A 57,671-nucleotide genomic window follows, 5' to 3' on the forward strand; every position below is an offset into this window, starting at 1 on the left:
GCTCGACGTTTAAGCCAGCATCAAATTCTAATTCAAACGAAAAAGCACAGTTCAATCCCCTTGACTAATCGTAGGAAAGAGGTCAGGACAAAAATCCTGGCCTCTTTACTATTTGATTAACGCACGGTTACGTTTTTTAGACACCTTAATTTTTACAAGGACTGTTCAGTTCGTTCAATAATGTCGTCTTGAGTTTCCTTTGATAAACCAACGAAGAAGGCTGAGTAGCCGGCAACCCGGACAATTAAGTCGCGGTGCTTTTCAGGCTGCTTTTGGGCGGCAACTAGGGTATCCCGGGAAACAATGTTGTACTGAACGTGATAACCGTGCAATCGATTGAAGTAGGCTCGCAGCAGCGAAACTAATTTTTGACAATTAGCCGTACTCCGCAGAATTTGCGGCGACATTTTTTGGTTAAGCAACACGCCACCAGTGATATCCTCCGTCTGCAGTTTAGAAACTGATTTGAAAACGGCGGTTGGGCCTTCCGTATCCATTGAGTGTTCAGGTGAACAACCCTCAGCCAATGGTGTTCGAGCGTAGCGGCCATCTGGCGTCGCAAGTGTGCTGTGACCTTGGCCCACGTTGGCCGAAATCGATGAGGTGCCGGCGTAACGCAAACCGCCAATTGGTCCTCGTCCAAAACGGGTATTGTGGTACTTAGCGATTTCATCAATGTAAGGTTGGTAGGCGGCAACGATTAATTGATCAACGTAGTCATCGTCATTGCCGTATTTTGGTGCGTCGGTTAATAACAGTTGGCGCACCTTTTCACCAGCTTCACCGGCAAAATTCGTTTGTAGTGCGTGCCATAATTCTGCGGGGGTTAATTTATGTTCTTCGAAAACTAATTTTTTGATGGCGGCGAGGGAATCGGCTAAATTAGCGATCCCAACTTGAAGGCCACTAATGAAATCATAAATGGCGCCACCTTCTTTAATCGTTTTGCCACGACCGATACAATCATCAGTCAAAGTGGAACACAGAATGTCGGGGTAACCTTGTTCTAAGGCTAAGTCGCAACTATTTTCGATGATCACACTTTGGCGGGTCATTTCACGTAAGGCCTTATCCCATCCCAAGCCTTACTAAGTTGTTCATAGGAAGTCATTTCAGTAAATTTACCGTAATCAGGCAACAGCCGCTTTTTAGATTCAGGATCAACACCACCGTTCATCACGATTAGCAAGGTGCGGGGGAAGTTGATGAAGCTCATGCCAGTGCAACGGTAACCCCATTTTCCAGGAACGGCGGTCTCGACACAGCCAATAGCACTGTAATTATAGGCGTCTTCTTTTTTAACCCCCCGGCGAATAAATGAAGGGATGATGACTTCGTCGTTGTTAAAGGCCGGCATGCCAAGGCCTTGTTTGATGACGGCGACACTTTCCAGCATAAACTCGTTGCTGAGACCCTTATGGTAGCGAACAGTTAAGTTAGGCTGGGGTAAATGAGCCTGGGAAATTGCCCGCAGGATTAGGTAAGACGTGGGATTGACGGCATCTTTACCATCAGGCGTTTGACCGCCAATCGTGATATTTTGGTAAAGGGGACTCCCAGCGGAAAATTGGGTGTGGTTCCACGAACGTGCCTTGTTGATGGTCAACGTTTTGAGACAAAGGTTGGTCAGCAATTCAGTTGCGTGCTCTTTATCAATAATCCCGGCCCGTAAATCTTTTTCGTAAAATGGATCTAGATATTGGTCGAGGCGGCCATAAGAAACGGAATGACCGTTAGATTCAATTTGTAAGACTAAGTGAACTAACCAAACGGCTTGCAAGGCTTCATGAAAGCTCGTTGCCGGTTCGTAGGGCACCTTCGTTAAAATACGCGCCATTTCAAGTAATTCGGCCTGCCGTTTTTTATCGTTGGTTTCTTGGGCCTTCGTTCGCGCAAGTTCCGCGTAACGTTGGGCAAAATCTTTAACGGCCTGAATAGTTTTCAGACTTGCCTGGTAGAAGTACAACTTTTTTTGTTGCTCAATATCAGTTAAATCTAATTGGTCTAACTGGGCCTGAACACGTTCTTCGTACCATTTTAGGCCCTTATTAATTACGTTTTTATAGTCAACGGCGATGTGGCCGTCACCAGAAGTGATATTGCCGTCAGCGCCGATAACACCGAGATCATAGAAAAGCCGACTTTGCGGTGGGAAGGCAGCGTACCCGCGATCCTCTAAAGTATTGTTTTTCCAGAAAGGTGCGATCTCCTTGAGTTCTTGCTTTGTCTTATCAGTAATATAGAAAACATCGCCGGGCCGTTTCTCAAAGCTATCTAGCTCGTCAATTACCCAATTCATGGAATATTCCGGAAAAATAGGCGCCCAACGATTTTTCCGCGCCTGATTGCCAGCTAGTAGCGTATCGTCTTCAATGTAAAGGGTCATGTTTTTTAAAATATTTTCCAATGTGTAAGCACGCAATAAATCAACTTGTTCGTGCTGGTGTTCCTTATAAGCCTGAGTCGTCAAAATGGCACGTTCGGCATCAATGTAAGGCTTCGCATCAATAATTGTTTCCCGATAATGAGCCATTCTAGGGGTTAAACGACCAAAGTGGCTGGTTTGTTCTTCTGTGTGCTTCTGGGTTTTTAATGTTTGCATGCTTGCTCCTCCTAAGTTTTATGGTCTATTTTGCGTCACCGCAAAATCCTATCGACGGAGGATGTCCATTCTCCTAACGCGAACACCGCGTACTCGAAGCATGGCCCTCCTAAGTAAAATTATAAATATATCAAACGAAGCCTAAAATTGTTTCTTACGAAGATAAGCATAGCATGAATTGCCCACAAAGCAATAAAAAAGCGTCCTTTTTAGAAGGACGTTTAAAAACGCACATTTGTGCAATTATATTTTTTCAACGTTAATTTGCTGTTGTTCTAGGAGCGTCGTTGTTGCGTCGGATAGCTGGTTGTCCGTAATCACGCGATTAACCTCATCTAAGCTAAACTGCCTAATTAGGCTGGGGCCGCTAAATTTACTTGAATCAGTTAAAATAATTAGTTGCTCCGCGTTAGCCGCCATAGCCTGAACAGTGTCCGTGCGCATAATATCGTTACCAAAGAATCCTTGTTTAGGATCAAAACCGTCAGTACCAATGAATAACTTTGCGACGTGAAAGTCAGCTAGAGCCTTCTTTGTCAGCGGTCCCACCACCACTTGGGAATTAGCTTGGTATTTACCGCCCAGTAGAAAAATATCGAGGTTAGCAAACTTTTCAACGTAATTGGCAATGAAGTAAGAAATGGTTACGATTGTAACGTGTTTAGCTTGTCTTCCCAACTCCTCGGCCAAAAGGGCGCAGGTTGAGCCTGACTCGATCATGATGGTTTCGTTATCTTGAACTAAGTTAGCGGCCTTTACCGCAATTTGGCGTTTTATATCGTAGTTTTGCGCTAGACGGTAATTTAAATCATCTGGATTGTTGATGATGGCAAAGCCGTGTTTGCGCTGTAACAGACCATGCTGTTCGAGTAAAGTGAGATCTTTGCGCACCGTTACTTTTGAAACGTTTAGTAATTGCGCCAACTCACTAACATCGATTTTTTTGCGCTGGTTGACAATTTCTAAAAGTTGTTCTGTTCTTTTAACTGGCATAAGCCACCTCCTGTAGATTGTTAGATCCATTTAAAATTATTTTTATTAGCGTATTTTTTAAAGGTGAACAGAATCCAGCCGTTTTTTTAACACCTTTTCATTTTATCAGTTTCAATTTTTTTAACAACTTGTTAATTTCAAAAGAAACTAAAAATATTTACGAACGTAACTATTTGTGCTACGTTAAAGGAGAAATAACTATGGGGGTGATCGGATGCAATTAGTTAGTGCAACTTCAACCAAATCTAAGACCGAGTTACAGGGGCTAATTTTTAACATTCAAAAATTCAGTTTAAATGATGGCCCTGGAATTCGGACGGTTGTCTTTTTCAAGGGCTGTCCGCTTCGTTGTCAGTGGTGTGCGAATCCCGAATCGCAATCTGGCCGGCAAGAATTGATGTATGACGAACAAAAAGGCGAGCAGACAACAGTTGGGGAATATAAAACGGTGGCTGAAGTGATGGCGGTGATCAAGCAAGATCAAGTCTTTTACGATGAATCTGGTGGTGGGGTCACGTTTTCTGGTGGCGAAGTGCTTTTTCAGGCACCGTTTGCGATTGAGTTGGCTAAAGCAATCAAGGCCGCCGGAATTAATTTGGCCTGTGAAACGACAGGCTACGCGGCACCGCGGGTTTTTCAAGAATTTATGCAGTACATTGATTTCATGTATTTTGATTGCAAACAGTGGGACACACAGCTGCATAAGGCCGGAACGGGTGGCGGAAATGAATTAATTTTGCGCAATTTAGAAGCGGCCATTCAAAAGAAACAGCAGTTAATGGTTCGTATTCCGGTGATTGCCGGCTTCAACTATACGCTAAACGACGCCCGCCACTTTGGCCAGTTGTTTAATCGAATTGGCATAACGGCAGTTGAACTATTACCTTTCCACCAATTCGGCCTAAAAAAGTACCAGGACCTGGGCCGAGAGTACGAACTGAAGCAAGTGAAACAATTACAAACGGACGACTTACTAGAATATAAGGCCACGCTAGAAAGTTTTGGCGTTGACACACAAATTAATGGGTGGTAAATAAAAACAGCCTAGTGCCCGCTTACTGCGCGGTATTAGGCTGTTTTTATGCTTTCAAATCATTTTATTACAGCGAACTAATCGTTGTTTTTTTGCCGTAAACACTTTCCCAGTCGTTAGTGAAGTCAGTTACGGCTTGGCCAATCGCTGGGGCTGTTAGAGCCGTTTCCAAAATGTCAGTTCCCATCGTTGCAGCTTGGGCACCCATTTCAAAGGCTGAGTTAACTTGTTGGACGGTGTGGAAGCTGGCGGCAAGAATCTTAGTGGCCGCGTGATCACGCTGGATGGCGAGGGCCAATTCACTGATGACTTCATCGGCGTTAATGTTCATATTGACCATCCGGTTATAGTAGGGCGCCAAGTAGTCGGCACCAGCAGCGATGGCAAGATAACCTTGAAACTTGGTGTAAATCGCTGTTGCCGTAATGTGGACGCCTTCACTTTTAAGCTGTTTGATTGCGGCCAGACCAGCCTCGTTCGTTGGGACTTTGATGTAGACTTGGTCGTCAACTTCCCGCAAAATAGTGTGTGCGTCTTCAATCATTTCAGCAGTTGATTGACCAACAACTTGAATGTGAAAGGTAGCTTTCGGGCCGATGATACTGCGAACCTGGCGCATATGTTTAAAGAAGTCAACTTTGCCTTCTTTTTTAACGATAGAAGGATTTGACGTGACGCCGCTTATTGGTAAAATAGCGCTATATTTTTTTATGTCAGCTAAATGAATCGTATCTAGTAAAAATTCCATGGAAGAACACCTCGCCTTTATTTTTTTAACACCTTAAATGTAGCATGAGTTAAAGTGCCTGAAAATAAATTACCACCGGCAAATTTTAAAAGTGGGTGGTAATTGCTTAACCATGGGCTTCTTAAAAAGCGTTTGCTAGCTTAGTGCACATATGTGCAATTGCAGGTGACCTGTGCCATTACTACTGAGCATCCATAATCTGTTTGGCCGTTTCTTCATCAGTGATTAAAGTGTTGAGAAGTCCCATTTTAAGGGTGGCCGTGATCGAAGGAACCTTGGTTAGCGAGCGGGCAACACCGACTGTGTTGGGAACGCGCTGCAACTGTGGTAATGGAATGGCGATGGTACGGTCAGAGAGATCACCGTTTAGAATTTTACCGTGGCGATCAAAAAAAGTGCAGCAGCAATCACCAATCGCTTCTCGTTCTTTGAGTAACTGGCGATCTTGGTCAGTTAACAAATCACGCCAGCGACTTGATTTTGAGCTAAGGGGGCCACCAATGCCAACGAAAGCAATGTCCAGCTGCTGCCAACGACGTTTAATCTCACGAAAATATTTTGCGCCAATGATACCATCGCGAATAAGTTTGGATTCTTGAACGGCCGCTGCGTCAACGAAGAGACTATGACCACCAAATTGCCGGGCGGCATCAAAAACAATGCCGTTAACGTGGTACTGAGAATTGCTTGGGCTGGGGCCGCCAACTAACGGCACAAATGTTGCATCTGTTTGTGTTGGGTGTTGTAACTGGCCAACCATCCCGGCCAGAACAAGTCCCCAGGCAAAGCCAACGGTAGCATGAGGTTTAATAATTTGTTTCAAATAGAGGGCGGCCACTTTTGATAAGGCGGCGTTTTTCTGCTGATTATTAGCAACGCGATCAGTTGGCACAATAATGGCATTTTTTAATTTAAACCGTTGTTTGAGCTTTTCTTCCAAATTAAATAATTGCGGGTTGAAATCTTCAATTTGAATGGTCACAATGTGCTGCTGGCGGGCCTGTTGGAGCATACGACTAATGGTAGTGCGGTAAATGTTCAACTCCGTCGCAATTTGGCTTTGCGTTCGGCCCTGAATGTAGTAAAGATAAGCGACTTTCGCTAAAAGGTGGCGCCGATTATCGTCCATGCTGAAAGACTCCTTTTTAGGCACATTTGTGCAATTATTAATTTTACCGGCCAATTGTAGCTGCTAGCCTTAATATAGCAGGATTGGAGGCACTGGGCCAGTGTATTCTAAAATTAGCGTGCGGCGATGGCTTTTAAATCGGTTTGAACTAGGGTGTTTAAAAAAGGCTTATGAAAATTTCTTTTATGTGGTAGGATAGAATCCGTTGCTAAAAAAGCAAGAATGCCACTATTTTGACTGGTGGCACTTCCTTTAAGGCTGAATGTTGCGAATAGAATTTAATCAGAGCGCGTATAATTGATCAGCGCAAAACTCACAAGGGTTTTGCGCTTTTTTGCGTTCAAAAATAGAAATGGAGCGATTTTAATGGATTTTTATATGCGGATGCCGCGTAATGGAAAAGAATTTGCGTTGTTTATGGCGATTGTTTCGCTGGTTTCGGTTAACATTATTGCACCACTGATCACTTGCTTTGAAGTTGGTTTTCACCTGCGAACGTGGGCGCTGGCGTTGAGTGTGCTGCCATTTATCTGGTTGAGTGTCATTGCGCTTGTACTGTTGACGTATAAGCCGGCAGCACTATTAACTAAGAAAATTATTGCGAAGGATGATAGTTTTAACGCGCACATCATTGTTAACATTCTGTGCACGGTTTTGATGATGTCAGTCGTTTTAACCGTGGTGGGCACGTGGATTGGCAATCAGCAAATCAGTTTAGACCCAATCACGCACTTCTTCTACAAATGGCCCCGTAATTTTGCGATTTCATTTGCCGTTGAATTGTTAGTCGCACAACCGATTGCACGTTTTGTCATGCTAAAATTACACCAAATTAAGGGGAAATAGTTGATTGTGATTAGCGCCAATAGGGTCGATTAGTATTTCACATTAGAGCGGGAACTGCTTGGTTACGCGTGATAATGAAGTATAGTTTTATTCACCATGTTAGAACTGGCAAGATGGTGAGATTATGGGTGGCTCATTTTGGGGGATTTCCGCATAAGTCCTGATTATTTCGCGATGTCACCAAATATTGCGGAAGTGATAATCAAGACAAGCATCATTTTGCCTAACAGAAATAGCTACGTAAATTCTTGATGAATTAAAAGTACTGAGCTATACTATGGGTATCAAAAGAACCAACACGCGGCCACGTGTTGGTTCGCTGTAATCGTATTGCAGTAATATAATGATTTGACTAGCCTTATGCTAGTCTTTTTTGTTGTCCTGCAGGATTTCGAGAATCGCTTTTACGATCCCCAATCCCGCCAAGACAACTTGGAGCACAGTTAACATGTCCAAGGCCTTTCATTATAGTCCGTTTATTCACGGGCATCACTCCTTCAGTTCGATTTATAGTCGAAAGGAAGCTTCCGCACCGCAAAAACGATTACTAAGCAAGTATAGCATGGGTTGAAAGTTTAAAGAAGGCCGCTAAATTGGCGATTTTCTTACTTTTTTAAAAGTTAATTGTTAATCGATTTAGTGTTAATTTCTTTAATGTATTTTTGAAAAAAGTAAGGCAAAAACAATGCTTCATTTTTTATTAGTTACGCAAATTCTTGATGAATTAAAAGTACTGAGCTATACTATGAGTATCAAAAGAACCAACACGTGGCCACGTGTTGGTTCGCTGTAATCGTATTGCAGTCTATCATGTGATTAGATCAGCTTAATGCTGGTCTTTTTTATTGTCCCGCAGGATTTCGAGAATCATTTTTACGATCCCCAATCCCGCCAGGACAACTTGGAGCACGTTTAACATGTCCAAGGCCTTTCATTTATTCATAAAATAGCTTTGCGACCAAATCAGTCACCGCAAGGCTATTTTTTGTCCTTAGCGCCGATAAAATCGACTTTTACTGGCAATTTTTAAATATTTTAACCACGTGAAGATAAATTATGAAAGTCCAGCCTAATAATATTGTTGCGTCCCACCACCGTGCTATACTGAAGGAAAATGGAGGAGTGAGCTGGCCAATGAAACATACTTGGAAATTAGTAGCAACATTGGTGGTTGGCGCCATGGCACTAGTGCTAGCGTTTGGTCTGCAACAACCAATGGCCGCACAAGTGTTGGTGACCGTTGCGGGTTCTTTAGTCGCGCTATCAATGTTTTTTGAAATGATTAAGACGTTGCGTTCGGGAAAATACGGCGTTGATTTACTGGCAATCATGGCGATTGTTGCGACGCTTGCCGTTGGTGAATATTGGGCAAGTTTGATGGTTTTAGTAATGCTGACCGGCGGGGATTCTTTAGAAGATTACGCCACCCGCAAAGCAGGTCAAGAATTAAAATCGTTACTGGATAATTCACCGCAAAATGCACATTTAGTTAATGCCGACCGTTTAGAAGATATTGCGGTTGAAAAAATTGCGGTGGGTGATCAATTACTGGTTAAACCCGGCGAACTAGTGCCAGTGGATAGTAAAATTATTAAGGGTAATTCAACCTTTGACGAGTCTTCCTTAACTGGTGAATCACGGCCACTTGAAAAGTTAGTTGGCAGTGAATTGATGTCCGGATCCGTCAATGGCGCTTCAGCCGTGACAATCGAGGCGCTCAGTACGGCGGCGGATAGCCAATACCAAGCAATTGTTCAGTTAGTAAAAGAGTCGGCCAATCAGCCGGCCAATTTTGTGCGCATGGCTGATCGTTATGCCGTGCCATTCACGGCAATTGCGATTATCATTGCCGTTGTTGCGTGGCTGATTTCCGGTGATCCGGTTCGTTTGGCTGAGGTTTTAGTAGTGGCATCACCGTGCCCATTAATTTTGGCCGCACCAATTTCCTTAGTTGCCGGGATGAGCCGAGCAAGTAAAAACGGCGTCATTGTTAAAACGGGAACCACAATTGAAAAGCTGGCCAGTGCAAAGACAATTGCCTTCGATAAAACAGGAACCTTAACCAAGGGCCAACTGACCGTAAATGAGGTTAAACCAATTGAACCATGGCAAACTCAGGAATTACTACACTTTGCGGCCAGCGCCGAGCAGCGTTCGGGTCACGTTTTGGCGCGCTCCCTAGTTGCTTACGCTGGTGCTGATGGCCTAAGCGAGGTTAGCCAACTCAGCGAAGTGACCGGGCAGGGCATTGAGGCCATAATTGATGATCAAGTTGTTAAAGTTGGTAAATTAGCGTTTGTGACGCAGCAGGCGGTTCAAGCCGTCGAGCAAACGGCCGTCTACGTCAGTATCGGGGGAAAGTATGCAGGCTACATCAGCTTTTTGGATCAACTTCGACCAGAGGCTGCCGCAACCATTCAAAAATTACGCCATTTTGGACTAAAACATATCATGATGCTAACTGGCGATCAGGCCACGATTGCTAAGACCATTGCGGCCAAATTAGATCTGGATGAAGTTCACGGCAATTTGTTGCCGAAGGACAAAATCAGTTTGCTCCAGGCGGTTGATCAAAACGAACGGCCGACAATTATGGTTGGCGATGGGGTTAACGACGCACCATCCCTGACGACGGCGGATGTCGGCATCGCAATGGGTGCACATGGCGCCACGGCAGCCAGTGAGTCGGCAGATGTGGTTATTTTGAAAGACGACCTAGGCCGGGTGGCGAGCGCCGTTATGATCAGTCAAGAGACCATGCAGATAGCCCGTAACGATGTTTTAGCGGGGATTGTCGTTCTCGTTATTTTAATGTTGATTGCCGCTACCGGCGTTATTCCGGCGTTAGTTGGTGCAATGTTTCAAGAAGTCGTTGATATGATGACTATTTTGTTAGCATTACGGGCTAGAAAAGGGCTGCGCCGTAAAAAATAACGCGTGGTTGAAATAAACCCTCAAGCTTGGATATAAGGGTTTCGTCTCTGCAAAAAAAACGTTAGGATACGGCAGTATTACGCAAAAAAGGGTGCTAACCAGCAAGTTCTAGTGACTTGTTGTGGTTAGCACCTTTTCTTATCCAATTGCGGTTTTAACGATTACGGCCGGCCTGAAATGATTCCCAGCCCTCGCTCGCAATGAAATAGACTAGCACGAGCGCTGCTACCGAGTCGGCCCACCACCAGTTGACTAGTGCAGTGAGAATGGCGCCAACCAGGACGGTTCCGGCCATATAAGCGCAAGTGACGTTACACATACCATCTTCGGCTAAGGCTGCCGAGCTCAAGGCCTTACCTAATGATCGTTTTCTTCTGGCCAAAAATGGCATTAGAATGACGGAAGCAACTGCGATGGCCATGCCGGAAATGCTAGTGTCGGCGGCTTGATGCGTTGCTAGATTGGCGACTGAAACGCCGGTAACGTAAACGGCCAATAATAAAAGAATGATGCCAACAATTAGCGAAGAGCGCCGTTCCGCTGCTTCAATGACGTCGGTTGCTGCGCCACTGGCTTCCTTACGCAACCGCCAAATTAAGGTGCTGCCTGAGATGATTTCTAGAAAACTATCTAGGCCAAAAGCGATCAGTAGAATTGATCCAGCCTTAATACCAGAAGAGAGACCGACCAAGAATTCAAAGACCATCCAGCCAGTTGAAAAATATTCAGTCTGAAGGCTGCGGTGTAATGTTGTTGTACTAGAGTTACTTGCCATGTTTTGCTCCCCTCATCACGTGATCAGCGTGTTCAATCATTTCGTTGATGACGTCCAAAATATGCGGATCGTCCAAGTGATAGTAATTTTGTTTGCCAATTCGCTGGGCACTGACTAGTTGGTGTTGCCGCAACAAGGCTAATTGGTGGGAGACAACGGATTGTTCCAGCGCCAGTAAATCGCTTAATTCGCTCACACTGAGTTCTTGTTGCTCCAAAACGTAGAGAATTTGCAGTCGACTAGGATTACTGAGCAATTTAAAAATTCGCTTTGATTCGGCCAAATGCTGTTCGTCAATTAACTTTAATGTGTTTCTATCTGCATCAACCATCCATGTTGCCTCCTTCATATGTTGACTTTAACATTTGAAACTAATGGTGTAAAGCAAAATTATTAGACTAATCGTTTGCTGGAATGTGTTGATAGGTGTAGGCCACAAAAAAACAGCAGTTAATCAATTAGATTTTACTGCCGTTATTGATGAAGGCCTGATATGTACGGTCATAACGCGCAAACAGCTCCACTAATTCATTCTGCGGCGTAATTTTGCGAATTTTGTTTTGCGGATAATTTTTCTTGTAAAGTATTAGCAGTTTAGCAGTAATTGTTTGTGCCAGCTGATTTAATTCGGTTGAAAGCCGATTCTGATTCAGAATTGTATCAATTGCGTTAAATTCTGTCGAAAAATCAAACTCGGCGTCACCACTCATAAGCGACTGGTAAAGTGTATATAATTTGGAGCGCAGTGTTTCGTCTTGATTATCCATAAATCCTCCAGGTATTTTTAATGTGGGTTGCAGGTCAATGATTAGGCCTCAACCGAAAGTTTTCACATTCCAGTATAACGTAGTTAAGTATTTTTGGTGGATATTTCATCTAGTAGCGAGGAAAACAAATAGTTAGGTCGGAAAAATATTTTGCGACTATTCCCTAATAAATGCGCAAATCAATCGCTAGCCCAGAGTGCAGATTGCATTTCAATTCATTTTAAAACAAGCAGCATTGCTAGCGAGGCCAGTAATGAGTGGCGCCGTAACTTCCTCTTGCAGTGCTGAATAATTTAAAATAAACGAGCTCGCGATACCTGCCAAGTTAAACAGTGCAACATTTTGGTTTGTATTTTAAAAAGGAAACTGTTAATATTGTTAGGCAGCTAACGAATTGTGAAGCGTATTTTATGAAATAGATCCTGAAAACTGAGTAGGTGCCAGTTTCCTGGGCACAGGCTTCGTGCTAGGAGAATGGTTATACTAGCGCAGTAAATGGGAAGACAACAAAATTCGCTGTCCTTAACAGCAGGGGTTGTTACTGACCATCCACAAAATTAATTCTAAGACTGAGGAGGTGTTAAACATTGGAAGATTTTGGTCGCTTACTTAAAATTTCGGCAAATCAAATGGGACGGCGGTTCGATCAATTTGCGCGGCAGTATGAATTGACGGGAACACAAATGGCAATTATTGATTATTTAAATCAGCATAAGGACAAAGAAATTTTGCAGCGGGATGTTGAGCGTGAATTCAATATTCAACGATCGACTGCGACGGTTTTATTGCAACGGATGGAAAAACGGAATTTTATTCGCCGAAAGGCCAGTGTTGATGATGCGCGGCAAAAAAGTGTTCAACTTACGCAACATGCGAAAGAATTGGAGAAGATTATTGCCAGTTATATGCGCGAGCAGCAGGAACAGCTTGAGGCCGAATTTTCAACTAGCGAGCTTGAACTTTTAAGCCGATTACTTAAAAATTTGGTTCGGTTTGAAAACTAAGTAAGGAAAAAAGTGTTACGTTGACCACAAAATTAGTTTTTGCGGCCAAGGTCATGCTTGGAAAATTAGTTTTCCCACACGGCTTAACGTAACGTGAATTAGAAAGAAAGAGGCAGTTTAAATTGAATACAAAGATTTCAAAAAAAGTTATTGGTGCCATTGTTGCGGCGGGGATTATGTCATTTTGCGGTGTGGTCGTTGAAACGGCCATGAACATTACATTCCCAACCTTAATGGCGGAGTTTCACGTTACAACGGCCACGGTTCAATGGATGACCACGATTTATCTATTAGTGGTTGCCATTATCGTGCCGTTATCGGCCATTTTAAAACGGCGCTTTAAAACTAAATCATTGTTTGTCGTCGCAAATCTACTATTTATCTTAGGTGTCGTATTAGATGCCTTTGCGCCATCCTTTTCAATGCTTTTAATTGGGCGAATGATCCAAGGTGTTGGAACGGGGATTGCGTTACCGTTAATGTTTAACATTATTTTAGAACAAGTTCCGCTACCTAAAATTGGGATGATGATGGGGATTGGAACGCTGATTACAGCAGTTGCTCCCGCAGTTGGTCCAACGTTTGGCGGTGTGGTCGTTTCAACAATTGGCTGGCGTTATATTTTTATTTTCTTGCTGCCAATTCTTGTTATTTCGCTAATCATTGGCCTAGTTTCGATTCAGCAAAAGAGCGAATTACGCAAAACTAGCTTTGATTTTATCAGCCTTTTGTGGATTATGCTGACCTTCATCGGTTTAATCATCGGCTTTAGTAATATGGGTAACGGACATTTTCTTAGCCAAGCCGTTTTAGTGCCAATTATTCTCGGCCTAATTGGTCTTGTATTACTGGTTCACCGCTCATTGAATATTAAAACGCCAATTATTAATTTGGCTGTTTTAAAGAACGGCAAGTTTGCCGGACACGTACTGAGTTTCTTTGCGCTCCAGCTGATCTCGTTAGGTTTATCGTTTATTTTGCCAAACTATATCCAGTTAGTAAACGGAACCCCAGCCTCAATTGCAGGCTTGATTGTCTTACCCGGTGCCATTTTAGGAGCCATTTTTGCCCCATTTGGTGGCCGAATTTTAGATACAATTGGACCAAAGAAACCACTGATGACTGGCTCAATGCTGGGCCTACTCGCCTTAATTCTGTTCGTTATTTTTGGATTACACTTAAATAACGTCATGATTGGTGCCTTTTACTTGATTTTCATGGCCTGTGTTGGCCTGTCATTTGGTAACATTATGACAAATGGTCTTAAATATTTACCAAAACAGGTAAAATCAGACGGTAACGCTATCTTGACCACTTTACAGCAATTTGCTGGTGCAACTGGAACATCGTTAGTTGCCGCAATTATTGCCCAAGGACAGGCCAAAGTTGGTGTGAGTAAGGCGGTGGGAACCGCCCAAGGATCAGAACACGCCTTCATCTTCCTGTTAGTACTAGGCTTGATTGAGGCCGCTTCCTTGGTTAAAGTTGTTTTGTTGGCTAAAGAGGATTAAAGAGTGTTTGAAAAAGCGGTTAGATTATGGAGTATAGCCTAGCTAGGCGAAAAGAGTCGCGCAGCGGATCGTTCGACTAGCGTAGCTATACGCAATAATCTGCTTTTTCAAACACGTTTCAGAAGAGAGGGAAAAGCGATTAGATTATGGCGTATAGCCTACTACTCCGCAATGAAGGAGGAATATTACTAGCTTCGCTTACGATGTCGATCGGACTAGGATGAACCGAAGTCCGAATCGCAGCAAAGAACACTAATATTCCTTGATGCTTCGAACGTTGACCATTCTTGTGGCGAAAACGAGGGAGCACAGTTATAAAGTCAATAACTGTGTTTCCTCGACTAAGCCCGTCTCAGTCACCGCAAGAAACATGGCAGCTAGGCGAAAAGAGTCGCGCAGCGGATCGTTCGACTAGCGTAGCTATACGCAGGAATCTGCTTTTTCAAACACGTTTCCACTAAATTAGTCAGGAAAGTACTAATAAAAGTATTTTCCCAACGAGCACTACTATCAGTGAAGTATTTTTTACACGCAAAAACTAAATAAATTAAAAAAAGTCAGGCTCAAATGGAATTAATCCCCAGGGATATCCATTTGGTCTGGCTTTTTTTGTCATTTTTTGGTCAGGCTGCGCTTTATTTTATAGTCAAATAGTGCCGCAAAAATAAAAATAGTGTATTGACTACATAGTCATTGACTTGTTGGTCAAACCAGAATATACTCGTGCGGTAAGTTAAAGCAAGGCCTTTTGTTAGCGTAAATATGATCGGTTGGGTTAACGAATTGGCCAACACAAATAGAATTTTATGGTTGTACAAAATAAGCGTTAGAAAACTTAGGAGGAACCTAAAATGGCAAATACAGTTTTAGAAATTCGGCATCTACAAAAAAAGTTTGGTAAATTTCAGGCGTTGCAGGATATTACTTTTGATGTGAAAGAAGGGGAAGTCTTTGGCTTTATCGGCCCGAATGGTGCTGGTAAATCAACGACGATTCGCGTCTTACTGGGTATTTTGCGCGGAACTGGTGGGCAGGCGACCATTTTTGGCCAGGATGTTTGGCGCGATTCGGTTAAAATTCACGCTCGCTTGGCGTACGTGCCTGGAGATGTCTATTTGTGGCCTAATCTAAGTGGTGGCGAAATTATTGATTTGTTCCTCAAATTAAATCAACAAAAGCACACGGCCAAAACTGACGCCCTAATTAAACAATTTGAGTTAGATCCAACCAAAAAGGCCCGAACTTATTCAAAAGGGAATCGGCAGAAAGTGGCTTTGATTGCGGTCTTTTCAACCAATGCCGACTTTTATATTTTTGACGAGCCGACTAGTGGATTGGATCCGCTAATGGAAGAAATTTTTCAGCAGAATGTATTAGCCCTGAAGAAACAGGGCAAGAGCATCCTACTTTCTAGCCATATTCTTTCGGAAGTTGAGCGGATGTGTGATCGAATTGGCATTATTCGTGAGGGTAAAATTATTGAAACGGGAACACTTGATGAAATGCGGCACCTAACGCGAACAGTCATAACCGTTAAAACTAAGGAGGATCTAGCTGATTTTGCCCAATTACCAGGCATTCATAATTTTAAAATTGACGAGCGAACGACTAATAAGGTTAGTTTCGCCGTTGATTCAGAAAGTATTGGTGCAATTATGACGGCGTTGGCGCCACGGCAAATTGTTAGTTTACAGAGCACGCCGCCTACATTGGAAGACCTATTTTTACGTTATTATAACCACGATCAGGAGGTGAGTGATCATGCGAAATAGCCAAGTTAGCCAGAGTGGTTATTTAACGCGCTTTTACTTGCGCCGGGATTGGTTACCGATTGGGCTTTGGCTTTTAGGAATCGTTGGTCTGATGGGTGCCGCTGCGGGCAAATTTGATGGTATTTACGGAACTCAAAGTGCCTTGGCATCAATTGTGACGACTTTGAAGAGCCCGGCAATGGTGTCCTTATTTGGCCCGTTTATTGCCAAACCACCTTACACACCAGCGGCCGTTTATGCGGCGGAAATGATGGTCTTCATGGGCCTGATAGTCGCAATGATGTCGATTTACTTTGCCGTGCGCAACACGCGTACTGAGGAGGACAACGGTATTTTGGAATTGGTCCGGGCCCACGCAGTTGGCAAACAAAGTCCGTTGATTGCGGCAACTTTGGAATTGTTAATCATTAATTTAATGGTTGGTGTTTTGTCAGCCTTAGCACTTCAAGGGGCTGGTATGACGGGCTCTGACATTACCGGAGATTGGCTTTTTGGCCTTGGTCTGGCGGCCTTTGGTTTCATGTTTGGAACTTTTTCATTGTTAATGTCCCAGTTGGCCAGTAATAGTCGCGGGGCTACCAGCCTGAGTTACTTGGTTCTGGGCGTTTTGTATATTGCGCGGATGCTAACCGATGTCCAAAATACGGATAACACCTGGTGGACCGTGTACGGTTGGATTGAAAAATTAGCTATTTATGGTAAAAATAATTGGTTACCGATTGTGTTGATGCTTCTTTTAGCAGTGCTTGTTTTAGGGGTTACTTTTTTTGCTAGCGCTAAACGTGACGTCACGGCTGGTTTATTGCCTAATCGACCTGGTCGACAACGAGCCTCTCGTCTATTAGCTGGACCATTTAGTTTGGTTTTTCGTTTGGAACGAACCAGTTTGATTATTTGGCTGATTGGGCTATTTGTGTTGGGCGTTAGTTATGGGTCGATCTTTGGGACGGTTGGCGATTTGATGAAAGCAAATCCAGTGATGGCTAAAGTATTAGGAACTGCAGCGGTTAATGTGGCCAACCGGACGGTAATTCTGAATTTCGCGGCTACACTGGCAATTATTTTTGCGGTGGTGGGCTCAATTCCAGCGATGATTACGCTTTTGAAACTCAATAGTGATGAACGTAAAGGTTGGCTGGAACAGATTCACGCCAAGCAGGTTTCCCGGGCTCGTTTGTACAGTAGTTACGTTGCCGTGGCGTTAATCAACGGCATAATGGCGCTATTTTTAGGCGTTCTGGGCATGGCGATTTCAGGTACGGCCAGCATGACGCACCCACTCACCATTACACGAATTTTACGTGCCTTTGTGGGCTATTTACCTGCAGTACTCGTTGTTCTTGGAATTACGGCCGTGTTGGTCGGGCTGTTACCACGGCTACAAGCACTCAGTTGGGTAGTTCCAATCTACGGCGTCTTTTCCCTATATTTAGGGGGCCTGTTTGATTTACCAAAATGGGCCAAGCAGTTAACTCCTTACGGCTGGGTTAACCGGGTGCCTTTAAGTGAAATTCAGTGGGGAACTTTCTGGTGGATGACCGGGTTAGCGGCCGTTTTATTGCTGATTGGCTATTATTGTTACGCCCACCGCGATTTACTAGAAAATTAAAACGAGTAAAATAAGAATAGTTTAGCGAGTTTGAAAAGGCCTTTAAACGGTCTTATCTAAAATTTGAATTTGCACGATTCTGCTGACACTTTAAACAACAAATAAAAGGTGAGAAATTAATGACGCAAACAAAGGAAGCCATTCCGAAAGATCCGGCCAAAATTCAACGAATTATGGAAAGCGCACTGCATATTTTTGCCCAAAAAGGTTATCGTGGCGCCAAAACAGAAAGTATTGCTCGCGTGGCCGAAGTATCAAAGGGTATCGTCTTTCGTTATTACGGGAATAAGGCGCAACTTTATTTGGCAACTTTAGAATTTGCGCTTAAACGCGTGATGGCTGCGGCTGATTATAGCGTTTGGACTAGCGCGGTTGATCTGACGGACATGGTGGTTAAGGCCACACGTTACAAGATTCAGCTGCAACTGCAGTTTCCCGATGAATTTGAGCTTTCCATGAGTGCTTATGCCCCCAGTGATGATTTGCCCGCCGCACTGAAGACTAAGATTGCGAAAATGTACACGCAAAAAACCAGTGACGCAATCGATATGTTACTAGAGCCTGTTTTAAAACGATTGAACCTGCGCCCAGGAATTACGATTGAAGACATTCAGCACATGATGGACATGGTGGTTACCGCTATTGGCCAAGAATCCAGCGCCTTCATGAAAAAGCACCCCCACGCGACCATTGCCGAGTTTGATGAGATCATTGATCACGCCAAACGTTATTTAGATATCCTCCAAAATGGATTTATTGCGAAATAAGGGGTTCCTCCTGTTGATTGACCGAATCACGATAATTGTGACCTAAAAATGAAAATAAAATCCCCACTATTGGAATTGGTCCAGTAGTGGGGATTTTATTTTGGTTGGCCAAGCGATCGTTAAACCAAGGTGCCTTTTGCCTTAGTTGAATGGACAACGTATGTAGCATCAAAGGATATTAACATTCTTTGCTAATATCCTTCCTCTATCGCGGAGTAGTAGGTTATACGCCATAATCTGAACGCTTTTTCCTCTTTTCTGAAACGTGTTAAAAAAGGCAGATTATTGCGTATAGCTACGCTAGTCGAACGATCCGCTGCGCGTCTCTTTTCGTCTAGCTGCCATGTTTCTTGCGGTGACCGAGACGAACTTAGTCGCGGAAACACAGTTATGGACTTTATAACTGTGCTCCCTAGTTTTTGCCACAAGAATGGACAACGTTCGTAGCATCAAAGAATATTAGCGTTCTTCGCTGCGATTCGGACTTTGGTTCATTCTAGTCCGATCGACATCGTAAGCGAAGCTAGTAATATTCCTCCTTCATTGCGAAGTAGTAGGCTATATTCCATAATCTGAACGCCTTTTTCCTCTCTTCTGAAACGTGTTTGAAAAAGCAGATTATTGCGTATAGCTACGCCAGTCGAACGATTCGCTGCGCGACTCTTATCGCCTAGCTAGGCTATACTCCATAATCTAACCGCTTTTTCCCTCTCTTTTCTGAAACGTGTTAAAAAAGGCAGATTATTGCGTATAGCTACGCTAGTCGAACGATCCGCTGCGCGTCTCTTTTCGTCTAGCTAGGCTATACTCCATAATCTGAACGCCTTTTTTAACACTCTCTAATTTAATTAATAAAAGTATTCCGATTATGAATGTAGGCCATTTCATCAAAGACCAGGTGCTGTTGTAATTGTTCGGCCAATTCAGTTGATAGCCGACCAGAAGTCATTGCTTGTTGAAAAAATTCGTATTCCGCGTGAAAAACTTGGAGAAAAAGTCCGTACATGACGTTGTTTGAGGGTGCCGGTAAATTCATTCGCCGGTGCCGCTCACGGTAAAATCGTTGGACAACGTGTAATTCCTGAGCGAGATTCTTATGCTTAAATTCTTCCAGAGCTGTCATGGCCGCTGTAAAACCAGCTTCCTCAAGGGGACGAATATCTTCGTGGTGCATTTCAAAAGCTTTTTACCAGTAAAGCTGTTCTGAAATCAGTGGTGAAGTAAAAAACATATTTTCACCGACCCGTAATTCACGGCGTCTGGCGGTTTGAATACCAAAACGAATTCGTAGAAAAATATTTTTCAAGAGATTACTGGAAACCGTGAATAGACTCAGATCCAAAAAGCGTTTGTAATAATAACTTTCCGCAGACGTAATTTTACCTGCTTTGCGTAACTTGGCGATGGCTTCATGTTCAGCAGCGTTAGCGACTAGCAAAATTCGCCGTTCTTGGCGGGGGTGGCGTAAGTGATTTTGGGTAAGCTGTTGACTAATGGTATCAATAACAATCGAGGCTTCCGCGGGATGTTCTTGATTGTTACGAATGGCCTTAATACCGGCAATAATCATTTCGCGGGTCCACCATTTCAGGTCATTGGTTTCGGTTGACGCGGTTCCTTTTACAATCTTGGGTAATAAAATTGTGGACAGCAGCAGGCTAAGCAAAATAACAACGGTGGCAATAAAAATTAACGAAGAACGTGCCGCAAACGGTTGGCCGTGGATACGTTCAGGTAGTAAAAAGGCCAGTGACAGTGAGATTGTGCCACTAATACCACTGAACGCCATCAGCCAACTGTCCCGCCAGCGGTGTTTGCTGGAAATGTGCATCCAAACTAAGTAACGGGTCCACAGTAAACGCAGGCCAAATTTTATCACGTAAAGTACGACCCCGGCCAGAATAAGTAACCAGATTAAGCCTGGTTGGCCGGCTAAGATTTGTGCGATCACCGTTGGCAGGGAAACGCCGAGTAATACAAAAACAATGCCGGATAAAAGTCCGGTAATCATTTCCCAAACATTGGCACGAACAAGTTGCACGCGACTGGAAGTTAAGCGAAGTTTGTCCTGTTCTGATCCTTGAACTAGGCCGGCCGCAACAACTGCCAGGATTCCAGAAAAGTGTAGCTGTTGGGCGACAAAATAAATTAAAAACGGCATGATTAAATCCAGTGTCACTATAATTAGAGGCGTATCGTCAGCCAAACTGATTAACGAGCGAAAAATTGAGCGCGTTACTAAACCAATAATGACACCAATGACGAGACCGCCAATAAATTCGGCGGCAAAAGTGGTTAAGGCCGTTCTAAATGAAAAAGCACCAGTCGTGAAGGCCACTAATGAAAGGTCAAAAATAACAATACCCGAAGCATCGTTAAACAAGGATTCATTTTTTAGAATAGTCAGCGGTATTTTAAAATCAGGATTCTCCGGTGCTAAAGCACTAACGGCCGCCGCGTCAGTAGGCGTAACAATCGCACCTAAGGCAAACGCCAGCGTTAGGGGGATGAAGCTAAACAAGCCATGAAGTACCGGGCCAACAATTAGCACGGTGACAACAACCAGCATAATGGCCAACGAGAAAATATTAATGGCGCCGCGACCAATCCAATACCGTGAAGCAGATTGCGCCTCGTCGTAAAGTAATGGCGCGATGACTAGCAAAATAAAGAGACTAGGGTCGAAAGTGAAATTTCGAAATATGGGAAAAATAGCGAGCACAATTCCCAGACCAATTAAATAAATTGGAAGTGGCACTTTGGCAAAATGGCGAAAGATAATATTGGCCACAATTACCGCTAATAAAAGCGATAAAATGAAGAAAAGTGTAGACATGAGTAGGCCCTCCTTCTGAAAATGAATAATCTTTAAGTCGCATTTTACCAGTACTTACGCAGGTCTGGGTAGTGTTTAGAAAATACTTTTATTAGAATTTACTAGATTGATTTGGTTTATCCTAGTTCGATCGACAACGTCAGAAATCCTCAGAAGCTGGGCGCTTTTTCCTCTCTTCTGAAACGTGTTTGAAAAAGCAGCTTCTTCCGGTTGCCATGTTTCAACTTGGCGGTTTTTTGCCTTAGTTGAATGGACAACGTATGAAACATCAAGATTATTAGCGGTTGTAGCTAATAATCCTCAATTGCGGAATAGTAGCTACAACCGCCAAATCATCTGTTTCACAGATAATTCGTCAGTTTAGGCTAATCCTCAGAAGCTAAACGCTTTTTCAAACACTCTAATCATTTGCCTTCAGTGCCGCGAGCATATCGATATGTTTTAAATTAAAGTGGGTGGCAATGAGGACGATTGCCGAAAAGACGAAGGTCATTAGGCCAGCAATCACGTAACTAGAACCGTGAATAATTAATGGAAAGACGATCGTATCGGAGGACGCCAATTTTAGAATTGCCCACGTTAAAGCATTGCCGACTCCAAAACCAAATAGCGTGCCAAATAGGGTTAGAATAATGTTTTCTCGGACAATGTACATTGTCACTTCATTGTCAAAGAAACCGAGAACCTTAATTGTGGAAAGTTCGCGCATTCGTTCGGAAATGTTGATGTTGGTTAAATTGTATAGGACAACGAAGACCAGGGTGCCAGATAAAACGATAAAGATGAGGACGACTGAATTAAGGCTGGCCGTTGTCTTATTTTGTTGTGCAATTTGGCTTTTAACTGAAGTTGTGCGGATCACTGATTGCACCTTGTGTAAATTCTTGGTCAATTGTTCCAGTGAGTGATCGTTGGTTTTAACCAAGTAAGTGTTGGCCGGACTGCTCGTTGCAGCGACTTGTTTGTAATATTTGGCCGTCATGTAAACGTTGTGGCCGATGTAGTTGGCGCCAATTTGACTGACGCGTAGGCGAACGAACTTACCGTTAGCCAGCTGCATGGTCAAATGATCGCCAGGATTAATATGGTAGAGTTCCGCCAGATGCTGGCTGATCACGGCGCCCTGATTTGTTAGATCAACCGGCGCTTTTCCGGCGGGTTTAAGCGTCACGTACTGGGCAAACTTTTTCGCGTTGCTGGTTACGAATAAACTGGCGTTTTGATCAGTTGTACTGGCTTTTTTGAACGTGACTTGTTTACTGAAAACAGGCAAAGTATGTTTAACGGCATTACTTTTTTTCAGTACCGTTTGGGCCGCATTTGGGTGCGCGGCGTTGGTTTTTGCGTTTAGCGTCACCACCAAATCGTAATGCATGATCTCGCTAAATTGTTTCTCCACCGGCGCAGAAATTGAGTCCTTGAGCCCAAAGCCAGCCAACATTAGGCCGGTACAGCCGGCAATTCCCAAAATGGTTAGAATCATTCGCGATTTATAGCGAAATAGATTTCGGTAAGTAATTTTTTGGTTAAAACTAAAGCGGGACCAAAGTGGTGTAATTCGTTCAAGCAAAATACGTTTGCCAACCTTTGGCGCCTTAGCAACTAAGAGTTCAGCCGGCTTCTCCCGTAAATCACGTAAAAGCGTTCCTAATGAAGACCCCAGTGTTGCAATTAAGGCCGCAATGGTGGCAAGAATGATTGGTGTAAAGTAAAAATGCAGCGGATAATCCGTGAAAATATAACGCGCCTTTAAAATTGTAAAGACGACAACGGGTAATAATTTAGCACCAATGAGGACACCTAAAACAACACCGGTGAAGGCGGCCAAAAAGGCGTAAAGAATGTATTTCACCGCAATCTCACTGTTGCGGTAACCCAGGGCTTTAAGCGTGCCGATCTCCTTTCGCTTTTCTTCAACCATGCGTGTCATTGAAGTGAAGGTAATCAGAATTGCAATGAAGAAAAAGAAAACTGGGAAAATATTAGCGATCGCGTCAATTCGGTCCGCCAAGCTTTGAAATTCAGCGAAACCAGGATTGGTTTGGCGATCATTTAAAAGGTAAGTTGGTTTTGCCAAGTTGGTGTTTTTAGTTTTGGCTGCCGTTAATTTCTGTTTAGCAGCGGTTAATTGTTTTTGCTGCCCAGCCAGGGTGGCTTGTTGGGCCTGTAATTGCTGCCCAGCAGTAGACTGCCGTTGGTTAGCGCTGGTTAAGGCTGCCAGTTGCTGCTTTAATTGCGTGTTAGCGGCAGTTAATCTCGTTTGTTGGTTTTGGAGTTTTTGTTCATTTTTAGCGATGTTGGAGTTGGCCATCGCTTGCAGCTCAACCTTTCGCGATTGAGCGCGGTTAGCAAAAAGGGGCCGTAACTGATCCATTTTTTTGTTTAATTTTGTTTGGTAAGCAGTGGAAAAAGCGTTCATTTTATCTAGATCGCTAAAACGCACGGACATAAGTGAATAAGCCTGAGTTTTGAAGGCAGATTTAGGTAAATAGGCAAACCCATCAATTTGGCCGTCGCCGATGGTGGTAACGCCACGCTCGTCGTTATCAATGTAAAGTGGTGACTGGACGAAGCCAACGACCTGATAGCTTTGCCGTTTTAATTGTTGGTTATTAATTTTGAGTGTGCTACCGAGCTTTAACTTTTTACTAGCCAATTTTTGATCAACGACAATTTCCGAAGATTTCTTTGGCAAACGGCCTTTGGTTGGCGTCAGGCGATTCTGTTTTTGACCCAGTGAATAAACTTGAATGTCCTTTTGGTTTGCCTTGTCTAAGTAAGGAAAACTATAGCCTAATTCGACATGGGCGTGCTTCAGTTGTTTAACGAGTGCGCGATCCTTTTGGGTTAGACCACCAGTCGAAATAATCTGTAAGTCGGATAACTGTTTTTGTTGAATAAATTGATTGCCCGTTGCTTCAAGATCCGGGCCGATAGATTTAATGCCAACAAAAAGTAAAACACCCATCAAAATAATGAGAATGATCGAAATAAAGCGACCTAGTGACGCCTTAATGTCGCGAAAAGATGATTTGAGGTAAACGTTATTTTTCATTTAATAACACCTACCATTCAAGCTGACTAACAGGTAGCGGGTTTTCGTTAATCCGAATTGATTTAACCTTGGCGTCATTGATCTGAATCACGCGATCGGCAATTTGCGCAATCGCCGAATTATGCGTAATGATGATCGTTGTTTTATTCAACTGCTTACTGGCGTTTTCCAATAATTGGAGGACTTGTTTACCAGTTTCAAAATCCAGCGCGCCGGTTGGTTCATCGCAGAGTAGCAGCTTAGGATTCTTGGCCAGTGCCCGAGCAATCGCCACGCGCTGCTGCTCGCCACCTGATAGTTGTGCTGGAAAATTCACTTGCTGGCGCTCAAGGCCCACTTGTTTGAGTACATCTTCGGCCGGCAAGGCATCAGTAGCGACAGCAGTTGCCAGTTCGACGTTCTCTTTGGCGGTTAAATTTGGCACTAAGTTATAGAACTGAAAAATAAAACCAACGTCAGTTCTACGGTAGGCCGTCAATGAATGCTGATCGTATTTGGCAATATCCTGCTGGTTGATAATGATTTGACCAGAAGTCGGCGAGTCCATCCCACCTAGAATATTGAGCAAGGTAGTTTTTCCAGCGCCACTAGGACCAAGGATCACAACGAGTTCGCCTTCATTAACTGTAAAGTTGATATCATTATTGGCTAAGACAGTGGTGGTACCAGTCTGGAACGCCTTAGTTGCGTGTTTTATTTCAATAAAATTTGTCATTTAGAAACCTCCTGCTTAGTACTTTAAGTCTACTTTAAAAGGACACGTGATAAAAGGCTTACATCATTATTGCTGACGTCTGTGAGTGAGAAATAGTTAATCGAGTAGTAAAGGATAATTAAATTTATGCTTTATGCTTTGCGTATTCACAAAAGAGCAACGTTTAACGCTATAATATCATTTTTAAACATAAAATAATCACAAAATTGGCATTGATATAAAGCGCTTTTATTACTATACTAATTATGTTAAGTAACAACAAAAATAGCTTAGTGATATACCTTAAAGAAAAGCTAACTTCATTCAAGGTTGGCCTTTTTTTAGTGACCAGATTTTCACGCCGATTAATTTGGTAGGGAGTGGAACAAAAGTCGGTTTTGGGCTTACGTTCTAGAGTAATGTTCGGTAAGCGGCTAGGATTTTTGTTCCACTCTCTGGCAGTAAATTTTTAGTGATGAAATACTGGTATAAAGGGTGTTCCGTGATTATTCTAAAACGAAACACAGGGTTATTTAAGGAGACGATAACGTGCCAAAAAAACCAGAAGTAGCAGACGTTACTGATTATATTAATAAAGCAGTACCACAGGCGCAACCACTATTGGGTCAACTGCGAACCATTGTAAAGACTGATTTACCGACCGCCGAAGAAAAAATTAGTTGGGGCCAGCCTTTCTATCTACTCGGGAAAAAACGGGTTAGTTTTGCCGCCTATAAGGCCCACGTTAGTTTTACAAGCGCAGATGACCTGCCAGAGGCCATTCGCCAAAAGGCCGAGCACACTGGGTACACAACTGGGCAAAAGCGCATTAATATTACTTTTTCCCAGCCAGTACCAACGGATCTAATTCACGAGTTATTGGAAAACATCCTAAAAGATAGTTAGATTCTTTTTAGATGAAAGAGTATAGGGGTCTGCTTTTCCAATCACTGCCTACGTTAAAAGTGAACCGGAAGTATTAATAGTAGTTATTGGTTTGCCAATACCCGAACGTTGAAATTTAGATTTTTTAATCAGTACTTAACGTGGTAAACTAAGAAAAGGGAATTAGGCACCAATGAAGTGGTCGTCAAAACAGGCATTATTGGAGAGCGTTCGCTTGAAGATGAGCGTTTTGATTGGATGCGGACTACCCAATAATTTAATCGATACGGAATTTTTGGTGTGGTATATCCGAAAATTCCATCATAAAGGAGATAACATCATGATTGAAGCAATTAACCTTAGAGCTGGTATGACTTTTGAGAAAGATGGTAAGTTAATCAAAGTACTAGAAAGTAACCACCATAAGCCCGGCAAAGGTAATACAGTGATGCAGATGCGGTTATATGATATTCGTTCTGGTTCAACTGTTCAAACAACAATGCGCCCAGAAGAAAAAGTTGAAAAGGCCGTTCTTGAAACTAAGGATGCCCAGTACTTATACTTGCAGGATGATTCGGCAGTGTTCATGGATCTTGAAACCTACGAACAATATGAAATCCCAACTGAAAGTATTTCGGCAGAAATGAAATTCTTGCTTGAAGGAATGCAAGTTAAAATTGATTTTTACGAACAAGAAGTTATTGGTGTGACGTTACCAACTACTGTTCAGTTGAAAGTTGCGGAAACGCAGCCTTCCATTAAGGGCGCTACAGCCACTGGCTCCGGCAAACCCGCAACGATGGAAACAGGCCTAGTTGTCAACGTGCCAGCTTTCATTCAAGTAGGCGAAACCCTTGATATTAATACGCAAAAGGGCGGCGCTTATCTGAAACGTTCAGGTAAATAAGCGAATAAGAAGTGGCGCAAGTGATTTTTCACAACCCGCCAATTTAAATAGTAAGGGAGATCGGCCTAGTGTCGGTCTTTTTTTGTGGTTAAATTTTATTTTAGGCGCACTTTCTTCCAAAACTGTTTCAGCTGGAAAATAATTCCATTTGGAAGGGCTTTTTTACTGCTATTCTGATATATATTTACGGGACTTATTATGCTAATCTTAATCTATTATAAATTTAAAATGAATAGTGGGTTTTCTAAATGTATTCAGCGCAGTCACGGTACACCATTTGTGCGATTTGTGCGCTTGTTGGTTTATTTTATAGTATTACGTTACTGACGGCGCCACTTCGATCACTTGGTGCGCAAACAATTCAGACGGTCCGGGTTTCACAAAATTATGTTGGCCGCGTGACCGGGTATCAGGGATACCTGCGGGATCACCGAATGGTTCTGGTGGATAAGAAAACTTACCGCCAAATTCAGTCGTCACCAAATGGGGTGACTAAGCCGGTTTATCGGCGAACGGATGACGGGCAACTAGTTCTGAAAAATCAGCGTTTTGATCCATTTTGGCTTGTTATCTTTGCCGTGAGCTTGTTTTTGGCTTTTGGAACGTTCATTCGTCTTTTTTACCATCGCCGAATAAAAAGGGCGACTAGTACAGAACAAAGACAAGGTTACCGGACTAGGTTGGATCAGATTCGAAATGGCCTATTTATTGGCCTAGTTAGTGCTTTAGGATTTTTCGGTTATCTAAATTACCTGCAACCAATTGTTTACGATGCGCAGCAAGCAAATAATGGCTTAAGTGTGCCGGCCAAAATTGTTCAGCGGCGGCAGATCGTTTATGGTCGCTCGGCCAGCCGCCCTGACACTACTGATTTATTAACCATTCAGTTTAAAAATAAAAATGGCCTGACCCAAGAAGTTGTTAGAAAAGTGGCCGTGAATGTTTACCAGCGTAAGGCGACCACTGTTCGGGTTACGCCGTATGCTAATGGGTCTGGTGGAATTCGTTTGCCAGAGTTTGGAACGTTATCGCCATTAGTTGGGGCCAATTTGGACTTTGTGTTTGTACTTGGCACCTTACTTATTTTACTTAGCTGGCCTTTATTCATTAGTCGTTTGCTTCAAGTACCTAAAGGGCGGCGGGGTAAAACCTATTTAGTGGGCCTTTTATTATTAATATTAGTGTTGTTAGGGAGTTCCGTGATTTACGGTGAACTGACGTTACTTGCCCCCTATAAGGGCAAAGCAGCTTTAGGTGTCGCTGGAACAACGGTTGATATTTTTATTCCGCCAGTGTTTCCTAATAATAATTTATTTAGGTGAAAAAACTAGGCATATTTTAAAGAGCGTTCAGATTACCGTGTTTTTCAAGCACGTTTAGGTAAAAAAATAGGGAAGAATTACCCGACGTGCTTTAATTCGTTATTACGGGTCAAGTGGTTGAAACAATAGCAAGGGAGAATGGGGGGAAGATAATGAAAGAAAATGAATTTTCAACGGATTGGCCAACTTTACGGACTGAACTGACAACGGTTCTGCCAGAGCGGCACGTGTTAAAGCGTGCACTAGATACGGAGACTATTCTGGGCGATCTTGTGACGGTGATTGTGTGGCTAGGGGTACTGGCCTGGTTAGCGATTATATTGTTTGAAGGCTTACTTTTCAGTAGCGGATCGGGCAGTCTTACGGACTATTTTAAAGTGCTCTACTTCATTGCAACCCAGTTTGTAGTTAAACCAATCCCACTTATTTGGGAGGTTGCACTAATCGTAAAAATTGGTCTTAGTTTTCGGCAAGCACTTGTGCGTCGCCGATTATTGACTAAATTTCAGGACGTTCCGGCCACACTGCAAGTCGGGGTCGCCTATTCGATTAATGCCGAAAATGCGGTTATTATTCAGCAAACAAACCTGGGCCACTCCTTTGAACGAGTGTTAAATACCTTGTCAAAAGAGCAACAACAGCAGTGGGAGAAAATTACGCAGCAGCGGGTTAAGGATAGTCTTGGCGACTATAAAGCAACCGGTTATGATACTGCCGCAATTAAAAAATTTATTCAGACTAATTTTACGGAGGAATTCGTTTTTGTGGCCGTTTTATTGCAGCGCCACGGAAAGCCTTTTTACTGGACCGTTCGGCAAACGACCAACGATATCGTACTGTACTTTAAAACGGGCAAACGAATTAACTACGTCTTACATAACTTTGACGCCAGTGGTGCTAAAAGAAAAGGTGTGGCAACGACAATGCTGCAGCGCTTGTTTAGAAATAAACGGCGCGTTTAGTGGAGGTTGGAGAAATATTTTTGCCAGCGGCCTAGGCGTAAATGGGTTTGAAAAAGCGACCTCTTGTTGTAGCTAATCCTCGATTGGGGAATAAAATTTAAACACTTTTTCAAACCTGCTCCAGTCTAATCGCGGAAGGGACGAATACCGATGCCGAAAAAATTAACAACCGCCGCAGTCTTATTCGGGCTAACTTTTCTGATGGTACGGGAAACGGCGGACTTTTACCTAATGAATGGCAGTTATTTTTGGTTTGCCATTTTAACCGTGGGACTTTATTTAATTCCTTTTGGTATTCCTTTTATCCACGTCGCGTTACCTTTTATGGCCGCCAAACACCGTAAGTGGGTGGTAATAGTATTACTCATAATCAGTGTATTGCACGGCATCGCAATTTTGCAGTATACCTTGCCCTATACTTATACCGATGAAGGTGGCGTAGGCAAGGCAACGGTGAATCAGGCTTTTCGTTGGATTGGCGTCACCAGCGCAGGGATATTGACGTTGATTGATGCACTTTATTTGGGGCGTGATTGGCGGCCTAGCTTACGGCCAACAGTGGTACTAGATAGTTCGGCGGCTACGGTGAATAAGACTGGACATCTGAACAAACCTTTTTGGAAGAAAGTTAATCAATTTTTTGGCAACCGTCGAATTAGGCAGGTTAAGCGCAGCCCGAAAGCAGTTAAGCGTTACCTAATCGGGATCAATTGTGGTCTCCCCTTTCTTTTACTAATTGCTGGGGAGCTTATCATTCACTTCACCTTTAATGGCGGCGGATATTCGCTGGAAATCTTGTGGCCGTTGATCAACGGGCTACTTAATTTATTAATCCAGGTCATTGCTTATTTGCTATTTTTGCCGCAATTACGGGGTCTAAAAATAAATCAGCAATTAGCCACTATTTTTAGCACGGCACTGCTATTATTTATCCTAGGTTGGAGCTTATGGTTGTTGGCCGCTAAGTTCTCGCTTGCCACAGGCTTTTGGGGCGCCAGCTTAATGCTGTTAGTCATAATCATGCCACCGTATATTGTGCTGCCATTGATATCAGGCCGGGCAGTTAAAGGGATGGTAAAATAAAAATGATTTTTTACTCATGGCAGGTTGATTTGACATTTTGTGATTTACCCATTGTTTAAGTAGGCGCACTTTAGCAGAACATTTTTTCAACTAAAAGGGAAAGTGACTAGTTCTCGTGAAATTAATAAATTTTAGAATTAGCGTGAACTTAGTTGCTTAATAAGTTTAAAGTGGTTTATGAAATAATTCAAAAAGGTACTGCCATCCGACCCGAAATGGGTTCGCCGGCAATACCTTTTTTTGAGTTTTAGCAAATTTCTGAATGAACAATTGAATTTATTTTTTAATTATATGAAAACAAGCACTTTACGTTGAACTTTTCACGCAACTATTTTCAAGCGCGCACCAAGTTAAATAGGATAGCAAAAATTCATGCTGACTTATTCGCCATCAACTGTTCTCCGGGCCACTCAAGATTTCAATGACGCGCTGTTTTTCCGGCGTCAGTACTTGGTTGGCGCGGTAGGCAACGTAAATATTAAAGTGGGGTTGATCGGCATCGGCCAAAGTAATAGCCAGCAAATCATCATTTTTATGTATTGCCGTTTGTGCCAAAAAGCCTAGGCCGACACCTTGTTGAACCATATTCTTGATTAAATTGATGTCGCCGGTGTGGTAGACAATCTCTGGGCTCGTTTGGCTGGCCTTTGCGAGACGGGCGAAGGCTTGCGGGTGCACGAAACCAGAGGCCAACATAATAAAAGGTTCCCGGGCAACATCTTTAAAGTAAATTGGCGTTTGCTCGGCCCAATGAGAATTACCCGGAGCAATAATTTCAAAAGGTTGGCGGGCCAATAGTTTGGCGGTAATTCCCGGGTGATCAATGGGATCGATGCTTCCAAGTAGGGCAATATCGATGTCGCCACGCTTTAATTTTTCCAGTAAATCTGCCGAGCCACCTTCCGTTGTGGTGATGCTCGTCAGTAAGTTGGCGGCCGCCAAAGCCGGTGTAAATTGGGGGAAATAATTAATGCCAATAATGGGTGGCAAACCAAAGCGAATCTTAGTTGGCTGGATCGCGGCCAGATCTTGTTTAGTTTGCGCTAATTCATTCAAAATAACGGCAATGTGGTTCGCAAAAATGTGTCCCGCCGCAGTTAGCGCAATTGAATGGTGGGACTGATCACGAATGACTAGCTGTTGATTGGTCTGACTTTCTAGGCGCTTAATGGCAAGTGTAATTGTCGGCTGCGTGACCTGAAATTTTTTGGCCACTAGGGTGAAATTGCGCTGTTGGGCCAACGCTGCAAAGTATTCTAAATCCCGCGTATTCATAGATCTCTTCCTCTCATATTAATATAGTTTATCACAGCTAGGCCAGTTGACTATCTTTTTTGCTGGGCGTTAAGCTACTGATGTCAGTTAAATTTGATCAAGATAAATGTGCTTGAAAAGATAATCAATTTTTAAGCTAGTCGATCTTTTGAAGTATGAAATAGCGAAATTAAAATTGAAAGGAAGTTTCAATATGAAATTAGCAGCACAGCAGATTTTAAATGATCCTTTTTTAAATAAGGGAACGGCTTTTACTAGTGAGGAGCGGCAGCAGCTTGGGCTTATTGGTTTGTTGCCACCAACAGTTCAAACGTTGGACCAGCAAGTGGCCCAGACCTATGCGCAGTACCAGGCCAAACCATCGGCACTAGAGAAACGACTTTTCTTAATGAGTATTTTTAACGAAAACCGCGTTCTTTTCTATAAATTATTTTCCCAACACGTTGCGGAATTTATGCCAGTTGTTTACGATCCGACAATCGCCGACACAATTGAACATTACAGTGAGTTATTCGTTGATCCCCAAAACGCTGCCTTTTTATCCATTGATGATCCAGCCAGTATGGCAACAACTTTGAAGAATGCTGCTGGTGGCCGCCACATTCGTTTAGTTGTTGTGACTGATGCTGAAGGAATTCTTGGCATTGGTGATTGGGGGACACAAGGGGTTGATATTGCCGTGGGTAAATTAATGGTTTACACGGCTGCAGCGGGAATTGATCCTAGTGAAGTTATGCCAGTGGTCCTCGATACCGGAACAAATCGCCAGCAATTGTTGGATGATCCACAATATTTAGGTAATCACCACGCACGAATTCGTGGCGCGCGTTACGACCAATTTGTTGATCAATTTGTACAAACTGTGACTGAACTTTTCCCTGATCTTTACCTTCATTTCGAGGATTTTGGTCGGATTAATGCCGCTAAAATTTTGAATAAGTATAAAAATCAAATGACAACTTTTAATGATGATATTCAGGGAACTGGAATCATTGTGTTGGCTGGTTTATTAGGTGCTTTAAATATTTCTAAGCAAAAAATGACGGATCAAATTTACGTCAGTTTTGGCGCGGGAACTGCTGGTGCAGGGATCACGCAACGCATTTTCGAAGAATTCGTTCAGCAAGGTCTAAGTGAAGAAGAGGCCCGGAAACATTTTTATTTAGTTGATAAACAGGGGTTACTTTTTGCTGATGATCCAACATTAACGCCGGAACAAAAGCCATTTGCTCGGTCAAAGGCGGAGTTTGCGCATCCTGAACAGTTAACAACTTTAGAGGCGGTTGTTAAAGCAGTTCACCCAACAATTTTAGTTGGAACGTCGACCCAGCCAGGAACCTTTACTGAAGCAGTTATTAAGGAAATGGCTGCCCACACACCACGGCCAATTATTTTCCCACTATCTAATCCAACCAAATTGGCTGAGGCCAAGGCAGCAGATTTGATCAACTGGACGGACGGTAAGGCATTGGTCGCTACCGGCATTCCGGCGGCACCAGTTGATTATCAAGGCGTAACCTACGCCATTGGGCAGGCCAACAATGCGTTGGTTTATCCTGGCTTAGGATTAGGCACATTGGCGGCCCACGCGAAAGTGTTAAACGACCAAATGATTTCGGCCGCGGCCCATTCCTTAGGCGGTATCGTTGATCCAGAACAGCCTGGTGCGGCAGTTTTGCCACCAGTCACGAAGTTAAACCAGTTTTCACAAACGGTTGCCGAGGCTGTGGCGCAAAGTGCGGTTGATCAAGGTATTACTAAAGAGAAGATCGAAAATGTCCGTCAGGCTGTTTTAGCTGAGAAATGGGAACCAAAATATACGGCATTAAATTAACGGTATGACAGTGTTCTGAAGGATGGCTTCTTTCACTAAACCTATTTCGATCTGCGAGCCAGCTCGTCATTGTGGAAATTCAGTACCTTTAGAACACGCCGTTTGAAAAGAGAAAGGGGCATAAACTTGTGACTGCATTTTTAACTTCGCTAAGTAGCGTTGGGGAAATTATTTTGGTCATTGCATTAGGGTATTATCTGCGGCGAACCAAAAAATTTGATGACCATTTTAAGGGGAGCATTTCATTCTTAATTATGAATGTTGCTTTACCGGCTTCAATTTTTGTTTCAGTATTAAATAATTTGACGCGTAGCAAGCTGGCAAGCCTGTCAGGTGGGTTAGTTTACGTTCTAATTAGTTTTGTGTCGGGCTACATTATTGCCTGGTTATTAACCAAGGTTTTACACGTGCGCAAGGGTCGGCGGGGGACGTTTATTAATATGTTCGTCAACGCCAATACGATTTTCATTGGCTTGCCATTGAACCTGGCATTGTTTGGCCAAGTTAGTATCTCGTATTTTCTGATTTACTACGTGATGAACACAATCTCGACCTGGGCAGTGGGTGTTTTCTTCATTTCCAATGATGATCCAACCCGTGATAAAGCTGAGAAACAAGCCTTTAATTGGAAAAAATTGTTACCAGCACCACTGATTGGTTTTATCGTTGCCTTAATTTGGTTATTGTTAGGACTACCATTACCAACGTTTGCCAGCAACACGTTATCCATGGTTGGTGGCATCGTGACGCCAATGTCTTTGATCTACATTGGGATTGTCTTGGCGGACGCCGGGTTGAAATCAATTCATTTTGACCGTGATACGATTTGGGCGTTAGTGGGTCGCTTCATTGTTGCTCCGGCAATTATGATCGGCATTATGCTGATCTTTAAACACGGCGGCACGAATATTCCCAACCTGGAACAAAATACGTTGATTATTCAATCAGCAACACCAGGCCTGGCCGTTTTACCAATCTTAGTTGGCCAGTCCCACGGTGATGTTGAGTACGCCACGAATGTTGTGACGACAAGTACCGTTTTATTCGTGATTGTGGTACCAATTTTGATGGAGATTTTAACTTTTATTTAAAAAAGTGATTAGATTCTACGGCGTAATTGAGAATTGTAAAAACAGAATTCCTATTTCTAAGGGAATTCTGTTTTTTTGTGTAAATAATTATCTTACTGCGGTGATTGTGTTCAATAGCGAGTTAATAATGCCGGATTAATTAAATAAGTCACATATTTTTAGTTACTGACCTAAACTGCAATCCAATTTTAATGGTCAACCAATGTATTTCTTATCTTACTATCAATTTTACAAATGATTTGCGATAATCTGAAGTGGAGGTTATTTAATGAAAAATTTTGTGAAAAGACGTTGGGTTGTAGGCGCCATTGTTATTGGGCTAGTGGTGGTGATCGGCGGTATTGGGATTGCTCGCGCACACCACCAACGCCAAAGTGCCAAGAAAGTGTACCAAACTTACACAGTTAAGGTGGACAGTGCTTTATTGTTAAAAGGGAAGGTTGCGGCCAAAAACACCGTTGACGTTCAACCTGGAGTTAGTAGTACGGGAACTTTAACGCAGGTGAACGTTAAGAACGGTGAACACGTTGATCCAGGCAGCGTCTTAATGACGTTCCATGATGATCAAGTTCAAAGTCAAATTGATGATGCCGAACAAACAAAGGAGAAAACGGCGTTAGCAATTCAGAATGATAATCAGGCTGTTACGGCGCTCCAAAAGCAGCCGACTACAACTGCTGATGCGGGTTCGATTGACGACGAAACTGATCAAGGAGTTGCGGCGGACAGTGTTCAGCAGGCTAAAAATCAATTGGCTAGTGATCAACTAGCATTACGACAAACTAATACGAGTCTGGCCAATTTGCAGGGTAAAGTCGATCCAGTTGTGACTGCCAAAATCGCGGGAACCGTGGTTCTGGATGATAGTGCAACTGATAAGACAGGCACACCTAGTATGCAAATTATCAGTGATGGCCAAATTATTGATGGTCAAGTCACTGAATATGATTACGCCAAATTACGGCCTCGCATGCGGGTGACTGTGTTGCCAGTCAGCAGCAATCAGCGTTTGGGCGGTAATATTGTTACCATTGACCAGACACCACAATCTGCGGCTAATCAGACGGCTACCAGTAGTGGTCAAACGGCCGAAAATGAAGCGGCAACCTATCAATTTAAGGTTAAAATGGCCAAGCAACTCACGAATGGCTTTAACGTTCAGATTCGAGTTCCGCAAACAACGATTCATCTACCAGCAACCAGTTTAATAACCAAAGCCGGCCGGCACTATGTCTACGTTGTGCGCAAACATAAGGTTTACAAAACAGAAGTGACTGTGAAAAAAGTTGCAGGTTACTGGCAATTAATGTCTGGCGTCGCTCCAAAGACAGTTTTAATCGCTAATACTGCCAAGCACCAACTTAAATCCGGACAAGAGGTGGCCACCCATGCTGATTGAGCTTACGGCGGTCAATAAATATTACCAGAATGGTGAAAATAGATTTCAAGTGCTACAAGACATTAATTTAAAGATTGCGGCCGGTGAGTTTCTAACGATTATGGGACCATCAGGCGCCGGCAAAACTTCCTTGATTAACCTTATTGGCTTTATTGATCGGAGCTATTTGGGGAGCTACAAGTTTAATGGCCAATCCTACCAAACGGCCAGTGACAGTGCTTTAGCGCACATTCGGAATCAAAGTGTTGGTTTTGTTTTTCAAAATTTTAAATTGATTGGCAACAACACTATTTTAGAAAATGTTGAATTACCGCTACTTTACGGTGGAATGACGAAGAAAAAAGCGAGACCGATTGTTGAACGAGCATTGGAACGAGTAGGACTGCCTAACAGTAGTCAAAAAATTCCCAATGAGCTTTCAGGCGGGCAGCAGCAACGGGTAGCGATTGCCCGGGCGTTGGTTCACCAGCCAAAGTTTATTATTGCCGATGAGCCAACTGGCGCGTTGGATTCTAAAACCTCTAGCGAAATCATGCAGATCTTTAAAGAACTTAATCAGACTGAACAGACCACGATTGTGTTGGTGACCCATGATCCACAGGTATCCCAGTATGGTGAGCGCCTAATTAAGCTGTTGGACGGTGCAATCATTGCTGATGAGGAGGTGAAGCACCATGCGCTTCTCTGAAATTTGGTCGACGGCATTACGTTCGATTTTAAAAAATAAGCGCCGCAGTATTCTGACAATGTTGGGAATTATTATTGGGATTGCTTCAGTTGTCACAATTTTGGCCATTGGCGATGGTTTTTCCAACTGGGTTACCAAGAGCATTACCAATAATAAGGCGGGCAAGGTGGAGACACAGATTGTGTATTCACCTAACGAAACTGCTAATAGTAGCGCCGATTCATACAACGATCGGGATCTGATGTTGGTCCGGCAAGTTACTGGCATCGCTAAGGTCCGCCAAACCAGCGAAGACTCAGACTATAATCAAATTGCTTTACCCGTTAAAACTAAAAATAAAAATGTCCTCATTCACTATACCAGTCATGCCAGTAGTCCCGTGATTGCCGGACGGCGGCTAACGACAACCGATAACGCGATTGGTAATCAAGTGGCGGTGATTGATGCTAGTCTGGCCAAGAGCCTTTACGGAGGGGCTACTAACGCATTACACCACGGGGTTCCAATCGACAATCAATTGTACGAGATTGTGGGTGTCCGTTCGGCCGTTTCCAGCAGCGTTAATTTTTCCGATGCCGTAAACGGAACGGTGCCAGCCAACATTACGATTCCGAAAAAGGTTCACCAAAAATTTACCCAGAATACCGCAAGTGGCGATTTATTAGTTCTATCCCTACGCAAAGGTGCCAAGGCGAGTACGGTTAACCGCCGCGTGATTAATGTGTTGAAGGCCCAGGGGAGTATGCGTAATCAAGGGGAATACCAGAGTGCCGATCCAGCCGCTGAGGCGGACACTTTTGGTAAAATTCTAAGTGTGATTACTTACTTTATCACTGCCGTTGCGGGAATCTCACTTTTTATTGCTGGAATTGGTGTCATGAATATGATGTATATTTCGGTGGCCGAGCGAACGACGGAGATTGGTATTCGCCGGGCAATGGGTGCACGGCAGCACGACATTCGCTTGCAATTTTTACTAGAAAGCGCCACGTTAACTATTTTTGGCGGACTGATTGGCTATGGTCTAGGGGTTTTATTGGCGGTAGCGATCAGTGCACTGCCAATGATGCCGTTTCAGGCCAGTTTTAGTTTTGGCGCTTTCGCGTTGGCCTTTGGCGTTTCAACGGCAGTTGGGCTGATCTTTGGCGTGATGCCGGCTAACGCAGCTGCGCGCAAGGATTTGATTGAAATTATTCGTTAATTTGGAGGAGTTAATTATGAAAAAATGGGTTAAATCTGTTAGTGTGCGGGATACGCGCATGTGGGTGGTGCTGTATTTTATTGCAGCTAGCGTTGCGGCAGTTTTCACCGCCTTTATTTATCCACCAAAGGCATTGGCGGCAGCGGGTACACCAATGCTGGTTCACTGGATTAGTTTCGGTGGGGCCTTTATCGGAGTCGTCACGGGCCTTTTTATTGGCGTTTACGTTAATTATTTTATTTACCTTGTTTTACGCAGTATTTTAAATCAAGATGCAGCGGATAAAACATTAGTGAAACGTAGTCTCTATTTGGCAACCTGTATTAGTACCGTGGTTAGTAGCTTATTGAGTCTACTATTGATGGTTATTATTGGTGGCGAGCCCAACCAGATTGTTAACTTTTTAATGGCCGTCGTCGGTTCGGCTGTGCTCGCTTATTTGATTTATAATTTCTTTACTTATTTAGTTAAGCAGGTCAAATTGGCCCGTTGGTATTCCGGAATTCTATTTATTATTTACCTATTGCCAACGTTGATTGGACTTTTACTGAAAAAATAGGTTGAAGGCCGTAGTAGCGTTTGGAAAGCTTGTCGTTGGTCTTTCTTCGACTAAGTTGATGTCAACGTACCTAAAAATGTAGTTTTTCAAATACTTTCTAAATTGTTAATAGTTAAGGAGTCAGTTAAATAATCCAAAGGGGGAGTAACTATGCCAATTACTGATAATGCCGCTTTAAAAACGGCCTTGAAAGCAAAACGGGCAACACTTGCTGTTTCGCGAGGGTACCTCAACCAAGTTGGGAATGTGGTTGCTGATGACGCGTGGGTTGAAATTGGATTTCAGAGTTCAGCCAATTTAATTCAACTAGTTAATTTTTGGATGATGAGTCATTTTTCGGTTACTTGGGAAAAAGAGTACTTGTTAAGGCGGCTAAACTACCGCTATAAAGCGGTTAAAAAGTCGGCGACGGAGGTTACTTTTATTCGGCAGTAGCAGTAGTTGTTAGATACGTGAACCAAATTTTTGGCGCACGTTCTAGAGTAACGTTTGGAAACAATAAGCGGCCAGGACAAAAGTCCTAGTCGCTTATTGTTTTGCTATTTTGTAAATTATTTTTACACCAATAAAGCCTATAGATGTAAAAGTCGTTCGGCGTTACCATGAGCAATTAATTCCTTAGTTTGTGTAGGTAAGTTGCCTTCAGTCAAGAAGGTTTGACTGTTGGCGGGATGTTTGTAGGGGTAATCAATTGAATAGAGTAAGTGTTCAGGACCCATTTCATCTAAAATGAATTTTAATTGGGGGTCAAATAACATCCCACTTGGGGTTAGGTAAACGTTGTTACGGTAGTAAGTTGAAAATGACTCCTTTAAACCAGAATAATCATCGAGTTCGTCATCTAGCCGTTCCAGGAACATTGGTACCATTTCACCCCAGTGACCAGAAATCAGTTTTAAGTTTGGTAGTTTATCAAAAATACCAGAAACGATCATCCGAATGACTTGAATTCCAACGTCCATGTGCCAGCCATAGCCAGCGGACGAAAGGATACCATTGACTGTATCGGACCAGTTAGGGCTCTTAAAATAGTGATCGTTGATTTCGCTAGGAATAAAAGAAGGGTGCATGTAAATTGGGACATCTAGATCACTGGCCATTTTAAAAATTGGAAAGAAAAATGGATCGTCAAAAAATTTACCTTGGTAATTACCCTTTAATAAGGCCCCTTTAAAATTCAGTTGTTCAACAGCGCGTTTTAATTCCTGGGCGGCGGCAATTGGATCACCAACTGGCAGGACGGTAAATGCTGCAAAACGATTAGGTTGTTTTTGGATTTCTTTGGCTAATTTATCGTTGGCTTCTTTACAGAGGTCAATCGCAATTTCTGGTGCCAAATTTTGAGGAGAAGAATTGCCGTAAGAGAGGACCTGCATGGCAATTCCATTTTGATCCATGAAGTCTAACCGGGCTCCGGTAATGCTCTGCATCGTCTCCGCTGTCGGCAAGGAGGTCTTCATGTACTCTAGCATTCCCGATGAAAGCGGTGGAAGTGCGCCTTTACCGGTCACTTGATTGATTTTTTTGGTAATTAATTCTGATTCAAAGTGTTCTTCAACTGTAATAATTTTCATTAGTAAAACTCCTTTCAAATTAAAACGCCTAGTTAGCATTTTATTGAAGCACCTAGTAAGATAGAGAGTGTTTTAAAAACAGATTTAGAAAAAATGCAGGGAAAATAACCTTGCCCTGAACGCTTTTTCAAAGGTTCTAGGTTATGGCCCCATTATAGTAAGGACTAAAATAAAGTGAAAGGAAAATGTGAGACAGATAGCACATAAAGTCTCATACACGAACATGGCTAAAAATTATCTAGTTGAACAACCAAAAATCGATCGCCGGGCTAACAATACGCAGATTAAACTCTATCAAGCCTTAAAAAAATACTATTTCGAAGGAATTCCTTTTAAAAAAATCCAGGTTAAGCAATTGTGTCAAACGGCTGCGGTTTCGCGGGCCACTTTTTACCGCCACCACCAGAATATTCAAGATATCTTCACCATTCAATTGTTAATTATGATTACGCAATTTGAAAAGAAAATTGATGAGCTGCAGGTGTTAAATTATGAAACTGGTAGTAATGTTGTTGTGAACACGATTTACGCTAATTTAGATTTGTTGCAATTAATGCAGTGGAGTGGAACTGAGAAAAGTGGTCAAAAAATTGTGTCTGGGGCAATTATTCGGATTTTGATCTTACGCGAATTTGATGATGTTAACCGTAATTTTATTGCTGATTATCTGGGTGCAGCAATTCTCAAGTTCGCTTTTCAAATTAGTCAGGCCCAGGAAAAATTACCCAAAGAGCAGGCGTTAAAGTTATACCGACTATTAGTGCCGAAAGTTTAAATTACGAGAAGGTCGCTAGTGTCAGGGGAGAATGAATTATTTTTGACAAATTAAAAACGTGTTTGCTAAGACAAGCGAAAGTTGCCTTAGCAAACACGTTTTTTCATTAATTTGATTTTGAATTAGTCGTGCTGTGGTTCGTCGTTTTTACCGTGGTTAAGTAAAATATTTAGGACTAAAGCCGCAGTACTCCCAACGACCATACCATTGCTTAGAATTGTCTGGATGGTTTCTGGTAAATGTTGGAATAAAGCTGGTTGGGTGGTAACACCTAAGCCTAGGCCAATTGAAATTGCCATGATCAGCAAATTATCCGTTGTCATCGGAACTTTTGCTAACATTTTAATTCCTTCAGAGCCAACCATGCCGAACATGACTAACATTGAACCACCTAAAACCGAGGTTGGAATCAAAGTTGCGATTGCCCCAAATTTAGGAATCAGACCAATGATGAGCAGCATGACGGCAGAATAGTAAATTGGTCGTAATTTTTTAATGCCGGATAGTTGAACGATCCCAACGTTTTGTGAGAAAGTTGAGTAAGGGAAGGTGTTGAATAATCCACCTAAAATAGCAGCAATCCCTTCGGAACGGTAACCACGTTTCAGATCGTCTTTAGTTAATTCACGTTTAGTGATGTCGGCTAAAGCAAAATAAACGCCAGTGGATTCAATCATACAGGCAACTGCTGCCAGTAACATGGTTAAAATTGAGGACCACTCGAATTTAGGTGCTGCGAAGTAAAATAAGTGCGGTATTTGAACCCAATGAGCCTGGCCAACGGTTGCAAAATTAAGTTGGCCGGCTAACATTGCTAATAAAGTACCAGCCACGATCCCAACGAGGACGGAAACTCGTTTTAAGAAACCACGGCCGTAAATATTGATGAGAATTGTAATAAGTGCTGTTGTAAAACCGAGGATCAAGTTAATTGGTGCACCAAAACTTTTGGCGGTTGAATCGCCGCCGCCTAAATTTTGAAAGGCAACGGGAATTAAAGTGAAGCCAATCAGGGTGATTAGGGAGCCAGTAACGACTGGCGGAAAAAAGCGCCGTAAATTGGCAAACAAACCACTAATCAGAAAAATAAAAATACCAGCTGAAATGATACCACCGTACATGTAGGCCCAGCCGAGGTGATTACCAACGTTGATCATTGGTGTCAGGTACTCAACGGCAGAACCGAGAACTACTGGTAGCGCAATCCCCGTCCAGGGTGTCCGTCTAATTTGAAGTAGTGTCGCAATGCCACACATGAAAATGTCGGTTGAAACAAGGTAGGTCATTTGCGCTGGTGAAAAGTGCAATGCCGCGCCCACTAACAACGGAATTAGAATGTCGCCTGCGTACATGGCAAGTAAATGTTGTAAGCCCAATAAAATCGTTTTTGGAACCGAAAGCTCAGGTTGATCCAAATTAGCGTTGTGGTTATCCATTGTTACCTCCAAAGTTCGTTATTTAAGGAATAAATAGATTATAGCACAATATTTAAACTGTTTTTACTAATTTATTCGAATTATAACCTGATATTATCAAGATTTAGTTCGTCATCTTATTGATAGATTGCTGTGGCCAATAATTTGGCCCAACGCTGGCGGTCTGGATGGTATAATTTTCTCCTTTTTGCGTGGGCGGAAAGAACGTAATATACGCCTTTTGCCACCTGTATACGTAGTGGTAGAAATAGGCTCACGTTATATTTTAGGTTTAAATAATTAAAAATTTGAAAGTGAAGTGATAAGTATGTTAAAAAGTGCCGATCTCCTATTGATCCAAAGTCGACCGGACAAGTTTGCCACGGCAATTGTTGACAGTACTAAGGATAACGCCGACAGTTCGGCTTATGATCACGTTGCCTTAGTTGAAGTTACTCCCACTCATAAAATTTTTGTGCTCCATACTTTGCCCGCAACTGGTAGTATTCGTGAGGCCTACGCGGAGTTTCAAAAACGGCACTACACTAAAATTGATTTGTACCGGGCTAAACAACCGATTAATGCCAAGCCAATTATTGAACAGGCCAAAAAATTACTCAACCAACCTTATAACGCGAGCTATGTACCAACTGCAGCCGGTTATTATTGTGCTGATTTTATTTACTATGCGTTTAAAGAACAACAGCTTTTTAAATTAGAACCAATGAATTTTATGGATCAGGAACGGCAGGCCATTTTACCATTTTGGCGTGATTACTACACACAGTTGGGCTGCCCGATACCGAGTGGTGAATTAGGGTTAAATCCAAACGCAATGCTGCGCCAAAATGTGCTTACTAAACTGGCAACATTGCGTTAAGTTGGCTGGCCTAGTAAGCACATTTACAAAGTGTTCAGGCCACTTCCGAAAATACTGGGAGTGGGACAAAAGTCGCTTTTGGCGTACGTTCTAGAGTAATGTTCGGAAACAATAAGAGGCTAGGACTTTTGTCCCAGCCTCGAGTGTAGAAATTAAGGCCCTTTTTTAATCCTGTTTGGCTTTACTTATTTATTTTTGAGTAATGGTTTTAGTCTTTGGGCCAATTCTGGGTGTTCTTGAAATAATTTTTGCCGTTGAAGGGGGTCTTTAAGCAACTGCTGTAGCTGATCAAATTCGGATTTGTTCTGCTGTGCAGGGTAAAATAATTCGCTGGTTTTTCTTTCGCTGAAAAGCTGCCAGTATGCCTTCGCTATTTCAGCCGGTTGTGTTTCTGTGGTCAAGCCAACAAGCCCTTGAAGAGTCACTAAACTAACAAAGACATGTTCGGCGGTCATTTGCTGGTGTAGGGTCAGTACATAACTACGTAATGCCGCCTTGGTGAGTGACAAAGTTGCCGCAAACTTTGTAGGTCGAATTGCTGCGCCACCACCTGTAAAAATAATGGTACGTTTTTTTGTTGGGTCAGAGTGGTTTAGAAACGATCGAGCTACTTGAATTGCGCCTAAAACATTTAGTTGGAATATTTGCTGGATGGTTTCAATTGAAGAACTTAGTGGGTTATCTAGCTGTGTATTGCCAACGTTAAAAATAAGGTTGGTGCCGTTTTCGTTTCTGTTCTGGATGGCCTGAAATAAACCTTCAATTTGATCAAGCTGGGCTATATCAGCAGCAAAATAGTCACTGGCTATTTTAGACGAAGTGAGTTTGGCCTGTGCTTGAATTAACTTCTTTTGATTTCTAGCAACTAGAATTAATTTGTGGCCTTGCACGCCAAATTGTTGGGCGATTGCTAGGCCCAGTCCTTGATCAGCACCGATGATAATTGTCGTTTCTTGCACTGTGAATTTCCTCCTTGTTTTAACGTTTGTTTGCAGCAATAAATTTTGCCTAATTTTAAAATGGTCCTATTTATCGATGACGCTTAGAATGGGTTAAAAAACACTGTTCTTTGCGGCCTAAAGAGTTTGGGGAACGAGCTGTTGGGCAACTACTTTTACTGGTAGTGGTCGCATTTTAGGGCTAAATATGCCGACAATATAGAGCAGTGCAACCAACGGCCAAACACGTTTGCGCTTAGCATCATAAACTAAACTAGGACTAACAATTTTGATTGAACGGCCACTTTCTTGTAATAGTTGACTGGCCTTTTGTTTTGCATTAATGAAATCTTTACTGCCAATGGCCGCACTCACGAAGCTACCGCGATTAACTTGATAAGCACCCATAATTCTAAGCATCATTTGGGCTGGTAAAATATTTAATTGTGCCATCTCGGCGGGCGTTTTTGCTGCAAGGCCACCAATCAAATTAATAAGATAGTCAATTTTGGCTGGTAGTAAGGTCTGGATTTTTTTGTAATCAGTAATGTCGCCGGCTTGCCAAGTAATTTTTGACTCCCACTGGTGCAACGCCGGAATTAGATTTTGGGGCCGACCATGCCGGGTGATACTAGTAATTTGTGAATTAGGAAACCGATTAAACCACTGTTGGCAGACATTTTGGCCAATATAGCCACTACCACCAAGAATAACAAGTTGATACATTAAATCACTCCTTTATTTTTATAAAGCTACTGTAAACCGCTTTTCCAAACCTGATGTACTAGTGATATTGGTACTACATCGGCGAGTATTTATTTATCTCAGGGTCTTTTTCGACTACTTCTTAGTGTAGTGGCAGTAGAAAAAGTAAACAATCAGCAATAATGTCCAATTTGTTGATTGAAGAATAGACTAATTAAGTAAGGTGATGATAATTTGACCCAACGAGGAACGTTTGCGTTGACGCATAAACGAATATTGGCAACTATTAGCGAATTGGCGATTAATAAGCCACTAGGATCAATTACAGTAACCGAAGTGACACAAGCGCTGGCAATTAACCGGGGCACTTTCTATTTACATTTTTTAGATATGCCAGATGCGATCGAGGCTTTGGAAGATGAATTGATTCAGGCGTTGACCAGTGTATTACGATCGTTACCAACAAATTGGCTTGCAATTTTTAGTTACGAACAGGAGATGAGTCTATACCGCAAAATTACAACTGAAATTAGGCGCCACTTTGCAACCTATCAAGTTTTACTAAATCAAAATGGTGATTACTACTTTATTCCAAAATTACGGCAGCAGATGAAACAATACGTTGCACCAACGCTGGTGGCGAAAAACGAAGTAGTCACTAATGTACCAAGTCCATTTTTACGAGAAATTATTATTAGTGGCCTTTTTGATATTTTGATTTTTTGGGTGAGGCAGGAACCGACCTTACAGAAAGAGCAAGTCGCGCTAATTCTTTACCAGTCACGACACCAAGCACCAGCACAGTTGGTTTTGAAAAGTATGAACGCTAAAGAAAATTAATTTACTTTTATGGTTGACTTAAAGTGCACTTTAAGGTGTAAGTTACCTTATGGAAGTTACGTAAGAAGTGTTGCAAAAGACAATTAGGCGCCACTTTGTGTTTGCGGCTTAAGGTAATGATTTACCGATAATGTGGCGACCCAGATGACAGCGACTTTTGATGTAATTTTGTTGTAGCTATTTGCATAAGCTAATTGAAGGACATCTTTTAGGAAAGGAAGTCAGGTAATGCAGAAGATTTTAATTTTAGGCGCCCACGGGCAGATTGCCCAATTAGTTCGGCAGCGACTGTTGGCGGAAACTGACGCGCAGTTAACGCTTTACTTGCGTAATGCCAAACGGATGCAGGGACTTGATTCAAAACGAGAAACGTTAATCGAAGGGGACGTTAATGATACTGCAAAGCTAACACAGGCAATGGCCAACCAAGATATCATTTACGCCAATTTAGGTGGTCAGTTTGAACCAATGGCAAAAAGTATTGTGGCAGCAATGACTAAAACGGGCGTTAAACGCCTAATTTATGTGACTGGTTTAGGCTTGTACCATGAGGTTCCCGGTGAATTTGGTCAGTGGGTTGAAGATTCAATTGGCGCACCAATAATGGATGATACGCGCCGAGCGGCCGCAATCATTGAGCAATCTTCCTTGAACTACACCTTAATTCGGGCCGCTTACATGTCCAATGATGATGTGATTAATTATGAATTAACCGAAAAAGGCGTACCCTTTAAAGGAACGATTATTTCGCGAAAGAGTATTGCCGACTTAATTGTTAAAATTGTGGAGCAACCAGAAAAACATAGTTACAGCAGTCTAGGCATTGATCAACCAGGAACTGATGGTGATCGACCAATGTACTAGCGCAACTTAGCAATCAGATTAAACGATTAAGGCGTTCATTCAAATTATTGAATGAAGGTAATGATAAATGGGGCAGCGCATTTAAAATGGATAAAAATTTTCATAAAGGCAGTCAGGCGCAGGCCATGCCAATGTTGTTGCACAAACTGAGATAAAGCAAAGTTGAAATCGGAAAACATGCAAAGGAGTTTTTAAATGACAGTTAAAAATAAGGTAGTTGTGATCACCGGGGCCTCGTCAGGAATTGGTGAAGTCACCGCAAAATTATTGGCCCAAAATGGTGCCAAGGTCGTGCTAGGATCACGGCGGGAAAATCGGCTGCAGGAGATTGTTAAAACTATCCAGGCAGCTGGTGGCCAAGCAACTTACAGTGTGACGGATGTGACTAAACCAGAACAAGTCCAAGCTTTAGTCGATTTGGCTAAAACTGAATTTGGAGGCATTGATGTTATTTTCAATAATGCCGGTATCATGCCGACTTCACCCATTAGTGCGCTGCATACCAAAGAATGGAACGACATGATTGATATTAATTTGAAGGGCGTTTTAAATGGAGTTGCGGCCGTCATGCCAGATTTCACCAAACAAAAATCGGGGCAAATCATCACGACTTCTTCAGTTGCGGGAATTAAAAGTTTTCCTGGGGCTGGTGTTTATGGCGCAACCAAGTTTGCCGTCCGTAATCTAATGGAAGTAATTCGAACTGAAAGTGCTAGTGAGGGAACCAATATTCGAACGGTGAGCCTTTATCCCGCAGCAATTAACACGGAATTGTTGCATACCATTACTGACAAGACTGCCAAGAAAGACATGGACCAATTCTATCAGGCGGTGGGGATTGATCCGATTGCGATTGCCCGTGTGGTTAACTTTGCAATTGATCAACCAGAGGAAGTTAATGTAAACGAATTTACAATTTACCCAACGAAACAGGCGTAGAGTGTTAAAACGGTATTTGTATTCTGGATGTTTAAACATATTTATAGTTAAGATAAGCTAAAAGGAGTTTAGTTATGACAAAAAATGAAGCAGTTAAAAATGGTGTAATTTTTCCAGTTGGTGCCAAAAATGAGGCTTTCCAAAAATATTTTATTGGCCAAAGCTATTTGCAAGGTCTAGTTAATGATCCAGCAGTTAACGTCAATGTTGGCAATGTTACTTTTGAACCTGGGTGTCGTAATAATTGGCATATTCATCACGATGGTTTCCAACTCTTGTTAGTCACTGGCGGCGAAGGCTGGTATCAAGAAGCTGGTAAGCGGGCCCGGCACTTGGTTCCTGGCGACGTTGTGGTCACTCACGATGGGGTTGAACATTGGCATGGTGCAACGAAGGATAGTTGGTTTGAACACATTGCGATTACGGCGGGAACGCCAGAGTGGTTGGAACCAGTTTCTGATGCAGAATATAATCAATTGGAGGTTGAAAAATAATGGCAGAAAAACAAACAGCAGGACGTGATAATTTAGGTGACTTTGCCCCACAATTTGCCGCTTTAAATGATGATGTTTTATTCGGTGAAGTTTGGAGTAAAGAAGATGCTTTATCGCTCCACGATCGTTCAATGATCACCATTGCTAGTCTTATTTCGGCTGGTGCTACCGAGCAATTAGAGGCCCATTTACGAATTGGCAAAAAGAACGGCATTACTAAAGAAGAAATTGTTGCCGAAATCACGCATTTGGCCTTTTACGCTGGTTGGCCCAAGGCTTGGTCAGCGTTTAACCGCGCTAAAGAAATTTGGACTGATTAATACGTTGCCCGAATAAGCGTAACTTTCTATTTTACAAGTAATGTTATACTTAAAGTAACTTTAAGTTGGTCGGACAATTTTGCTAGGAGGTAATTTCAATGGCAGATAATTCAGCAACGCAAGAGCAGCATTACCGAATTGGTGATTTTGCGCAATTGAGTGGGCTTTCCAGTCCAACTTTGCGCTTTTACGAAAAAGAAGGACTCATTCAGCCCCAGCGAACTGCTAACGGGTTACGTTACTATACGAAATTGGATTTAAGTTGGATCAAATTTTTGCGCCATCTGTTGGGCACCGGGATGACAATTGGTGAACTAAAACAGTACGTTGCTTGGCGTAAGGCCGGCGATCAGACGATTCCCCAGCGTTTAGAGTTACTCCAAAACGTTCAGCAGCGTTTTTTGAAGCGTTACGCTGAAATCCGGCACAACTTACAAATCCTCGATGATAAAGTTAATTGGTATGAACATAAATTGGCTGGCTCAATTAATGAACAAGAATCATTTGCGAATTATTTAGAAACGCTGGGTCACGCTGAATAAGATAATGGAAGAAGAGTTCTGCTGTTAATTGGTGAAAATCGATTAACAGCAGAACTCTTTTGTTTATGCTGAAATGAAGCAAGATCAAACGTACGTCTGGGAGTGGGACCAATGTCGGTTTGGTAATGATCGGAAATAGTAGGCGGCTAGGGCTTTTGTCCCAGCCGCTTTTAAATTAAAAATAGCGAGGCAAAATACTACTCTAAATTTGGCCGTTTGTCGTATAATAAAACCGATTTCTTTTAACTACTAAAAAGTAGCGTTAACTGGTACTACGGAGTTGGTGAAGTAGAATCCTGGCGCCTTTTAAACACGCTAAGGAGGTCTTATCATGTTAGATGTCATCGATTCAATTAATCGGCTAAGTTGGACGGTGGAGCACCACTACACTCATATTGAGGCACAACACCCCTTTATGCGGGCGTTTGCGGTTCAATTTGAACTTGCTTACACTGATTTTCGGGTGATTCAAATGGCGCTGCAGCTTGTTGGCGATCAGCATTCGTTATTGGTGGCTTTTACAGCGGTTTATGATCAAGTTTATAAGTTTGATTACGAATTTGCGGCGAATGGTCCTGAGGCGTTCAAGGAGAAATATGCTGGGCAATTATCCGTTTATCAGACGGCGAAGGATGAGTTGTTGGGTAGGTTGGAACAAATTAAGCAACTGCAAAGTTAAGTTGTGTTTTGGAAATACGCGCACTAGTATTTTCTTAACTAATTTAATGTAAGTGTATTTAAAAAGGAGTTATCAATCATGACTAGCGAACAGAGAAGGGATCCACTAGCAGATGAACTATTGACACCAGAAAATGCCGCCTTTTTATTAATTGATTATCAACCCACGCAAATTAATTCAATCAATTCGATGCAACGTGCGCAATTGATTGAGAACATTATTAGTACCGTAAAAATTATTCAAGCGTACAAAATTCCCGTTATTTTATCGACAGTCAATGTGCAAACGGGGCGAAATCAGGATACAATTCCCCGGATTAAAGACCTATTACCCGGTGTGAAATCTTATGATCGGACAACAATTAACGCGTGGGAGGATCAAGAGCTTAACGCCGCGGTTAAAGCAACTGGCCGAAAAAAATTAATTATTGCGGCGCTTTGGACGGAGGCCTGCCTCACTTTTCCAACGTTAGATGCCTTACGCGAAGGTTACGCCGTTTTTCCGGTAGTTGATTCAGTTGGTGGAACGTCACTTGTTGCCCATGAAGCAGCGTTACGCCGAATTGAAAATGCTGGCGCCCAGCCAACTAGTAATGCTCAACTGGCCTGTGAATTACAGCGCGATTGGAATCGGACGGCGACCACACCTCAGTTTGTGCAAGATCTGTTGGATGCAGGCATCTTTCTGAAACTAGCCTAAGCTGTGTTTGGGAGTGAGACAAAAGTTGGTTTTGAGTTTACTGCGTTAACCTAGGCTAATCCAATAACCACACTATGGTTGTTGGAAGGCACGTGAATCGAGACCTTTGGCGTACGTTCTAAAGCAATGCTCGTAACCTGAACGCTTTTCCAAACACCCCCTAATATGTTATGTTGATTAAAAGCCTGATTATCAAAGTAAATAAGCAGGCTTTTTGGCTGTACGCAGCCGATTAACAATGGAGGTGGCAAAATGTATGATCTTATTCCCATGAACATGGCCGAGGTTGCGGAAAAGTTGCAGTGGTACCAAGGCGCAGGTGAGTCTAAAAGTGAAAGCTCAGTTATTCAGGATAGTGTTTTGGCAATTAGTCAATTCCATTTAGATGAAGCGCTGGAGGGCCCCTATTGGACGGCGAAGTGGCAAGTGGCCAATTATGAAATTGCAGTTTTATCCTCTGACGAAGTTATCTGCGTGATTAAAACGCCAAGTGATACTTTTGAAGCCAATTTCCGCGATAACGCAAATAAGTTAATTGATTATTTACGACAACAGGTAACGGAGTTGGTTAAGAATCACTAAACGAATTGATTAAGTTAAACTACTAAAAGTTTAAGGGGGAACGTCCAGAATGAGTGATCCAAAAATTCTTAATCGACTTAAGCGAGCAGAGGGTCAATTACGTGGTATTCAAAAAATGGTTGAACAACAGCGTGATTGCGGTGATATTATGACGCAATTAGCTGCCGTAGAATCAAGCGTGAAACGAATTATGAATTTAGTGGTCACGGAAAATTTAACCGAAAAAATAGCCGACAAAGATGACGCCGCGCTTCAAGAGGCAATTAAATTAATTTCGAAATTATAGCGAGCGTGTTTGAAAAAGTAGCTTCCGTGCTTTTCCAAACACGTTTACATTAGAGTAGCCAAAAAATACGAATAAAAGTATTTTTCAAATCTAACTGGATTAAAGCTAGGACTGAAACCTTATTTTATAAGTATTCCGTAACTAAATCGGCCTAGATATGCTCAGAGCTTAAATATTTTTGAGCCTACTTTAGAAAACGATTCCATTCAAGCAGTCGGTTATGCTATGCTGATAGTACAAACCAAGATGGAATGGAGTAAGTTAATGAAAAACTTTATTTTCGACGTAGATGGGACTTTGATTGATACCATTGATATGTATATTCCGGCCTTAAAGGCAACGCTGGCGGATTATGGCTACCAGCGTGACTATGCTGCCTTAACTAATTATTTTGGAATGAACGGTTGGGAAGCATTGCCGCTTATTGGCGTTAGCGAGCAGGACCGGCAGCCAATTTACGATCAGTGGGCGAAATTATCGGCCGAAAATACTGCCAAAATCAAATTATATCCAGAAGTGGAGCAAGTTTTGGCCAAATTGGCGGCAACGCCTGGCATTAAATTAGTGATTGCAACCTCGAAATCAAAAGAGGAATTAAGCAGTCATTTAGGTGGCAAATTTGCAATTTTAAAGTATTTTGATGCGGCCGTAACCTGTGAGGAAACCACCCGCCATAAACCCTATCCTGATCCGATTGAAAAAGGAATGGCAAAGATTGCTGCCAAGCCCGCGGAATCAATTTATATTGGCGATAGTGAATATGATGTTCAGGCTGCCCAGGCCGCAAAGGCTAAAAGTGGCGCGGCACTGTGGGGAGCTACACAACCAGAGCGTTTAGCAGCGGCGGAATATCAACTAAAACAACCTAGCGATTTATTGAAATTAATTTAGTGATTAGATTCAGGCGTAAGGCAAGATTTAATTTTAGCCGATGCCTTTTTGTAATTGGGTCATGTTGTTTGCTTGAAATTTGATCGCAGTTATGCTGAGTAATTTTAAAAAGCGATGTTATGCCAAAATTTATTTTTGACATAACATCGCTTTTTAAATCATTAACATTGAACTTACTTTTGATTGTAGGCTTCTTGGAATAATTTAACGATATCGTCCTTGGTACCTTTGCGTGGATTTGAAAAAGCATTGCCATCTTTCAAGGCATTCGTCGCCATCAGTTCGAAGTCTGCTGGCTTAGCACCAATGGCCTTGATACTACTAGGAATACCAACATCCTGGGACATTTGCCGCATAGCTTTAATGGAAAGCTCAGCCGCATCACGAGTTGAAAGCCCAGTTGTGTTTTCCCCCATTGCTTTGGCTAATTCCGCAAAGCGCTCTGGACAAGCAACAATGTTGTATTTTTCAACAGTTGGGAGAAGTAGCGCGCAGCAGACACCGTGGGGCGCGTCATATTGTCCGCCTAATTGATGTGCCATTGCGTGCACGTAACCAAGGTCAGCGTTGTTGAAGGCCATACCGGCTAACATTTCTGCCTGTACCATGTCAGTTCGTGCCTTGACGTTATGCCCATTTGCGACAGCTTCACGTAAACTGCCCTCGATTAATTTAATAGCCTGTAAGCACAAACCATCAGTAATTGCATTGTGGTTGGTTGAAACGAATGGTTCAATGGCCTGGACAAAGGCATCCATTCCAGTTGCGGCGGTCAGTGAGGCTGGCACATTCAACTGAAGCATTGGATCGTTAAATGAAACCAACGGAACATTGCGCCACGAAACGATGACAAACTTCAAATGTGTTTCCTGATTAGTGATAACACAGTGACGAGTTAATTCGGAACCAGTGCCAGCCGTTGTATTTACGGCGATCAATGGTGGTAGAGCGTTCTTCAACGTTTCAATACCAGCTAACTTGGTGATGTCATCACCGTTCGTTAAAATAATACCAGCACCTTTGCCGGTATCATGGGCCGAACCGCCACCAATTGTAATGATACTATCGCAATCATTTTCTTGAAATAGTTTCTTAGCGGCCTTAATATTGTGAATCTTTGGATTAGGCTCAACACCATCATAGATAGTGTAGTTTACGTTGGCCTTATTTAATGAATCAAGGGTCTGAACAACAGGCCCATTTTCAGCGCTTTTTAGAAACTTATCCGTTATAATTAAAGGCTTCTTCATGTTAAGCGCATTAACACGATCGCCAATTTTTGCAATAACACCAGGGCCAAAAAAGTTAACGCTTGGCATCAAAAAATCAAAGTTCTTTGCCATTTGAATTCCTCCATGTGATTTATTTGACAAACTTATTGTAGCTCTTTCAAACTGTAAGTCAAGCAGTTACAGTATATAAAATTTTGCTTATTATGAAATAAATTTTGAAAAAAATAATGTTCAAAAAATGTTTTAAAAAAACTTTGGCCTAAATTAAAAGCAGAGGCATAATAAGAGCCATAAATCAGAATATAATTAAAAAATTATGTGATGTCGCGAAGAACAACAGTTAAATCTATTTTTAGAGAGCGTGGAATTGGTGGAAAGCTCTGTAGAGATAATTGTGAAGATGGGTTTCAGACTGATGGTGGTTGGCGTAGATTATCTGGTGGCAAGTGTTACTTTGCCGGGTATCCAATCAAAGCTTGTGTACTGGCGAGATGTACAATTGAGGGTGGTAACACAAGTGTAAAGGCTGCGTCCCTTAGTCCAAATTTGGGTTAAGCGAACGCAGTTTCTTTCTTTCTTTTGTCCTGAAAGGGGTGGCCGTTTGGTCCTATCGAGTGTGGCAGTTAATGAAAAACTATAGTTGTGAGGACAAGGCGGCCTTTCAACTTGTCCCATTCTCGGTATAAAAATAGCAATTATCGGGAAGATTTAGTTATCCAAGATTTAATCGGCGGATTTATTAAGTTAAAAAATTTGATTATTCCTGTTGACTTTAAAACAACACGTGCTATTATGAACGTGTTGATAATAAAACAACAATCAAATTCTAAGGAGTGTTTATATTTATGAAATATGCTATTACTGCTACAACTGGTAACTTTGGTCAGATCGCCGTTAAGGAACTTTTAAAACTTACTGATAATAGTGAGGTTATCGCAATTGCCCGGAATGTTGCTAAGGCCAAAGAATTACTACCACAAGGTGTTGAAATTCGGCAAGGTGACTATAATGATGAGGCCTCAATGGAAACTGCGCTGCAGGGTGTGGATCGCCTTCTCTTTATTTCGTCACAACCAGGTGGCGCCGTTACGCGGGCTGATCAACACAAAAATGTGGTTAAGGCATTAGCTGCTGCCCAAGTTAAATTTGTTGCCTACACAAGTTTCCCTAATGCGCAAAATTCGACTAGTGCCTTGGCCAATGACCATAAAATTACTGAGAGTGCAATTGAAGATGCTGGTGTCGCTCATTCATTTTTGCGGAATAATTGGTATCTAGAAAACGAAGTCGGTTTCTTACAGAATGGTGCCGCCAATAAACCAGTTTCATACTGGGCGGCTGGTAAGGTTGGCTGGGCACTGGAACGCGAATTTGCTGAAGCGGCCGTCAAAGTGTTAACATTAAGCAATCCCAAGAAGGTTTATGAACTTGCTGGTCCAGCACGTTCTTACGCAGACCTAGGGAACGGCTTAAAACAGGCTACTGGTAATGATTTTACGGTTAAGCAAGTGTCTGCAACGGAATATCAGGCCGGCTTAGTGGCAGCAGGTTTGGATCAGAATACCGCGGCCCTTTTCACCTCCTTTCAGGAACCAATTAATGATGGCTCATTGAGTGAGGATTCAACTGATTTAGAAACTGTTCTTGGGCATGATTTGACTGCTTTACCAAAGGCAATCAACGAAATTCTTAGTCGAAATTAGGTGTAGTTTAATGAAGTACTCGCACAAGTTGAGTGATGCAATTCATATTCTGGCTTATCTCATTATTTATAAGGATGGCGATCTTTCAAGTAAAGCGATTGCCGCAAGTATTGAAGCCAATGCTAGTGTTGTCCGTAACTTAATGTCAGATTTAAGGAAAGCGGGATTAATTAATACCCAACCGGGGAGTGCCACCACGACACTTAATGTCATGCCAAACAAGATTTCTATTTTGAGCGTCTACCAGGCAATCAATATGGATCATGATCTGTTACACATCGATCCCAAGACTAACCCACAGTGTATTGTTGGCGGGAATATTCAGGACACGCTAAATATGTACTACGCGGATATCGAAGAATCTGCCTTTCAACGGATGAATGAAATTACGCTGCAGGACATCACTGATGATATTCTCGCGAGGCAGGCTATAAAATAAAACTTAATTTTAAAAAAATAACATAATAAAACCCACTAAATTGAGATTTCCAATTTAGTGGGTTTTATTATGGGTTCGGTTCTTTAAATACTTTTGAGAAATTACGGGACAGTATTGAGTGACTTTTATTTGATGCCTGCAGGTCTAGATCTATGTGAATTGTGATTTGAGACTTTTAATTTTAGGGATGAGGCTAAGGCAAAGGTTCGGACCGCTTACTATTTCTGAACATTACTCTAAGAACAGGCGCTAAAAGTCTGGGTTCACGTACCTGACTACAGCTAATCCAATAACTGTTTTTTGTCCCAATTCCATCCTTTTTTCACAGCAAGCCCCGCTGCCGCAACAGCCCCTGTACCGCAAGCTTAATTTCATCAGTTCGTTGTTCATCATCCACCTGCGCAATTTTGTAACCAGCAAAGTAGGGAGTAACAATGAAACGAGGGACCACCTTACAGATGATTTGATTGGCACGGTGATAAAAGAAGAGGTTGTAGCTATCAAATTTACCCTGAAAATAACTGGTGATGATGTAGCGGGTGATGACCTGAGTGTAATCTGCTAGCCAATTGAGGGCCGAAGTAGCGTTAATGATCAAATTAAATTCAGTGGAACCCATAATTGGTTGGGCGGAAATGTTGAGCTCAATAAATTGATTTTTAGCGATGATCGTGCCCTGAAAGTTAGTTGAATTGATTTCGGAATAGCCATCTTGTTGCTCAAGGCCAACTAACTGTAAGTGGGGGTGTCCAAGACTGCCACCGGATAGTGGACCGTGATTTTTAAAGAGTAAAATACTTTTGAATTTTTTGTTTTCTGCAGCCTTTTGCCAACAAGCAAGGGTAAAGGCAAATAGTTTATGGTTGTGTGCCTGGGAATAATTCGAAATGTCGCCGAAGTGATTGCCTGATTCAATGATGACTGTTTGCCAGGTGTTTTCTAACGTGTGGTATTTATTTTCTAGCCAAATAATGTCATTGTCGCTGGCTAAAATATTAGTTAAGCTATTGGTATCACAAAAAGGGCAGCGATTATTAAGGTGGACGACATTTTCCGGCTTACGCTGTGAAATTTGTGAGTTAAGTTTTAAAGGCTGATTTTGTTTCAAACGTAAGACTTCCTTAAAAGTTGAACAAAGTAGTGACTAATCAAACTATATTATCGATAATCAATAGAGTCAACCTAATTATTTGGACTGTTTTAAGGTTGGTTTTAGGTTAGTAAATTAAACTGACATAGTGAATTCTAAATTAGCTAATATGACTAAATTACAAATTAAGGCCAGCCATTATTGTGTGTGATCAATGAGAAACCTAACGCCTCTAATCTGCTTTAAGTCAATTACGGAAGGTGACAATTTTTGAGACGAGCGCGACGACAAAGAAAGCATTTTAATATTTTACAGCTACTGCGACTGCTGATTGTGCTGGCAGTCTGTGGTTTGATCTGGTTAGGTATTGATCATTTTGTGCACCGGCAAAAAATTACGGTGACTGCACCGGCTTTGGTAATGCGGCAAGCGCCCAATTCTAGTAAGGCAATAGTGACGGTTACTAAGAACAAGACGGTAACTTATTTACAGCAGAAAAATGGTTGGGATAAGGTGCGCTATCACGGCCGAACTGGTTGGTTACCGACCTGGTTAATTCACAGCGATTATAATGCCACTACGGCGACTAATCGCCTGGCCGAACAAACAATCGTGATTGATCCTGGACACGGTGGCAGTGATTCCGGGGCACTGGCAACCAATGATACTGAAGAAAAAAGGTACACTTTAAAAATGGCGTTAGCGCTGAAACAACAATTAAAATCATCTTATGCCCGGGTAATTTTAACCCGGGATAGCGATCAAACTGTTGCCCTTGCCAGTCGGCCGGCTTTAGCCAATAAACGAGGTGCAAGTCTGTTTATTAGTTTTCATTTTGATTCAACCCCGGTAGCAAATACTGCATCAGGGTTCACGGCCTATTACTACCACGCGGCCAGTAAGCCATTTGCCAAAGCGTTATCGAAATCATTAAGTGGCCTTGGTTTGACCAACCGTGGAACGGCGTATGGAAATTTTCAAGTTATTCGTGATAGTCAAATGCCGGCCGTTTTATTGGAAATGGGCTACATTAACGATTACACAGATTATCAATATATTAGTTCAGCGACCTATCAACAACATGTTGCCCAGTTGGTTTATGAAGGATTGCAACGTTACACGGCTAACTAAATTTTTCTATAAAAAACTAGCGACTATGACAAAATTTATTTTTGTTGTAGTCGCTAGTTTTATTTTTGAATAGCCTCAGTAAAAATGTGCTGGAAATTCTTAACGATAGTGAACATGTCGGGGGAAAGTTAGCCTAAAAATACTACCTTGTGGGTGATTATCTAACACATTAATCTTGCCTCGATGTTGCGTGGTGATCCAGTTGGCGATTGATAGGCCAAGTCCGTAGCCGATCTGTTCTTTTTGGCGGGCGGAATCGACACGGTAAAAGCGATCAAAAATTTGTTTCTTGCTGTTGTCCGGAATGCCACAGCCAGTATCACTCACCTTGATTCCCCAATGATCAGTGCTAACCAGTGTTGTAAAGACGAT

At 42.4% G+C, this 57,671-nt stretch carries 54 protein-coding genes and 1 pseudogene (1 of these 55 running past the window's edge); 36 read left to right on the top strand and 19 right to left on the bottom strand.

Annotated features, from left to right (window positions below; genetic code table 11):
- Positions 1–152: 152 nt before the first annotated feature.
- Together EKM98_RS02890 and EKM98_RS02895 are read right to left on the bottom strand one after the other, a co-directional pair.
- Positions 153–2,602: pseudogene (locus tag EKM98_RS02890) on the bottom strand (glycyl radical protein).
- Between the two features lie 243 nt (positions 2,603–2,845).
- Positions 2,846–3,595, bottom strand: a complete 750-nt coding sequence (locus EKM98_RS02895) for a DeoR/GlpR family DNA-binding transcription regulator (protein ID WP_125980431.1) — start codon at positions 3,593–3,595, stop codon at positions 2,846–2,848.
- A gap of 214 nt (positions 3,596–3,809) precedes the next feature.
- Here EKM98_RS02895 and EKM98_RS02900 point away from each other — a divergent pair, with 214 nt between their 5' ends.
- A complete protein-coding gene (locus EKM98_RS02900) occupies positions 3,810–4,628 on the top strand; it encodes a glycyl-radical enzyme activating protein (protein WP_125980433.1) in 819 nt (272 codons plus the stop codon).
- 67 nt (positions 4,629–4,695) lie between these two features.
- On the opposite strand, the gene EKM98_RS02905 is transcribed toward EKM98_RS02900, so the two are convergent.
- On the bottom strand, positions 4,696–5,376 hold the full coding sequence (locus EKM98_RS02905; RefSeq protein ID WP_125980435.1) for a fructose-6-phosphate aldolase: 681 nt from the start codon (positions 5,374–5,376) through the stop codon (positions 4,696–4,698).
- Between the two features lie 181 nt (positions 5,377–5,557).
- Positions 5,558–6,505: a sugar-binding transcriptional regulator gene (locus EKM98_RS02910; RefSeq protein ID WP_125980437.1), complete on the bottom strand. Its 948-nt coding sequence runs from the start codon at positions 6,503–6,505 to the stop codon at positions 5,558–5,560.
- A 366-nt stretch (positions 6,506–6,871) separates the two neighbouring features.
- On the opposite strand from EKM98_RS02910, the gene EKM98_RS02915 reads away from it, so the two are divergent.
- On the top strand, positions 6,872–7,351 hold the full coding sequence (locus EKM98_RS02915) for a hypothetical protein (protein WP_125980438.1): 480 nt from the start codon (positions 6,872–6,874) through the stop codon (positions 7,349–7,351).
- A gap of 1,134 nt (positions 7,352–8,485) precedes the next feature.
- Positions 8,486–10,285 carry a heavy metal translocating P-type ATPase gene (locus EKM98_RS02920; protein ID WP_125980441.1) on the top strand — a complete coding sequence of 600 codons (1,800 nt, stop codon included), beginning with the start codon at positions 8,486–8,488 and terminating at the stop codon, positions 10,283–10,285.
- A gap of 154 nt (positions 10,286–10,439) precedes the next feature.
- On the opposite strand, the gene EKM98_RS02925 is transcribed toward EKM98_RS02920, so the two are convergent.
- From EKM98_RS02925 to EKM98_RS02935, 3 genes are all read right to left on the bottom strand, one after another.
- Positions 10,440–11,060: a cation transporter gene (locus EKM98_RS02925; protein WP_125980443.1), complete on the bottom strand. Its 621-nt coding sequence runs from the start codon at positions 11,058–11,060 to the stop codon at positions 10,440–10,442.
- Positions 11,050–11,391 carry an ArsR/SmtB family transcription factor gene (locus EKM98_RS02930; protein WP_225418512.1) on the bottom strand — a complete coding sequence of 114 codons (342 nt, stop codon included), beginning with the start codon at positions 11,389–11,391 and terminating at the stop codon, positions 11,050–11,052. Before EKM98_RS02930 ends, EKM98_RS02925 begins: the two co-directional genes overlap by 11 nt.
- A gap of 127 nt (positions 11,392–11,518) precedes the next feature.
- Positions 11,519–11,827: a hypothetical protein gene (locus EKM98_RS02935; RefSeq protein ID WP_125980447.1), complete on the bottom strand. Its 309-nt coding sequence runs from the start codon at positions 11,825–11,827 to the stop codon at positions 11,519–11,521.
- 587 nt (positions 11,828–12,414) lie between these two features.
- Between EKM98_RS02935 and EKM98_RS02940 the strand changes: the two genes are divergently transcribed.
- The 5 genes from EKM98_RS02940 to EKM98_RS02960 all read left to right on the top strand — a co-directional run bounded on the left by EKM98_RS02940 (position 12,415) and on the right by EKM98_RS02960 (position 18,490).
- The gene (locus EKM98_RS02940) at positions 12,415–12,831 is read left to right on the top strand and encodes a MarR family winged helix-turn-helix transcriptional regulator (protein WP_225418513.1); all 417 of its coding nucleotides are present in this window, start codon (positions 12,415–12,417) and stop codon (positions 12,829–12,831) included.
- Positions 12,832–13,007: 176 nt separating this feature from the next.
- Complete coding sequence (locus EKM98_RS02945) at positions 13,008–14,342, top strand: DHA2 family efflux MFS transporter permease subunit (protein WP_125980533.1); 1,335 nt, start codon at positions 13,008–13,010, stop codon at positions 14,340–14,342.
- Between the two features lie 851 nt (positions 14,343–15,193).
- Positions 15,194–16,114 (top strand): ABC transporter ATP-binding protein, encoded by a 921-nt coding sequence (locus tag EKM98_RS02950; RefSeq protein ID WP_125980448.1) that lies wholly within the window; start codon positions 15,194–15,196, stop codon positions 16,112–16,114.
- Positions 16,104–17,723 carry an ABC transporter permease gene (locus tag EKM98_RS02955; RefSeq protein ID WP_125980450.1) on the top strand — a complete coding sequence of 540 codons (1,620 nt, stop codon included), beginning with the start codon at positions 16,104–16,106 and terminating at the stop codon, positions 17,721–17,723. Before EKM98_RS02950 ends, EKM98_RS02955 begins: the two co-directional genes overlap by 11 nt.
- Positions 17,724–17,842: 119 nt before the next feature.
- Positions 17,843–18,490 (top strand): TetR/AcrR family transcriptional regulator, encoded by a 648-nt coding sequence (locus tag EKM98_RS02960; protein ID WP_125980452.1) that lies wholly within the window; start codon positions 17,843–17,845, stop codon positions 18,488–18,490.
- 844 nt (positions 18,491–19,334) lie between these two features.
- On the opposite strand, the gene EKM98_RS12150 is transcribed toward EKM98_RS02960, so the two are convergent.
- The 4 genes from EKM98_RS12150 to EKM98_RS02975 all read right to left on the bottom strand — a co-directional run bounded on the left by EKM98_RS12150 (position 19,335) and on the right by EKM98_RS02975 (position 25,096).
- Positions 19,335–19,664: a glycosyltransferase family 90 protein gene (locus EKM98_RS12150; RefSeq protein ID WP_225418514.1), complete on the bottom strand. Its 330-nt coding sequence runs from the start codon at positions 19,662–19,664 to the stop codon at positions 19,335–19,337.
- A gap of 12 nt (positions 19,665–19,676) precedes the next feature.
- Entirely contained in the window at positions 19,677–21,326 is a 1,650-nt protein-coding gene (locus EKM98_RS02965) for a cation:proton antiporter (RefSeq protein WP_225418515.1), read from the bottom strand.
- A gap of 400 nt (positions 21,327–21,726) precedes the next feature.
- Entirely contained in the window at positions 21,727–24,381 is a 2,655-nt protein-coding gene (locus EKM98_RS02970) for an ABC transporter permease (RefSeq protein ID WP_125980454.1), read from the bottom strand.
- Positions 24,382–24,391: 10 nt separating this feature from the next.
- Complete coding sequence (locus EKM98_RS02975) at positions 24,392–25,096, bottom strand: ABC transporter ATP-binding protein (RefSeq protein ID WP_125980455.1); 705 nt, start codon at positions 25,094–25,096, stop codon at positions 24,392–24,394.
- Positions 25,097–25,624: 528 nt separating this feature from the next.
- Between EKM98_RS02975 and EKM98_RS02980 the strand changes: the two genes are divergently transcribed.
- From EKM98_RS02980 to EKM98_RS03000, 5 genes are all read left to right on the top strand, one after another.
- Positions 25,625–25,981, top strand: coding sequence for an iron chaperone (locus EKM98_RS02980; protein WP_125980457.1), 357 nt, complete (start codon positions 25,625–25,627; stop codon positions 25,979–25,981).
- A gap of 319 nt (positions 25,982–26,300) precedes the next feature.
- Complete coding sequence (gene efp, locus EKM98_RS02985; protein ID WP_125980459.1) at positions 26,301–26,867, top strand: elongation factor P; 567 nt, start codon at positions 26,301–26,303, stop codon at positions 26,865–26,867.
- Positions 26,868–27,115: 248 nt separating this feature from the next.
- Positions 27,116–28,189: a hypothetical protein gene (locus EKM98_RS02990; RefSeq protein ID WP_125980461.1), complete on the top strand. Its 1,074-nt coding sequence runs from the start codon at positions 27,116–27,118 to the stop codon at positions 28,187–28,189.
- Between the two features lie 152 nt (positions 28,190–28,341).
- Positions 28,342–29,151, top strand: coding sequence for a hypothetical protein (locus tag EKM98_RS02995; RefSeq protein WP_125980462.1), 810 nt, complete (start codon positions 28,342–28,344; stop codon positions 29,149–29,151).
- Between the two features lie 150 nt (positions 29,152–29,301).
- A complete protein-coding gene (locus EKM98_RS03000) occupies positions 29,302–30,234 on the top strand; it encodes a hypothetical protein (RefSeq protein WP_125980464.1) in 933 nt (310 codons plus the stop codon).
- Between the two features lie 390 nt (positions 30,235–30,624).
- Here the strand turns inward: EKM98_RS03000 and EKM98_RS03005 are convergent, their stop codons facing one another.
- Complete coding sequence (locus EKM98_RS03005) at positions 30,625–31,509, bottom strand: LysR family transcriptional regulator (RefSeq protein ID WP_125980466.1); 885 nt, start codon at positions 31,507–31,509, stop codon at positions 30,625–30,627.
- Positions 31,510–31,684: 175 nt separating this feature from the next.
- Between EKM98_RS03005 and EKM98_RS03010 the strand changes: the two genes are divergently transcribed.
- From EKM98_RS03010 to EKM98_RS03040, 7 genes are all read left to right on the top strand, one after another.
- On the top strand, positions 31,685–33,343 hold the full coding sequence (locus tag EKM98_RS03010) for a malolactic enzyme (RefSeq protein ID WP_263853841.1): 1,659 nt from the start codon (positions 31,685–31,687) through the stop codon (positions 33,341–33,343).
- Positions 33,344–33,471: 128 nt separating this feature from the next.
- Positions 33,472–34,434, top strand: a complete 963-nt coding sequence (locus EKM98_RS03015; RefSeq protein ID WP_068222494.1) for an AEC family transporter — start codon at positions 33,472–33,474, stop codon at positions 34,432–34,434.
- A gap of 268 nt (positions 34,435–34,702) precedes the next feature.
- On the top strand, positions 34,703–35,833 hold the full coding sequence (locus EKM98_RS03020; RefSeq protein ID WP_125980469.1) for an efflux RND transporter periplasmic adaptor subunit: 1,131 nt from the start codon (positions 34,703–34,705) through the stop codon (positions 35,831–35,833).
- Complete coding sequence (locus EKM98_RS03025) at positions 35,826–36,521, top strand: ABC transporter ATP-binding protein (protein ID WP_125980534.1); 696 nt, start codon at positions 35,826–35,828, stop codon at positions 36,519–36,521. Before EKM98_RS03020 ends, EKM98_RS03025 begins: the two co-directional genes overlap by 8 nt.
- Entirely contained in the window at positions 36,508–37,722 is a 1,215-nt protein-coding gene (locus EKM98_RS03030; protein ID WP_125980471.1) for an ABC transporter permease, read from the top strand. The genes EKM98_RS03025 and EKM98_RS03030 overlap by 14 nt, the downstream gene beginning before the upstream one ends.
- Positions 37,723–37,738: 16 nt before the next feature.
- Positions 37,739–38,281, top strand: coding sequence for a hypothetical protein (locus tag EKM98_RS03035; protein ID WP_125980473.1), 543 nt, complete (start codon positions 37,739–37,741; stop codon positions 38,279–38,281).
- 150 nt (positions 38,282–38,431) lie between these two features.
- Positions 38,432–38,716 carry a hypothetical protein gene (locus tag EKM98_RS03040; protein ID WP_125980475.1) on the top strand — a complete coding sequence of 95 codons (285 nt, stop codon included), beginning with the start codon at positions 38,432–38,434 and terminating at the stop codon, positions 38,714–38,716.
- A gap of 137 nt (positions 38,717–38,853) precedes the next feature.
- Here the strand turns inward: EKM98_RS03040 and EKM98_RS03045 are convergent, their stop codons facing one another.
- Positions 38,854–39,855, bottom strand: a complete 1,002-nt coding sequence (locus tag EKM98_RS03045; protein WP_125980477.1) for an amidohydrolase family protein — start codon at positions 39,853–39,855, stop codon at positions 38,854–38,856.
- Positions 39,856–40,042: 187 nt separating this feature from the next.
- Between EKM98_RS03045 and EKM98_RS03050 the strand changes: the two genes are divergently transcribed.
- Positions 40,043–40,630 (top strand): hypothetical protein, encoded by a 588-nt coding sequence (locus EKM98_RS03050; protein WP_125980479.1) that lies wholly within the window; start codon positions 40,043–40,045, stop codon positions 40,628–40,630.
- Positions 40,631–40,752: 122 nt separating this feature from the next.
- On the opposite strand, the gene EKM98_RS03055 is transcribed toward EKM98_RS03050, so the two are convergent.
- The gene (locus EKM98_RS03055) at positions 40,753–42,066 is read right to left on the bottom strand and encodes a nucleobase:cation symporter-2 family protein (protein ID WP_125980481.1); all 1,314 of its coding nucleotides are present in this window, start codon (positions 42,064–42,066) and stop codon (positions 40,753–40,755) included.
- Positions 42,067–42,373: 307 nt separating this feature from the next.
- On the opposite strand from EKM98_RS03055, the gene EKM98_RS03060 reads away from it, so the two are divergent.
- A complete protein-coding gene (locus EKM98_RS03060) occupies positions 42,374–42,925 on the top strand; it encodes a YiiX/YebB-like N1pC/P60 family cysteine hydrolase (protein ID WP_125980482.1) in 552 nt (183 codons plus the stop codon).
- 185 nt (positions 42,926–43,110) lie between these two features.
- Here the strand turns inward: EKM98_RS03060 and EKM98_RS03065 are convergent, their stop codons facing one another.
- Positions 43,111–43,884 (bottom strand): SDR family NAD(P)-dependent oxidoreductase, encoded by a 774-nt coding sequence (locus tag EKM98_RS03065; protein WP_164512652.1) that lies wholly within the window; start codon positions 43,882–43,884, stop codon positions 43,111–43,113.
- 117 nt (positions 43,885–44,001) lie between these two features.
- Positions 44,002–44,589 (bottom strand): NAD-dependent epimerase/dehydratase family protein, encoded by a 588-nt coding sequence (locus tag EKM98_RS03070; protein WP_125980486.1) that lies wholly within the window; start codon positions 44,587–44,589, stop codon positions 44,002–44,004.
- A 213-nt stretch (positions 44,590–44,802) separates the two neighbouring features.
- Here EKM98_RS03070 and EKM98_RS03075 point away from each other — a divergent pair, with 213 nt between their 5' ends.
- The 11 genes from EKM98_RS03075 to EKM98_RS03125 all read left to right on the top strand — a co-directional run bounded on the left by EKM98_RS03075 (position 44,803) and on the right by EKM98_RS03125 (position 51,704).
- Entirely contained in the window at positions 44,803–45,408 is a 606-nt protein-coding gene (locus tag EKM98_RS03075) for a TetR/AcrR family transcriptional regulator (protein ID WP_125980487.1), read from the top strand.
- A gap of 228 nt (positions 45,409–45,636) precedes the next feature.
- A complete protein-coding gene (locus EKM98_RS03080; RefSeq protein WP_125980489.1) occupies positions 45,637–46,272 on the top strand; it encodes an NAD(P)H-binding protein in 636 nt (211 codons plus the stop codon).
- 195 nt (positions 46,273–46,467) lie between these two features.
- The gene (locus EKM98_RS03085) at positions 46,468–47,211 is read left to right on the top strand and encodes an SDR family oxidoreductase (protein ID WP_125980490.1); all 744 of its coding nucleotides are present in this window, start codon (positions 46,468–46,470) and stop codon (positions 47,209–47,211) included.
- A 74-nt stretch (positions 47,212–47,285) separates the two neighbouring features.
- Positions 47,286–47,705: a cupin domain-containing protein gene (locus EKM98_RS03090; RefSeq protein ID WP_125980492.1), complete on the top strand. Its 420-nt coding sequence runs from the start codon at positions 47,286–47,288 to the stop codon at positions 47,703–47,705.
- Complete coding sequence (locus tag EKM98_RS03095; protein WP_125980494.1) at positions 47,705–48,025, top strand: carboxymuconolactone decarboxylase family protein; 321 nt, start codon at positions 47,705–47,707, stop codon at positions 48,023–48,025. Before EKM98_RS03090 ends, EKM98_RS03095 begins: the two co-directional genes overlap by 1 nt.
- Positions 48,026–48,123: 98 nt before the next feature.
- Positions 48,124–48,567: a MerR family transcriptional regulator gene (locus EKM98_RS03100; RefSeq protein ID WP_125980496.1), complete on the top strand. Its 444-nt coding sequence runs from the start codon at positions 48,124–48,126 to the stop codon at positions 48,565–48,567.
- Positions 48,568–48,898: 331 nt separating this feature from the next.
- Positions 48,899–49,246 carry a hypothetical protein gene (locus tag EKM98_RS03105; RefSeq protein WP_125980497.1) on the top strand — a complete coding sequence of 116 codons (348 nt, stop codon included), beginning with the start codon at positions 48,899–48,901 and terminating at the stop codon, positions 49,244–49,246.
- A 78-nt stretch (positions 49,247–49,324) separates the two neighbouring features.
- The gene (locus EKM98_RS03110) at positions 49,325–49,945 is read left to right on the top strand and encodes a hydrolase (protein WP_125980499.1); all 621 of its coding nucleotides are present in this window, start codon (positions 49,325–49,327) and stop codon (positions 49,943–49,945) included.
- Between the two features lie 252 nt (positions 49,946–50,197).
- Complete coding sequence (locus tag EKM98_RS03115; protein ID WP_125980501.1) at positions 50,198–50,527, top strand: hypothetical protein; 330 nt, start codon at positions 50,198–50,200, stop codon at positions 50,525–50,527.
- Between the two features lie 49 nt (positions 50,528–50,576).
- Positions 50,577–50,813 (top strand): metal-sensing transcriptional repressor, encoded by a 237-nt coding sequence (locus EKM98_RS03120; protein WP_125980503.1) that lies wholly within the window; start codon positions 50,577–50,579, stop codon positions 50,811–50,813.
- 264 nt (positions 50,814–51,077) lie between these two features.
- On the top strand, positions 51,078–51,704 hold the full coding sequence (locus tag EKM98_RS03125; RefSeq protein WP_164512653.1) for an HAD family hydrolase: 627 nt from the start codon (positions 51,078–51,080) through the stop codon (positions 51,702–51,704).
- A 173-nt stretch (positions 51,705–51,877) separates the two neighbouring features.
- Here the strand turns inward: EKM98_RS03125 and EKM98_RS03130 are convergent, their stop codons facing one another.
- Entirely contained in the window at positions 51,878–53,047 is a 1,170-nt protein-coding gene (locus EKM98_RS03130; protein ID WP_125980506.1) for an iron-containing alcohol dehydrogenase, read from the bottom strand.
- A 734-nt stretch (positions 53,048–53,781) separates the two neighbouring features.
- On the opposite strand from EKM98_RS03130, the gene EKM98_RS03135 reads away from it, so the two are divergent.
- Complete coding sequence (locus EKM98_RS03135) at positions 53,782–54,639, top strand: SDR family oxidoreductase (RefSeq protein ID WP_125980508.1); 858 nt, start codon at positions 53,782–53,784, stop codon at positions 54,637–54,639.
- Between the two features lie 10 nt (positions 54,640–54,649).
- A complete protein-coding gene (locus EKM98_RS03140; RefSeq protein ID WP_125980510.1) occupies positions 54,650–55,078 on the top strand; it encodes an Rrf2 family transcriptional regulator in 429 nt (142 codons plus the stop codon).
- Positions 55,079–55,400: 322 nt separating this feature from the next.
- On the opposite strand, the gene EKM98_RS03145 is transcribed toward EKM98_RS03140, so the two are convergent.
- Complete coding sequence (locus EKM98_RS03145) at positions 55,401–56,186, bottom strand: DUF4931 domain-containing protein (protein ID WP_125980512.1); 786 nt, start codon at positions 56,184–56,186, stop codon at positions 55,401–55,403.
- Between the two features lie 252 nt (positions 56,187–56,438).
- Here EKM98_RS03145 and EKM98_RS03150 point away from each other — a divergent pair, with 252 nt between their 5' ends.
- A complete protein-coding gene (locus EKM98_RS03150) occupies positions 56,439–57,299 on the top strand; it encodes an N-acetylmuramoyl-L-alanine amidase (RefSeq protein ID WP_125980513.1) in 861 nt (286 codons plus the stop codon).
- 99 nt (positions 57,300–57,398) lie between these two features.
- Here EKM98_RS03150 and EKM98_RS03155 read toward each other — a convergent pair whose 3' ends face one another.
- A protein-coding gene (locus EKM98_RS03155) for a sensor histidine kinase (protein WP_125980515.1) crosses the window boundary here: on the bottom strand, positions 57,399–57,671 show its 3' end. It continues 1,062 nt past the right edge of the window; 273 of the gene's 1,335 nt are visible here — the last part of the coding sequence; its start codon lies beyond the right edge, outside the window — the gene reads right to left on this strand; it ends in the stop codon at positions 57,399–57,401.

Source organism: Loigolactobacillus iwatensis (assembly GCF_003950295.1).
GTDB classification, from domain to species: Bacteria; Bacillota; Bacilli; order Lactobacillales; family Lactobacillaceae; genus Loigolactobacillus; species Loigolactobacillus iwatensis.

What these genes read in the sequence shown, in the direction of transcription:
- EKM98_RS03080 (WP_125980489.1), top strand. Translation starts at nt 45,637, where the DNA reads ATGCAGAAGATTTTAATTTTAGGCGCCCACGGGCAGATTGCCCAATTA.
- EKM98_RS03040 (WP_125980475.1), top strand. Translation starts at nt 38,432, where the DNA reads ATGCCAATTACTGATAATGCCGCTTTAAAAACGGCCTTGAAAGCAAAA.
- EKM98_RS02995 (WP_125980462.1), top strand. Translation starts at nt 28,342, where the DNA reads ATGAAAGAAAATGAATTTTCAACGGATTGGCCAACTTTACGGACTGAA.
- EKM98_RS02925 (WP_125980443.1), bottom strand. Translation starts at nt 11,060, where the DNA reads ATGGCAAGTAACTCTAGTACAACAACATTACACCGCAGCCTTCAGACT.
- EKM98_RS03060 (WP_125980482.1), top strand. Translation starts at nt 42,374, where the DNA reads ATGTTAAAAAGTGCCGATCTCCTATTGATCCAAAGTCGACCGGACAAG.
- EKM98_RS03095 (WP_125980494.1), top strand. Translation starts at nt 47,705, where the DNA reads ATGGCAGAAAAACAAACAGCAGGACGTGATAATTTAGGTGACTTTGCC.
- EKM98_RS02975 (WP_125980455.1), bottom strand. Translation starts at nt 25,096, where the DNA reads ATGACAAATTTTATTGAAATAAAACACGCAACTAAGGCGTTCCAGACT.
- EKM98_RS02910 (WP_125980437.1), bottom strand. Translation starts at nt 6,505, where the DNA reads ATGGACGATAATCGGCGCCACCTTTTAGCGAAAGTCGCTTATCTTTAC.
- EKM98_RS12150 (WP_225418514.1), bottom strand. Translation starts at nt 19,664, where the DNA reads ATGCACCACGAAGATATTCGTCCCCTTGAGGAAGCTGGTTTTACAGCG.
- EKM98_RS02920 (WP_125980441.1), top strand. Translation starts at nt 8,486, where the DNA reads ATGAAACATACTTGGAAATTAGTAGCAACATTGGTGGTTGGCGCCATG.
- EKM98_RS02900 (WP_125980433.1), top strand. Translation starts at nt 3,810, where the DNA reads ATGCAATTAGTTAGTGCAACTTCAACCAAATCTAAGACCGAGTTACAG.
- EKM98_RS03105 (WP_125980497.1), top strand. Translation starts at nt 48,899, where the DNA reads ATGTTAGATGTCATCGATTCAATTAATCGGCTAAGTTGGACGGTGGAG.
- EKM98_RS02960 (WP_125980452.1), top strand. Translation starts at nt 17,843, where the DNA reads ATGACGCAAACAAAGGAAGCCATTCCGAAAGATCCGGCCAAAATTCAA.
- EKM98_RS03030 (WP_125980471.1), top strand. Translation starts at nt 36,508, where the DNA reads ATGCGCTTCTCTGAAATTTGGTCGACGGCATTACGTTCGATTTTAAAA.
- EKM98_RS02905 (WP_125980435.1), bottom strand. Translation starts at nt 5,376, where the DNA reads ATGGAATTTTTACTAGATACGATTCATTTAGCTGACATAAAAAAATAT.
- EKM98_RS02965 (WP_225418515.1), bottom strand. Translation starts at nt 21,326, where the DNA reads ATGTCTACACTTTTCTTCATTTTATCGCTTTTATTAGCGGTAATTGTG.
- EKM98_RS03140 (WP_125980510.1), top strand. Translation starts at nt 54,650, where the DNA reads ATGAAGTACTCGCACAAGTTGAGTGATGCAATTCATATTCTGGCTTAT.
- EKM98_RS02895 (WP_125980431.1), bottom strand. Translation starts at nt 3,595, where the DNA reads ATGCCAGTTAAAAGAACAGAACAACTTTTAGAAATTGTCAACCAGCGC.
- EKM98_RS02945 (WP_125980533.1), top strand. Translation starts at nt 13,008, where the DNA reads ATGTCATTTTGCGGTGTGGTCGTTGAAACGGCCATGAACATTACATTC.
- EKM98_RS02990 (WP_125980461.1), top strand. Translation starts at nt 27,116, where the DNA reads ATGTATTCAGCGCAGTCACGGTACACCATTTGTGCGATTTGTGCGCTT.
- EKM98_RS03100 (WP_125980496.1), top strand. Translation starts at nt 48,124, where the DNA reads ATGGCAGATAATTCAGCAACGCAAGAGCAGCATTACCGAATTGGTGAT.
- EKM98_RS02935 (WP_125980447.1), bottom strand. Translation starts at nt 11,827, where the DNA reads ATGGATAATCAAGACGAAACACTGCGCTCCAAATTATATACACTTTAC.
- EKM98_RS03035 (WP_125980473.1), top strand. Translation starts at nt 37,739, where the DNA reads ATGAAAAAATGGGTTAAATCTGTTAGTGTGCGGGATACGCGCATGTGG.
- efp (WP_125980459.1), top strand. Translation starts at nt 26,301, where the DNA reads ATGATTGAAGCAATTAACCTTAGAGCTGGTATGACTTTTGAGAAAGAT.
- EKM98_RS03020 (WP_125980469.1), top strand. Translation starts at nt 34,703, where the DNA reads ATGAAAAATTTTGTGAAAAGACGTTGGGTTGTAGGCGCCATTGTTATT.
- EKM98_RS03125 (WP_164512653.1), top strand. Translation starts at nt 51,078, where the DNA reads ATGAAAAACTTTATTTTCGACGTAGATGGGACTTTGATTGATACCATT.
- EKM98_RS03115 (WP_125980501.1), top strand. Translation starts at nt 50,198, where the DNA reads ATGTATGATCTTATTCCCATGAACATGGCCGAGGTTGCGGAAAAGTTG.
- EKM98_RS03110 (WP_125980499.1), top strand. Translation starts at nt 49,325, where the DNA reads ATGACTAGCGAACAGAGAAGGGATCCACTAGCAGATGAACTATTGACA.
- EKM98_RS02970 (WP_125980454.1), bottom strand. Translation starts at nt 24,381, where the DNA reads ATGAAAAATAACGTTTACCTCAAATCATCTTTTCGCGACATTAAGGCG.
- EKM98_RS02955 (WP_125980450.1), top strand. Translation starts at nt 16,104, where the DNA reads ATGCGAAATAGCCAAGTTAGCCAGAGTGGTTATTTAACGCGCTTTTAC.
- EKM98_RS02930 (WP_225418512.1), bottom strand. Translation starts at nt 11,391, where the DNA reads ATGGTTGATGCAGATAGAAACACATTAAAGTTAATTGACGAACAGCAT.
- EKM98_RS03085 (WP_125980490.1), top strand. Translation starts at nt 46,468, where the DNA reads ATGACAGTTAAAAATAAGGTAGTTGTGATCACCGGGGCCTCGTCAGGA.
- EKM98_RS03130 (WP_125980506.1), bottom strand. Translation starts at nt 53,047, where the DNA reads ATGGCAAAGAACTTTGATTTTTTGATGCCAAGCGTTAACTTTTTTGGC.
- EKM98_RS03005 (WP_125980466.1), bottom strand. Translation starts at nt 31,509, where the DNA reads ATGAATACGCGGGATTTAGAATACTTTGCAGCGTTGGCCCAACAGCGC.
- EKM98_RS03070 (WP_125980486.1), bottom strand. Translation starts at nt 44,589, where the DNA reads ATGTATCAACTTGTTATTCTTGGTGGTAGTGGCTATATTGGCCAAAAT.
- EKM98_RS02950 (WP_125980448.1), top strand. Translation starts at nt 15,194, where the DNA reads ATGGCAAATACAGTTTTAGAAATTCGGCATCTACAAAAAAAGTTTGGT.
- EKM98_RS03000 (WP_125980464.1), top strand. Translation starts at nt 29,302, where the DNA reads ATGCCGAAAAAATTAACAACCGCCGCAGTCTTATTCGGGCTAACTTTT.
- EKM98_RS03090 (WP_125980492.1), top strand. Translation starts at nt 47,286, where the DNA reads ATGACAAAAAATGAAGCAGTTAAAAATGGTGTAATTTTTCCAGTTGGT.
- EKM98_RS03055 (WP_125980481.1), bottom strand. Translation starts at nt 42,066, where the DNA reads ATGGATAACCACAACGCTAATTTGGATCAACCTGAGCTTTCGGTTCCA.
- EKM98_RS03135 (WP_125980508.1), top strand. Translation starts at nt 53,782, where the DNA reads ATGAAATATGCTATTACTGCTACAACTGGTAACTTTGGTCAGATCGCC.
- EKM98_RS02915 (WP_125980438.1), top strand. Translation starts at nt 6,872, where the DNA reads ATGGATTTTTATATGCGGATGCCGCGTAATGGAAAAGAATTTGCGTTG.
- EKM98_RS03045 (WP_125980477.1), bottom strand. Translation starts at nt 39,855, where the DNA reads ATGAAAATTATTACAGTTGAAGAACACTTTGAATCAGAATTAATTACC.
- EKM98_RS03120 (WP_125980503.1), top strand. Translation starts at nt 50,577, where the DNA reads ATGAGTGATCCAAAAATTCTTAATCGACTTAAGCGAGCAGAGGGTCAA.